Consider the following 54,412-nt stretch of genomic DNA (forward strand, 5'->3'; position numbering starts at 1 on the left):
CATCGCGCAGAACCAGCTATTAAAAGCAATAAATACTGGATTGCAAGTTTTGCAGAAATTTGGGATCAGTTTTCCCGAAAAGCTCAGTCAGTCAGATATTCAGCTTGAACTAGACACAATCATATCCCGCTTTGACAACAAACCGATCCAGGACTTGATCCAATTGCCAGAAATGGCTAAACCAGAAAAGCTAGCAGCAATGCAAATCCTCTCAAGAATAACGCTTGCTGCCCATCATGCGGCTCCTGATTTGGTGTCTCTACTTGTGTTTAAACAGGTCAACTTGTCAATCCAGTATGGCAATACGTTTGTGTCTCCCTTTGCATACGCCAACTTTGGGTTAAGTCTTTGTGGGATGGTCGGAAACATTGAGGCTGGCTATGAGTTTGGGCAGCTTGCATTAAGGCTGTTACCCCATCTGAAAATCCATTCACTTAAAGCTAGAACATTGTTCATGGTGACTAATTTCATCATCCATTGGAAAGAGCATATTAGGGAAACATCGAAGCCATTCCTGGAAGCTTATCAAAGTGGGCTGGAAAATGGAGATTTAGAGTTCGCTGCCTATTGCGCTTTCACTTACTGCCTCCAACTCTTTATCGTTGGCAAGGAACTTGTGGAGGTTGAACACGAGATGGCAACATACTGTGAAGCAATCCATCAAATTAAACAGACAACATCACTCACTTGGACTCAAATATTTCAGCAGTCTGTCTTAAATTTGATGGGATGCTCGGTCAATCCATCCCGTCTCGTTGGCGAATCCTACAACGAGGAAAATAGACTGCCACACCATGAAATAGATGCAGTCATACTCTTTCTGGTACATCTCAACAAACTTATTCTATGTTATCTCTTTTCTGAGTATGTTCAGGCATCTGAGAACGCAGCCATCGCGGAAAGTCATGTGATCCGCGTCATTGCAACACCCCTCATTCCTTTGCACTACTTCTATAGCTCTCTGGCAAGACTCGCAACATATTCCGGAAGCAGCGCTCAAGCGCAAGAGGAAATTCTCAAAAAGGTTGCTGTTAGCCAGAAGCAAATGAAGCAATGGGCAGCTTATGCGCCAATGAATTATTTACATAAATATTATTTAGTGGAAGCAGAGACTGCACGAGTTTTGGGTCAGTTACTTGAGGCAGAAGAGTTCTACGAACAAGCAATTCAAGGAGCTAGAGACAATGAGTATTTGCAAGAAGAAGCATTAGCTTATGAATTAGCTGCTAAACATTATCTGGCAAGAGGTAGAGAAAAAATCGCCCAAACTTACATGAAGGAAGCACATTACTGCTATGAGCGATGGGGAGCATCTGCGAAAGTCAAAGATTTAGAAACTCGCTATCCCCAGCTATTTCCTCAATCGTCGGGCATGGCTTACGTGCCAATCCACAAAACTTCTGGAATCACCTCTAATCACTCACCCATCGCTTTCGATTTAGCAGCAGTGATGAAAGCTTCCCTTGCGATTTCTAGTGAAATTGAATTGGATAAGTTACTCAGTTGCTTGATGAAGATATTAATCGAGAATGCTGGCGCACAAAGAGGATTTTTGATTTTGGAAAACTCAGGAGAATGGGTGATTGAAGCTTCTGGTGAACTCAATGAGGGTGAGAATGTTTATACTACACAAGTGCTGCAATCTATCCCAACTGCAAATAATCTACCTGAATCAATTATTAATTATGTTATTCATACTCATGAATGTGTCATTTTAAATGATGCTACTCGTGAAGGTAATTTTATTAATGAGCCATATATTCAACACAATCAAACTCAATCAATCTTATGTTTACCTATGCTCAATCAAGGTAAGCTAGTGGGCGTGTTGTATTTAGAAAATAAATTAGCGGCTGGGGCATTTACACCAGAGCGATTCTCCAAAGGAGACGCTACGCGATCGCAAGTCTTAAATCTGCTATCCACTCAGGCAGCCATTGCGATTAAAAATGCCAAACTCTATGCAAAGCTCCGTGCAAGCGAAAGTAAGATGGCTCAGTTTTTAGAAGCGATTCCAATAGGAATTGGAATCATGGATGGGGTAGGTCGTCCTTACTACTTCAATCAACGGGCAATTCAGCTATTGGGCAAAGGGATAGATCCTTCTGTAACAGTGGATCAGATATCAGAGGTTTATCAAATTTATTTAGCAGGAACGGATCAAAAGTATCCAACTGAGAAATTGCCAGTAATGCGGGCGTTGAGCGGTGAACATACTAGGATCGACGATTCAGAAATTCGCCGAAATAACGTAACAATTCCAGTTGAGGCATGGGGAACTCCAGTATTTGATGAGCAGGGCAACGTGGCTTATTCGATTACAGCCGTTCAAGACATCACGGAGCGCAAACAAGCAGAACATCTCTTAGCCAATTACAACCGCACTCTAGAGCAACAGGTAGCAGAACGAACTGCGGCTTTACAAAAAAGCGAAGCTGCACTGCGCGATGTCTACGACGAGCTTCGCTTACGCGAACAAGAATTACGACTAATCACCGACGCTCTACCAGTTCTTATCAGCTATGTAGATACAAATAGGCGCTATCAGTTTGTTAACCGCACTTATGAGGTTTGGTTTAACCTTAGTCGAGATGAGATTTTGGGCAAGTATGTTCATGAACTCCTGGGTGAGACGGTTTATCAACGGGTTGAGCCGTTTATCAATCAAGTGTTTGAAGGGCAAACTGTAACCCTGGAAGCAGAAATTCCCTTTTCACTGGGTAAAAGGTGCATCAGTGCTACCTTGATCCCCGATTGCGATTGCCCAAGGGGCAGTGCCAAAGGCGATCGCAATGCTCAAGTGAGAGGATTCTACAGTCTAATCACAGACATTAGCGAACAGCGAAACGCTGCGCTGCGTGAACAAAAACGCGCCGAGCAAGCCTCAATTCTGGAAGAACGCAACCGCATGGCGCGAGAAATTCACGATACCCTAGCCCAGTCCTTCACAGGCATTCTTGTTCAAGTAGGAGCTGCAACGCAAGTGCTAGCGGACGATATAGAAGCGACACAGGCACACCTGGAAATAATTGATGAACTAGCACGAACCGGACTTGCTGAGGCACGGCGATCGGTGTCAGCGCTTCGTCCTCAGCTATTGGAGGATGGGAATTTACATAGTGCCCTTCATCGCCTTGTGACTCAAATGAGAGCTGCTGCCGATACCGCTCTGATCTACGAAATCAAAGGCACAGCCTATTCTTTGCCAACCGAGGTTGAAAATCATTTATTACGAATTGGGCAGGAAGCATTAACCAATGCCATAAAATACGCTGATGCTGCCGAAATTCGTGTTGAGTTAGTATATGACAATGCCCAATGTATTCTACGCGTTAAAGACGATGGACGGGGCTTTGGGGTTGCTACGATCCCAGCTGTTGGCGGATTTGGATTGTTGGGAATGAGCGAGCGAGCAGAACATCTTGGAGCGCAACTGAGTATTCAGAGCCAACCTGGGCAAGGAACAGAAATTGTTGTCATTGTAAATCGAGAGTGAGAATATTATTAAAAATGCACTGGTTACAAGCGCAACCTATAGTAGCTCAATTTCTAATTATTCATAATTATGAGCCAATCAACGAATATTCGGGTTCTGATTGTTGACGAGCATTCCATTGTCAGGCAAGGATTGACAACTTTTAAAATTACTACGTAATCTAAAGTAAGTTAATTTTTGCAGGTCAATGCAACAAAGGTGCAGGTCGATGCAACTAATATATGATGCTGCGTTTTATTCAAGTAGGAGAGACGGCATAGCTGGGGGTAAATATATGCAGCTTCACAAAGAAATGATATGAGTAAGTTGTACTTTAGTTGAAATGTGGATTCCAACTAAAGTTGGAGTCAACCTTCCATTTTGAGATGGACTGATTTATCAATCACTCTATTGAGCAAAAGTTTCAACTTTTAGGGGACGACAAGTTAGAGTTAATTGCATATATTTAATTCAGACAAACATTGATTGCAACTTAGTTGCAATCAATGTTTGCTTTACACAAAGAAAGTAGAAAGAGGGTTGTCATGAGTTAACGTGCTAGGGACAATACCCTGCGGGAAGCCGCTCCGCGTCTACATGAATTGTCCCTACAAAGGGTTTCAGGTAATGCATATTTAATTTTCATCAGATGTCTATTACAAAACAACATCTTGGGAGTAGGACTTATGACTGCAACAAATAAACAGAATGACACTAAATCGTTCGTTTACTCAACCCGAATTGATATTCCCGTAGAAATCCGATCGCAAGTAAATACCTTACTCAATCAAAGCTTGGCAACTGCGATCGACTTGAAGACACAGATCAAATATGCTCACTGGAATGTCAAAGGTAAAGATTTTTACCAACTGCATCTACTGTTTGATGAAATTGCTTCCGAAGTTGAAGAATTTATTGATTTGATTGCCGAACGGATCGCAACATTGGGAGGAAAAGCACTGGGAACCGCCCGGATTACTGCCAAAGAATCGGAACTGCCTGAGTATCCCTTCGATGCTGTTGATGGCACAGATCATGTCATTGCACTTGGCGATCGCTTGGCAATTTACGCCAAATCCCTCCGTAAAAACATTGAAAAAACAAATAATTTGGGTGACATGGATACCAATGATCTCTTGATTGAGATTTCACGAGCGATAGACAAGCGGTTGTGGTTTTTAGAAGCCCATCTGCAAACCTCATTTCAGAACCAGGATCATTCAGACCAAACGTGAGGAGTGATTGATAAAAAATAACTTAATTTACACGCCGAAAATTATTAAATGTAGGGATTTTAATAGGTTTAGGTTTTACTACTGCCCTAGCGATCGCAAATACCACTGGATACTGGGTCGTCGTCCTGACGATCATCCCGGATTGTCCGACCTCAATCTTTGAGAAACTGGAGCAATGACAATATTACTCAGTTTTTATCCTGCAAGGAGTCCACTGCTATGAATGCAAACAACGGCATCATCAACCAGATCAGCCCGTATGCAGTGACTGAAACTATCGATCGCTTTACAGCCATCCTTCAAGCAAAAGGCATCACCGTTTTTGCCCGCATCGATCAACAGGCGGAAGCCGAAAAAGTCGGACTTAGCCTACCTCCGACGCAGTTGTTGCTGTTTGGTAGCCCGAAAGCCGGAACTCCGCTCATGGTGGCAGAACCAACGATCGCCCTGGATTTACCCCTGAAAGTACTAGCATGGGAAGCGACTGACGGCAAGGTGTGGGTAAGTTACAACGATCCCAATTACTTAAAACAGCGATTTTCTCTCTCCGATGAGTTGGTGAAGAACATCGCTATCATTGCACCTTTAATCGATCAAGCACTCCTTTAATTAACTTATTTGTTGACTCAATTTTAGATACTTGACTATTGACGCAATTTAAAGCCGGAGACACTTTAGAGTTGGTGAGTCGGGATGACAACAATATTACTGTTGCTAATATCACTCAGCTTTATACTCGTGAGCAGAACAATCCAGAGTTACTTCACCAAGCTGCTCAACTTGAAGCCTTACCCGAAAGTTGGCGCGACTACTTCCAGGAGCAAAGTCGTCGTCAGGATGTGAAATAGATGCTGTTGTTTCATGAAGCCGAAATTGGTGCAGAAAGCAATGCGACAGGCATCTTCGTTTCAGTAACCAGGCTGATAGCGTATCTGTTCATATTTGCATTCAGCAACACTGTTTAATTTGGTCAAAGTCTAAATAGCAAATTGTTAAAAAGACACCATGAAAACTCAAAATGTAACTATTTCAGCCTTGTCCGGGGGCAGTTTTAGCGCCTATCTAGCAGCACCCAATACTCAGCCTGATGCAGGCATTGTGCTGATTCAAGAAATTCTTGGGGTAAATACTAATATGCGTCAAATTGCCGATGATTATGCTAAGGCAGGCTATTTGGTGCTTGTGCCAGATTTGTATTGGCGACTTGAACCCGATGTGCAACTTGATGCTGACGATAAGGATCAGTGGGCTAAAGCCTTTGAGTTACTCCAAGCATTTGATGTAGATAGCGGCGTAGAAGACCTAAAGGCAAGTCTGTCTTTTCTGCGGCAATATCCCAGCAGCACAGGCAAGGTCGGCAGTGTAGGCTTTTGTTTGGGCGGCAAACTGGCATATTTCATGGCAACACGTACTGATGCAGATGCCAACGTTAGTTACTACGGTGTTGACATTGAAAAGAATTTAGCAGAGGCGACAAAAATTCAGAAACCGCTGATATTGCATATGGATGAAAATGACGAGTTTGTGTCATCAAGTGCTCAAGCGTCCATTCAGCAAGGACTGAAAGACAACCCCCTGGTAACAATCTATCGCTATGAAGGCGTGAGTCATGGGTTTAGTCGCGTGGGTAGTTCCGCTTATCGCAAAGAAGCCGCAGAATTAGCGCGCGATCGCACGTTGACGTTTTTGAAACAGCATTTAGGCAGTGGTGTCAAAGTCTGAAATAGGGCTACTGACCGATAATTCGCCCACCGCGATCGCAAGCTAATACAGAACTGCACTAACCCCGGATTTCTCACAAGTCAGAAAAAAACGCTTAGGTTAGCCAAATTTAAGATGGTTTAGAATTGTTGTGCAATATACATTTTGGCAGTTTTTGACCCCTATTTCTTCAGGCTTTGTGAGAAATCCGGGTGATAGCGATCGCTATTTTCCACTTACGATGATTCGGAAAATATCCTAACTTCCTAACATCTGCAAGTTATGTAAAGTAGCGTAAAGCCCTCCTTGGCGCAGCAGTTGATCATGACTCCCCTGTTCGGTTAATTCGCCACGCTTCAAAACAAAAATCCGGTCTACATTCCGAATCGTAGACAGGCGGTGAGCGATAATAATCGCGGTACGTCTGAGTAAAAGCTGGTTTAATGCCTCTTGAACTAAAGCTTCTGTGCCAACATCTAAACTAGCGGTAGCTTCATCTAGTACCAAAATTTGGGGATTACGAATGGCAGCCCGCGCAAAGGCTAAAAGTTGCTTTTGACCACTAGAAATATTTGTACCCCGTTCTCGAAGTTGAGTATCATAGCCTTGGGGTAGTTCTTTGATAAACTGGGCAATGTTGGTTTGCTCTGCTGCTTGTTGAATCTGTTCAATGGTATAGCCATCTCCTAAAGAAATGTTGCTTTTAACATCGCCAGCAAACAAAAAGCCTTCTTGGAAAATTACAGCCATGTAACGCCGTAGTTCTGCCTGTGCTACTTCCCGAATATCAACGCCATCTATGAGAATGCGTCCTTGGGTGGGTTCGTAGAGGCGGCACAAAAGACGGATGATCGAGGTTTTACCCGCACCTGTGGGGCCGACTAATGCAATTTTTTCACCAGGATGAATCGTGAAATCTAAGTCTTTAATTACGTAATCATCATTTTTGTAAGCAAACCAGACATGATCAAAGCGAATTTCTCCCAGTTCTGGCGGGGAAGTGACATCTGTGGATTCTAGATTTGCAACTATCTCGTCTATGTAGCCAAATTTAGCATCAAATATTGAGAAACCGACATTAGCCCGATCGCGGATTTCTATCGGTTCATCTAATATATTGCCTACGCGTTCAATGGCAGTAAAACCAGCTTGAATTACCGTAAATTTTTCCGCAAAAGCCCTTAAAGGGTCAAATAATCGCTGGGCATACAAGATAAATGCAGATAAATTACCGAAAGTCAAGTTTTTTCCCAACAGCAACGAACCACCCACCACCAAAACACCTGCGATCGCAATCAGTCCAATCCATTCTAAGGTTGCTGAAACAAATGAATCATAAAAGATGGTTTGATCCATTTGCTGAGTGTAGCGCTGGTTCGTGGCACGAAACAATTGGGCATTAAATTTTTCTCTACGGAACAACTGCACGATGTTAATACCAACTACATTCTCTTGTAGCTGTGAATTCAGAATCGAAAGTTCTTCCCGCCCTTTGTAATTGGCTTTGCGGTACTGTTGCTGAATGTAAACAATTACCCAGGTAATTGGGAACAACATCAATAGCAGCAAGCAAGCGAGTTGCCATTGAATCGAAAACATTAGACTCAAAATCACCAGCATCGAAAAAAAATCGGATACAATGCCAATTGCCCCAGTAGAAAAGACATCGCCTAACACTTCCACATCGCTGGTGATTCTGGTAATTAATTTACCTACGGGTGTGCGGTCAAAAAAGCTTACTGCTAGAGATGTCACATGCTGAAATAAGTCTTGGCGAATTGCTGCGGTGATTTGTTGCCCTAGCTTTTGGACTATATAACCTTGGAAAATTGTCAACATCAATTGGATTGCGATCGCAATTACCAATAATCCTTCCAGGATATTTATCCCTTGTGACAAGGGACGATTCCGGAGAAATTCGTAAGTGCTTGGTTCATTGCGAATCAGGGAGATAACTTGGCCAATCAACAACGGTTGTACCGCATTAGCTAGCGCCATCGGTACGAGTAGGCACAACGAGAGCGTTAACAGTCGTCTGTGACGGCGGGCGTAAGGCACTAAACGCAAAAACAACCGCCAGTCATTCTCAGGGCGACGCTCTTGCGTATCAGATTTTTTGAGAAATTGGTAGATGCTCATAATAAGAGCATTATATTGATCTTTGTAAAATAATACGCTTGTTTAAAGTAGCATTTGGACTGCAACTCTAATACCATGCCTGAGATAGAAACCGCAAGACTGCAACTAAGACCCTATAGTTCTCAAGACCTGGATGAACTTGGTTCCACTTTAAGCAACTCAGGAGTTATGAGCTATTCTTAATCATCCCCGTTACAAAACTTAATTACGTTAATGAGTCCGCGTTCGCGTGGTAACAGAGCCTTTTGTACTGAGTGCAGCGTCTGGTAGAGAGCGTCATTACGAATTACTCTACGAGACGCTCCGCGAACGTCACAAAGAGCGAGTCTGCGTACTCCTGCGGAGGACAAGCTACGCGCCGCGTCTGGTAGAGAGCGTCATTACAAATTATTTTAAAGCTTTTTCGATGGGAACGCCTGACATAAATTTTAATCAATATTCATCAAGTAATAATGATGAAATTAATTGTGGAATTGGGCGCTTTTAAGAAAATTTCGTAAGACACGGAATTCATTGACTTGCCCAAAAGCGCTATTTATAATTATAAGGGTTATAGTGAGGCGGTATCTCTTAACTTCCTTGGGCGATCGCGCCAAAAGCGTCATAAATAAACTAAATGTCAAAATCAGGATATTATCTTATGGAATCTTTCGGGATTTATACACTTGCAAATGATGTCGTTTATGATCAATTAGTGGCATTTTTGAATAGTATTGAGGTTAATATTAGCGCAGATATTCCTGTTTGTATTATTCCCTATGATCAGAGATTAGACTTAGTTAAAAAAGAAGTCAAGTCTAGAAAAAACGTCAGCATTTTTGAGAGTTGGGAGACAATACAGTTATGGGAAGACTTTGCTCACCAAGTTTGGGCAGTTCATCCAGGTGCTAGAACTTCCAAAATCTCACGTAATTGGTGGTCATCAGGTCACTTACAAAGAAAAATGTGTGTTTTTAACGGGCATTTTGATAGGTTTATATTTTGTGATGCTGACAGCCTTATCATGAAGCCAGTTGATGATATTTTTGAAAAATTGAACGTATACGATTTTGTATTTGATGACTGGATACACACTAAAGAACGCACAAAAGTACCATTAAATATTCCGCTTTTAGAAAAGTCTAAGATTGTTTACGAAAAAGACATCCGTCCTAGACTTCATTGCTCTGATTTTTTTGGTTCTAAATTAGGGCTATTTCCAGAAAAAGATTTAGATTTATATAAAAAATTATTAATTGAAGATAGAGAAGTTGAATGGCTAACTGCATGGTGGGATGATGCACATTTATTTAATTATTTGACATGGAAATCAAATCTTGCCTTATTTAATTTTACCCTCAGTCCTAATGGTCAAGACAGAACAGGTAACTGTGCTAACTCAGACCGTTTTGTAAATATTGATAATATCCTATACAACCAAGATGAATTAAAACCAATTCATCGCATTCATTACATGAACTATTCTTCTAGTGGTTTCGCCCATTTATGTCAAGGCGAAGATGTCAACATTTGTTACAGAGATGAGTTTTTATACTATCGTTTTCTTAAGGAACCGCAGAAAAGGCCGCAACAGCTAAAACAGCCTAGTATTGCGACCAAAAGTAATCGATTAATTCAAAAAGCAGTGAAGAAACTTCAAATAGCTCTTTCTTAAGTTTTGGACTTTGGACAAAAACTGAAGATTTCAAAAAATTCTGGTTAGTGCTAAACAAGTAATTGGGGAAGTAAAGCTAGATCGGATAGTCGCGATCGCTCATCCAGAAAACATCGCTTCAGTGCGGGTGATTCAAAAGGTAGGGATGAAGTACCAAAAAAATGCTAGCTATTACGGACATGATGTAGTATGCTTCGCTATCTCACACACAGAATGGCAGGCGGATAATTGCCTTTACCTTTTGCAATCTTAAAACTAAGTAGTCGGACATAATTATCGCACTCTATTGTATTTTTTGTTACCGTCAGCCAGATATTGCTCAACACGTTACGATCAATTAAGAAGTAATAATTTTTTACGGCATCGCCAGGAGTTTCTTAATGTTCATTGATGAATTGTCACCTCTATTCAGAGAATTTATCCAGCATCCAGTCTCATTTGTGGGTGGGTTATTCTCTGGTGTGCTTCGGCTCAATCTGGCAGACGATCCTGTTAAAGGCTGGCTAGATCAACAGATCCGCTCAAATAATTACACCAGCACCACAACAGACACACATAATGGCAAAGCCACTGGGCCTCAACAGATTTCGATTGACTAAATTTTGGGGCGATCGCAAATCCGGTTAATCATTTTGGTAAAATACCTACACTGTACCGTTTGCGGTAGGTTCCGCAGGAAAGGTCAGTGTAGGCTTACAATGATCACTTAAGGAAATATGGAATCCTTAACCTCTCGTATGCAGGGGGTACAATCGCCAATTATTCCTGTGGTTGGGGAACTGATTAAAAACTCTCCTGGAACAATCTCTTTAGGACAAGGTGTTGTTTCTTACAACCCACCACCATCAGCCAGAGAATTTTTAGCCAAATTCTTCGCGGAACCCGCTAATAACTTATACAAATCAGTTGAGGGAATTCCCCCGTTGCTGACAGCACTTGCAGAAAAATTGTCAGCCTTCAACGGCATTGAAATCAATCGGGAAAACTGCATCGTTGTGACAGCAGGGAGCAATATGGGATTTATGAATGCCATTCTGGCGATCACTAACCCAGGCGATGAAATTATTCTGAATACGCCGTACTATTTCAACCACGAAATGGCGATCGCAATGGCTGGTTGTCGTGCGGTGTTAGTGGCGACGGATGAAAATTACCAACTGCGCCCAGAAGCGATCGCTCAAGCAATTACACCCAAAACACGCGCTGTAGTCACAATTTCACCAAATAATCCGACTGGAGTTGTCTATTCAGAAGCAGCATTGCGCCAAGTAAATCAAATTTGTGGCATTCAGCGAAGCTGTGGCGAAAGCGATCGCAGCATTTACCATATCAGTGATGAAGCTTATGAATACTTTACCTATAACGGGGTAAAACACATTTCCCCTGGTGCATTTGGGAATAGTAGCGAGTACACTATTTCTCTCTTTAGCCTTTCCAAAGCATACGGTTTTGCCAGTTGGCGCATTGGTTACATGGTGATTCCCCAACACTTACTTGTCGCCGTCAAAAAAGTGCAGGATACGATTTTGATTTGTCCGCCAGTCATTTCTCAATATGCAGCTTTAGGGGCATTGCAGGCAAAAGAGGAGTATTTGAAGAGTAATATAGGAGCAATCGCTCAAGTTCGGCAAGTAGTACTCGACTCCCTTAACCGCCTACAAGGTTTATTTAGCATTACACCCGCCAATGGCGCTTTCTATTTTTTTCTCAAAGTTAATACCCAGATGGATGCTTTTGAGTTAGTTAAAAGACTAATCCAGGAACATAAAGTAGCAGTCATTCCAGGTACAACCTTTGGCATGGATGATGGATGTTACCTACGCGTTGCCTATGGTGCGCTGCAAAAAGAGATGGCAAAAGAAGGTATAGAAAGATTAGTGCAAGGTTTACAAAATATAGTTAGGAGTTAGGAGTACAGACGCGATTAATCGCGTCTGTACTTTGGAGAGACGCGATTAATCGCGTCTGTTGATATTTAATTTATCAGGGCGTTAGACTGTGGTGGCGTACCTCCTTTGCAATCCCAAATAGAAAATTCAACAGATGCCAATTATTAATAAGTTAATTGAAATTGAAACTGAGCCAAAAATTAATATTCATAATATCACACCACAAATAAAAGATTTTCTTGCTTCAACATCAATTAAAAATGGACAAGTTTTAATATTTTCTCGACACACAACAACAGCTTTAGCTATTAACGAAAATGAAGTCAGATTGTTAGAAGATATAAAAGTATTCTTGCAAAAATTAGCACCTGAATCAGGCTGTTATTTGCATAATGACTTGCATTTAAGAGATGTCCCGGAAAATGAACCGATTAATGCTCACTCTCACTTAATGGCAATGATGTTGACCACTAGTGAGATAATTCCCATTGTGGATGGGAAATTAGCTTTGGGAACTTGGCAATCTGTGTTGTTTTTTGAGTTGGATGGCCCGCGCAAAAGAACGGTATTCGTCCAAATTTCTGGCGAATAATCTAACTTAAAATCTACAATCCTCCCAGAGCAACCTAAATCTGAGATAATTATGAACACGACCAACAAGTGCATCAGTTGAATTTACCTACAGCAATTACAAACCTGAAAGAATGTTTTCAACTTTTCTTTTCCCAAACCAGGACTTTCGTTGTGTCAAAGGCAGACGCAATTAGTGATGAAAAATAACGATAACTTTCTATTACGTAATACTTGGTACTATGCTCTGCCTAGTAATCAGATCAAGCCAGGTATGATGATCAGCCGCATTTTCTTGGGAGAACCGGTGCTGTTAATTCGTGACCAGGATGGCAAAGTGTCTGCGATGACAGACATTTGTCCTCATCGTGCTGTGCCTTTGAGTTGTGGTAGATTCAATGGGCAGGAAGTGGAATGCTGTTACCACGGTTGGCGCTTTAATTCGGCTGGACGCTGCACTGCGATTCCATCTCTTGTAGAGGAACAGCAGATAGATTTGAGTCGCTTTGATGTACAGTCATACACAGTTCGGGAAGCCCAAGGGAATATTTGGATATATATGGCTGATGCCGATAACCCTCAACCTGCTTCTGAGATGGAGATTGCGGTAATTCCAGGGTTTGATGAGTGTTCACCCCAGTTTGTAGAGGTGATGAGATTTCCCTGTTTTATAGATCATGCAGTAGTAGGTCTGATGGACCCTGCCCATTCACCCTATGTTCATCAAGCTTGGTGGTGGCGAAATGAGCAACTGCACGAAGAAGTGAAGCAATTCGACGCTTCGCCCTACGGTTTCACGATGCGACGACACCGATTGCCAGCGAATGGGGGTCGATTATACTGGCTGATTGGCGGTGGTGTACCGGAAACGGAGATTTCTTTTCGTTTACCTGGAGTCAGAATAGAAGAAACCACTATTGGCAACCATCGAGTCGTTAATTTAACGGCAGTTACACCCATTTCAGACACAGAAACTGAAGTAACTTTTGCTCTTTACTGGACACTTCCTTGGGTAGGATTTTTCAAGCCACTGCTACATGTTTTGGCGCGGACTTTCATTGGTCAAGACCGGACGGTTGTGGAAAAGCAGCAGATTGGACTTAAATATGATCCTGTGCTGCGACTGATTAAGGATTCAGATATGCAAGCGCAGTGGTACTACCAGTTAAAGCGGGAATATGCTCGGTCTGTCGCCCAAGGACGAGAATTTGTGAATCCTGTCAAGGGTCAAATACTCCGTTGGCGTGCTTAATTACTTCAAAGTAAATTCTGCAAATTCTGTTTGCCCGAATAACATATTTCGGTCTACGGCTGACAAGATTTTATTATTGGCGAGTTGGCTATTTAAACAACGACCAACTAACTGCGCGACATCTGCACGATTGATGCTACCAATAATGTGCGGATCTTCAGTCAAAACGCCATTACCCGTTGCTGGTTCTGACTTTAGTCCACCTGGACGGATGATTGTATAGGTGAGTCCACTGGCAATTAAGTGTTGTTCAGCTTTGTCTTTCTCAGCTAAAACTTTTCCCAGTACCGCTAAAACTTGGGGTGACGCAGCAACAACACTATTGCCAGCACCTATGGAAGAAACAAGAATAAACTTTTGCACCCCAGCTTTAACTGCTGCATCAATCAGATTTTTATTACCAGGGTAATCCGGCCTTTCTACATCTGTTGGCAAACCGCCAATTGTGCTGATAACAGTGTGAATAGGTTCAGCTGTCAGCATTGCGCGTTCTACATCCTCAACATTCAAGGCATCTCCCAGAACTACCTCAATACCAATTCTTTCTAGTTCAGCAGCAACTGCTACTGTTCGCAGGAGTGCTTTGACCTTTAGCTGTTGCGCTCTCAGATATTGAGCAATTTCTCGACCAACACCGCGACTTGCTCCAGCCAGAAAAATATCAGATGCACTTGTCATATTGATTTTGGATTACCTAATAAGCTTAACTACTTACGCTCAAAGGATTTTATCAGAGAATTGACAGTAGTTAATAATTGCTCAAGCTCCTGGGATGCTTCTGCTTGGTTGCGATCGCACTCCCTTTAGATGATACAGCTGCTCATTCCCTAGTTTTGAGTCGAGATGGGGAAACTCTGGTGACAGGTAGCTATCGCAAAATCAAAGTTTGGCGCACATCACTTTTGACGGGGGTCAAAAGTTTAAAGGACACACAACCACTGCACACCCTGATGGGTCATTCTCACATCGTCCGTTCCTTAGCAATCAGTGCAGATGGTAAACTGCTGGTGAGTGGTAGCTGGGATCAAACGATTAAAATTTGGCAATTGGAGACTGGGGAATTACTTCATACTCTTAAAGGACATAAAGATAGAGTATATGCGATCGCTTTAAGTCCCGATGGTCAAATTATCGCTAGCGCTAGTGCTGATAAAACTATCAAATTGTGGCATCTACAAACCGGGGAGTTACTGGGTACGTTTACAGGTCATACTCATATAGTCACAGCATTAGCTTTCACAACTTCCGGTGAGATGTTGGTTAGCGGGAGTTTGGATAAGACAATTAAAATTTGGCAACGAAGTTAAAGGTTACACGGTTTAAGAGGATGTTTGAAAAGTCCTCTTGTCGGTATCAAAAGTTTTAGATCCCTCTAAAATGTATCAATCTTAAAGTGAGACGGTATTACCTTAAGAGTAGCAACTTCCGCCTTAACAGTAGCAGCTTCCGCCTTGACGTTTCCGTGTTTCGCGCAGGCTGTAACAGCTTCCGCTTTGACGTTTCCGTGTTTCGCGCAGGCTGTAGCAGCTTCCGCTTTGACGTTTCCGTGTTTCGCGCAGGCTGTAGCAGCTTCCGCCTTGACGTTTCCGTGTTTCGCGCAGGCTGTAGCAGCTTCCGCCTTGACGTTTCCGTGTTTCGCGCAGGCTGTAGCAGCTTCCGCCTTGACGTTTCCGTGTTTCGCGCAGTCTGTAGCAGCTTCCGCCTTGACGTTATCAGAAACAGACTCGTTTTACAGCATTTTCCCTTAAACAGAATACGCTTTTGAGGCAAAGCAGTGCTGTGGCTCAACAATAAATATGGTTTTAATTGACAAAAAATGTTGTATAGTACTTAAAATTTTAGTATTTTTCAGAAAAATCAATAATTTCACCTATGACAACTTCTTCAACAATTGTCCACTATAGAGTTATTAGAAACTTAGAAAACGAGTATTAATTATGGCAATACAAAAATGTTTGTAAGTTAATGATCGCACTCTCTGCAAAAATCTTTGTAACTTAGCGATCAACTAAAATCAAATTAAAGCTATTGTCGAAGCGGTAGAAAAAAGGCAGCTATGACAGTAACTACCTATAAATGGACAATTGAACGCTATCACCGAGCAATAGAAGCAGGGATTTTTGATGACCAACCCATTGAACTATTGCGCGGCGACCTTATAGTTATGCCCCCAGAAGGAGAACCCCATGCCTACTACAATACCGAAGCAGCTGATTATCTCCGCACACTGCTAGGTGAACGGGCAAAAATCCGCGACGCTAAACCCATCACTCTACCCAACAACTCAGAACCCGTCCCCGATGTTGCTATTGTCAAACCTTTAGGCGAGGTCTACTTAGAACACCACCCTTACCCTGAAGACATCTTCTGGATTATCGAAATTTCTAAGTCCACCTTGAGCAAAGACTTAGGTGATAAAAAGGACATCTATGCAGAAGCAGGCATTGCTGAATATTGGGTTGTCAATCTCAAAAATACTCAGTTGCTAGTATTTCGAGACTTAAAAGATGGGCAATACACAACTGAATTGACATTAACCACAGGTACTATTGTCCCCCTAGCCTTTGGTAATGTATCTGTCCAAGTTAATCGCCTCGTGGGTTTCGCAAAAATATAATTTATCGCACCTGTCAGAAACGAAAGATGCGAGGCGATCGCACATTCGCCCATAATTAAACCATCCCCTCTATGCTATTTACTTATGGCAATCGCCAGTCAACCCCAACTAACTTTAGACGACTTCCTCAAACTGCCAGAAACTGAACCAGCATCAGATTTTATTAACAGGGAAATCATTCAAAAACCAATGCCTCAAGGTGAACATAGCTTGCTCCAAGCTACTCTTTGCGAAACAATTAACGGTATAGCTAGAAGCAAAAAATTTGCTGTAGCTTTCCCAGAACTGCGTTGTACCTTTGGCGGCGCTTCTATCGTCCCGGATGTGTCTGTGTTTCGTTGGGATAGAATTCCTAAAACTCCATCTGGCAGAATTGCTAACCGCTTTGATATTCATCCCGACTGGGCAATTGAGATTCTTTCCCCAGACCAAAGCTTAAAAAAAGTGTTGAGTAAATTATTGCATTGTTCACGCAATGGTACTGAATTAGGCTGGTTAATTAACCCTGAAGACGAAAGTGTGCTAGGGATTTTTCCTGGACAGCGAGTGGAATTATACGAAGGTGCTGATAAATTACCCATCCTGGAGGGTATCGAGTTGGAACTGACTGTAGAACAAGTTTTTGCCTGGTTGAGTTTGACGTAAATAAAGCGTTCGCATTTCCTAGAGAAAGTTGGAAAGGATTGTATCTGTAGGTTTATTGTAGAAACTGGGCGGTACAGCGCAATAATCGTGTGTACCAGAAAAATTTGTATGCCGTACTTTTATGGAAAATCAACTAGGATTAGTTCTGAAACTGCTTTTACTCTCAGCTTTGTTATCTGTATTAATTAAGTATGCAGCGCCAAGTCTATCAATTCCGGCGACAGCAAACAACGCGCTGATTATAATATTGTTGCCGATTGTGATTATAGCGATCGCGCTACTCTGGCGATTCCAAGCACAGAAGCAAAATTAACTCAAACTATTTACGCACAACTTACTAAAATCGGCTAACCTAGCTGAATTACCAAAAAATTGCATCTTGCCAACCGTTGGGAGTCAGCCTGTGAAACTCGGTCAATGGATCGGCTTAATCGCCATCCTTCTTTCTTTATACATCCTGTGGCAAATTCGGGAAGTGCTTTTGCTGATGTTTGCCGCAGTTGTGTTAGCCACCACCTTAAACCGGCTAGCGAAACGCTTCCAACGCTTTGGGATGAAGCGTGGATTCGCCGTCATCCTGTCAGTAGCTATCTTTCTGGCAGGTATCGCGGGTTTTTTCTGGCTAATTGTGCCACCATTTGCACAGCAGTTTCAAGAACTAACCAATCAGGTTCCTAAAGGGTTTGAGCGCTTTAATGGTTGGCTTGATGCCCTGAGAACTCGTATTCCTAACCAGTTAGTTCCCTACATTCCAGATATCAATAGCCTCATCCAACAAGTACAGCCCTTCGTCAATCGGCTACTCGGAAACTCCTTCGCCTTTGTATCTGGTTCTTTGGAAGTCGTCCTGAAGATTTTGCTAGTGTTGGTTTTAACCGGAATGCTATTAGCCGACCCTGTGGCTTACCGCAAAGTATTTGTGCGGCTTTTCCCCTCATTTTATCGGCGGCGGGTAGATGGGATTCTAGATAAATGTGAAGTCTCTTTGGAAGGATGGATTACAGGCGCTTTCATTGCCATCTGTGTAGTGGGGCTGATGAGTCTGATTGGCTTATCAATTTTGCATGTCAAGGCAGCACTAGCTTTAGCGGTTTTAGCGGGATTTTTCAACTTGATTCCCAATCTTGGCCCAACGATGAGTGTCATACCAGCAATGGCGATCGCCTTCTTGGATGAACCTTGGAAAGCGATCGCTGTCTTGATTCTCTACTTTTTTATTCAACAGGCTGAAAGTAATTTCATCACGCCCGTTGTCATGGCGCGTCAAGTCTCATTGCTACCCGCTATAACCTTAATTGCCCAGCTATTTTTCGTTACTTTCTTTGGCTTCTTAGGATTATTTCTGGCGCTACCCCTGACTGTTGTCGCTAAGATTTGGTTGCAAGAAGTGTTAATTAAAGATGTCTTAGATCAATGGGGAAATAATCATCCACAAGAGACTGAGTTTGTGATAGTTTCTGAATCTCCTGAAGCAGATGATAATTGGAAAGCAGAAACTTCTGATATTAATCAGCAGCGACCGATTGATGATATCTTGCCAAAAGAAGATTAGATAACCGCCCATTCAAGTATTTCTGAATTAGAACAGCTTTACCGCCAAGCAAGAACAGCAAGATTTGATTCGAGGCTTAACAGGTTTTCATTGGTGGACTAAAATAGGTGCTTAATCGGAACTAAATCTATCGAACTCACGTTAAGCAACGTGGATTAAATAAAATGCAAAACCTCACCCTGTATCTAGCTTCCCTCTCCAATATATCGGAGAGGGATTGAGGGTGAAGTAAGCCAGGGAGATAAATTGTATCTTATTTAATTCTTATTCCTAAGCTACGACGCTAGGAGAAAAAACGAAGTCATTTGCACTCAGGCTAGTTGAGGTAATTCCTAGCAATGCAGCCAACTCTCTATTTCCAATTTTCACGATAGTATCACTACCCTGTTGCAATAGCGTTAGGTTACTAAACTGAGTGACGCCAATCCCGCCCAGCCCGATTTTATCAATCCCGATCGCAAAATCAGTAATAATGTTCTTGCTAGCTGGCAAACTGGCGTTAGCAATCCAGAATTGGTCAGCACCTGCACCACCACTCAGGCGATTACCGCCCTGTTCACTAGCAAATAGCAGATCATCACCATCGCCACCGAATAGCGAATCATTGGCATTCGAGAAGAGATTGTCATCTCCAGAACCACCGTAGAGACGGTTATTGCTACCGCCATTAGTGAGGGTATCATTGCCTGAACCACCGAATAATGATTGACGAGAACCTTCAATTACTGTGAGAGTATCATTACCTGCCGCCCCAAACAAATTATTGCTACCACTCGCTTCCACCACGGTAATAACATCATTACCATTGCCACCATCAGCAGTGGTATTTTGAGCCGGGCCGTTTTGACCAATAAATATCTGATCGTTACCGTCATTCCCGGATACTGAAGAGTCACTGCCTGCAAGCACTGTGTCATCACCGTTTCCAGCCAGGATTCTGTTACCTCTAGTAGCCTCTATAAAATCTGCTCCGTCACCAGCAGAAAAGAATTTTCCTGGCTGAAGATTCACAGTATTGCTGTTGCTAGAACCAAAACCGGTTAGGTTAATCCGAGGAACAGGATTGCGAGGATCGTAACCACTGGGGTCGATATGTAGAGAATTGGGCAAGGCATTGGCTATATTCTCCCAAGGCACTAACTTAAAGTTAGAGTTGACATTTTCGCCATCTATTGTTTTAGCAGGTTGATTGTCACCATCTTGGGTGACAAATAAACCAAATGGGAAGTTAGGCCCCAGTGGCACGTTAATTACATCTGCACCGTCTGACTCTTGTACACTGTCAATTGACCCATTGTTGCCAATAGCGAAGTTACCCACATATTCGTTGTTACCTTCACGAGTGTAGGCAACAAAGGTGCTATCACCTTGGCTGGATGCTAGCAGGTAGCCTGTGCCGTTTTTGCCGTAATAAATAGTCAATCCTTCTGCGTCATCGGTGAGGTGAGAACCACCTTCAAAACGGACGCGATCAATCAGCTTACCTGTTGTACCACCGTCCGGTTCTGCCTGGAATTTCCAGATGCCGACATCTTCTTGGGCTATGTAGAGAAAGCCGGTTTCTTGGTCAACTACCATACCCTCTGTTTGGGGAGAACGCCCTTCGGTTGTGGGTGAGGGGATGGTAAATTCCCGTACCAGTTCAGTCCCAATTTTGCCATTACCTTTGTCAACCAGTTTGAATTGAGCTATATCTCCAGTTTCTCGGCGACTGGTAAATACATAGTAATCATTGGTTACGGGGCTACGGTAGAGGGTAACTCCGTAAGAACTGCGAGTTGATGTGGAATAGGGAGGTTGAAAAGGTGATGCTTGGAAGATAGTACCAATATTGCTATCGGTGATATTTTCCAGGTATTGACCGGGGGTGATGGGGTTGGGGTTAATTTTGAAGATTGCTAGTTTATCATTGCCGCGATCGCTAGCTACGGCAATATCTATTGATTGATTGCCTAATTTAAAACCGTATTGCAGGTCAATATTGTTGTAGCGAATCCCACCAGGATTAACTGTCTGCAACAAATTACCAGACAGGTCATAAACCCGCAGTCCAGCATTTTTAACTGAGGTCAATACTAGACTATCGGCAGCATTTGTGGCATTAACATAGATAGCAGGATCATCAGCATCTGCACGTTGAGATGTGGGAAGTGCCGGATCATCAAATAAATCGGGACGGGTTTCTACTGTGGGTGCAGCAGTGGGAACCAAATCTGCACCCAAAGTCAGAATTTGGGTATATTGGGTACTACCAAAGTTGTTGTCACTCACCAGCACAATCGATTGACGACCATCTGCTAGTTTGGGGCCGAAGGTAATACCCTCAATGTTATCGACTCCAGTGGGGTGATTGGCATCAGTAGGCAGATTTAGGTCATTTAAATTCAACAGCAGACGCTTTTGAGCAGGTTTGATTGCTGCTAGTTGTTTAGCACTTAAACTGCTGAGTGAGTTTATGGTGCTAATGTCTGTTGCACCTTGTAGAGAAACTTCGTAGATTTTGATGGTGTTACCTACACCCGCAGAAAAAGAGCGTTCTAACGCTAGGAAGGTTCCCCGGTTATCGATCGCCAGTAAATCTGCCAAACCATTGTTACTTGAGCCTGTCTTAGAGTTGGGCGCTTGAGCAATCGCATCAGTAATATAGAGATATTCCTTTTCTGGCTTTCCTGTAACCAGATTGTATTGCAGAATCCGGGAACGGCTACCACTGGTGAGTGAAGCGATTAATCCATCTTGGGATAGCGCGTTTTCAGTAGCGGTGAATAGGGTTTTTTGGTCAGGTGTAATCGTGAGGCTTTCAAATGCTAAGTTATTATAAACGCCTGATGTCTGTGTATCACCGGCATCGATAACACCATTGCCGTTGGTATCCTGTACCACTGGTAAAAACTTTTTGGGGACAAGTAATGATCGCACTTCTTGCCCTGTTTTCAAGGAAAATTCTTTTATAAAGGGATTGGTAACGCGACCTGCACCCGGATTAACTTCACCCTCTGAAGAGATGAAGACAGTACCATTCTTAGTTAAAGCAATGCCTTCTGGGTCGAGGCTATTGAGTGCAAAGAAGTTACCCTTGGTATCTTTCAAGGGTGTGACATTGGTAAAAGTCACTCCCGTATCGGCAGTGAAGGTATAAAAGCGGGCAGGGGCAACTTGGGAGCGATCGTCTGAAATCGCATAGTAGCGGTTATTGGTAGCATCATATGTGACACCAGAAAGTCCACCTAATGGAGTCTGTACCCCATTCACTGTTCCCGCCGCGCCAGAGGGAATAAAGTCAGTAACGAAGGTAGTTTGTGCCTGGAATCTCACATTAGGAATAGTTTTACCTGCCTCAGCACTGTGATTTAAAGAAGCATTGAATTGGCAAAAGCGCATTGTATTAGTAGTTACCATAAGTTAGTTATGCGGTAGATTTAGAGTGGGTAAAGATCAGACGACTTAGCTGTAACTCCCATTTTTGTCGGTATCGATAATTAGTCCATAAACGATTTAGTACTGCTGAGAAACGAACAGTATCAGAAGTCTGAGGGCTATTCAAAATCGGAGGCGGGAAAAATTTGGAGTGGAAATGCCATTTTTATTGCCAGTAAAAGACCGTTAACTGCAAAGATGCGCTTTGGAATTAGAGCGTAGGCATAGCCCCCCGCATCGCTACACCAACACCTCCGGTAAACACAATATCAAATATGCCTTCTAAATCGGTGTTCTAGAGGTTGTCAGAAGACAGCTACATAACTTTTTTGTATTAGTTCTTAATTGGGCATCCTCAAACTATCCCAGCTAGATTAAGAAATAGCTACCAAAAAGGTTAAAACAACAAATGTAATTCGTAATTCCGAAAGTTAGCATAACCCAATGGTGGATACTGCACAAACATCAAATCAAGATGTTCAGCATCCGTAAATATTGCCCACCCTGCAAAAATAGCTTTATTGAGATTGGTGTAAAATCTTACTCCAATAAAAATTAGGGTAAGCTGTTTGCCCACCCTATAATTCTTCTTAATTGAGTAATGAAGTATCAATTAACGGAAGTTACCAGGATTTAGACGAGCATTGTTAGGCTGAGACTGACGATCAATTGCTACTCCACTCCGCAAATTGTTTCCAGTACCGCCATCTTTGCGATCGAGGAAAGGTTTCAGATTAATTCCATCTCTAGATGAACTAACCCGATTATTGCCACTGCCTAGAAGTGTGCGTCCTAAATTATATAATTCGTTGCCTCCACTACTGCGATCGCCATAAGTGTTAACCGCTATAGTCTGTTGTCCACTATCAGCAGTAGTCAAGTTTTGGAAAACGCTATTGCGGATAACATAAGGATCTTTCCCACGCGGTACTGTCAGCACAATTCTACAGGTTGGGTTAGCTTCAGTTGTGACGCAGACAATATTTTCGTTATTTTCAACAGCTGTCTGAAGTTCTTGTAAGCCATCTGGACGATAAAGTTCTAAACGACTGGCAATTGCTGCACAACGCCTTTGTGCGTCCCAACCACCACCCAAAGCCGCAGGCGCCGCCCAAGGAAAGAATTGTCCTGATTGACTTTGTGGCTGATACATGACAGTATACTGACCATTGTAATTCTGACAGCTAAATCGAGTTGTACCGTCAGCCGAGGTTGAAGGTGGTATGCCTGTTGATGTGTCTATTGGGACTGGTCTTGATGTACCACCTGATGGTAATGTTGGTACTACTACACCTTCGCCACTAGAATCATATTGTGCCATTGCTGCGGAATTGCTCAGACACAAAGATAAGCTAAGACCGCCCAAAGATATAAATCGTAGCAGTTGTGATGACATAAATCATCCTCCAGTAGAAATAGGTCGGGAATTGATAGTTTAAATGACGAATAATTTTGTTTTTTGATTCATCAAAAACGCTATTTTTTTCCTCTCTTGCTTTTTTCTCTTCGAGTAGCTTTTTCACCCATGCTGGAATTTTTGCATGAGGCGCCACTCCTTCATAGGCAACCCAGCAATTTTTTGCTTAAACTGAGTCACTGAAATACTTGAAAATTTTGTCTATATATGCTAAGGCAAATTATTTGGATCAATACCTTGAGATTGTAAATAGGCAATTAGCCGTTCTTTTTGTTGACGTTCCTGTTCGGCACGTTGACGTTCCTGTTCAATTTGTTCCACTGCCCAAAGTAACAAATTACCTGCCTCATCCCACCAGGGCAACCAGTAACCAGTACGGGCTTCTTTTGTTCCTTGCCAAGTTCCCAGAAATAAACCCATTGAATCAATCCAATGACGGCCATTTTCATCAGGTTGCTTTAACTCGTAGCGGCTGTTTTCGAGTTGATAAAATTCTAACAAACCGCCATTTGGGTCAAAAATCAGGTAAATTGGGACTTGAAGAATTTGCTCATAAAAAAACCATTTTCCTGGTGGATAGGTTCGCTTAAAAGAGTATTCTCCACCCTCAGTCTCAAATAGAAATTCCATCACAATTGCCGGAATATCACCCTCTAAATTGGGTGTATAGCTTTTGCGTTCTGCTAAAATCTGATTTAGCGATCGCACATAAACCCAGTCGGGTGCTTTAGCAACAAATTGTCCGTTTATCGTCGCACAAAGTCCAAAATTCGAGGCGATCAACATCTGCAGTTGGATGAAACCACTGATCTCAAGGCTTTCGCGCAAAGCACCAGCCAATAGTGGCTGACCTGTATTTTCCACTGGTTCATCCTCTAGGTGAAAATCTGCGGGCAATGCTTCCCAAGATATTACCAGTTCTGTTGAAGATTTAGCTTCACCGACTTGGGTTGCCATAAACACCCCCTTTGATTGATTTGTCTTTATTTTATAGCTAACCAAATCAATAATAATGCAACCAATCTCTGGAACAGACTCTCTGACCCCACCTTTAACATCAACTTCAAAATTACCGACCTCCCTACCGGACAACTAGCCGAAGCCCAAATCACGGCGGAAGCCACATCTGCGACTTCTCTCTGCGTTAAAAAAATAACTTTTAAAATTAAATACTTGGACAATACTAAAACAAGTTATAACTATAAAAAACAAGATAATTTTATAACTCTTGCAAGAAGAACCAATAACGCCACCAAAAGAAATAATTTTTAATCCCTCTTATACCCAGCAAAACGGAGCAGCATATTTAGGTGATAGCCTTAAACTTATTAAATTCATTAATGATAATAGTATTAATTTAATTATCACCTCACCTCCATTTGCTCTGACACGAAAAAAGAATACGGTAATGAAACTGCTGAAAAATATACTGAGTGGTTTTTACCTTTTGCCGATGAATTTAAAAGCGTACTGGCAGATAATGGCTCATTCGTACTAGATTTAGGTGGCGCTTACTGACTTGGTAATGCCGTGCGGAGTATCTAATAATACGAATAAGTTATCAAAAGTGGTCGGCTGATGAAAAGAGTGCTTTCAGTATAAATATCCTCAGGAATAAGATTTTTATACTACGGACAATGCCGTACTTTAAAGAGATCGTAAAATGTCAAATATAATATTGTGAACACGCTTTACAGAGCTACACAGTATAAATAAGAATAATAACTTAACCGAAGTAAAATTTTCCTGAATACAGGCAAGTAATGCTGTCATAGGGAAAAGCAGTGAGTAGAGGAGAGACAAAGCGATGAAGGACCCTTATCTGTTGGCAGCAGGTTTGTTAACAGGATTGGCAATACCCGCATCGGCTCTTCCACATCTGTCGATTGTCCTACCAGAAAATTCTAGATTCCTATGGAATTTAAAACAGGGTTCGCAGACAATAGTCAGTACAAAAATTATCAAGAGTGTTGATATCTCCTTCCCAGAACTCAGCGGCCAAGTATTGCAACCCCTAAAAAGTTTGCAGCCAACAGAAGGTGAGAAGAATATCAAGAGCGTTGATATCTCCTTAGCAGAACCCGGCAGTCAGGGATTACCAGCCCCAACAGAGTCACTACTCAACTCTAGCGGCCAACCACCTGGTTTCTCACTGACATCTGGCAATCAACTTTACTACCAAAGATTGGCGGCTCTGAAAACAGGTCAGATTTATACACGCGTAGATAATGATAATTTGCAATCTTTGTGGGAGTCGATTAAGAAACGTCAACTAACTTATGACGACTGGAAAAGTTTATTAGCTTTAGAAGCCAGAGCGATCGCTCAAGGTCAAGGCGCAAATCATCTAAGTATCTTAGTTGGTGATTCTTTGAGCATGTGGTTTCCTAGAGAAAAACTGCCTACTGGTCAATTGTGGCTGAATCAAGGCATATCTGGAGATACTTCCAGTGGTGTTTTAAAAAGGTTGGGCGCATTTTCGGCAACCCGGCCGAATGTGATTTACATCATGGCTGGGATTAACGATTTACGCAAAGGCGCTAGTGATGAAACAATTTTGCGTAATTATCGCCGAATTATCCACCGCTTACGGCAGACTCACCCACGCGCTCAAATCATTGTCGAATCAATTTTGCCTACTCGCCTACCAAAAGTTTCCAATAGCCGCATTCGTCACATCAACATCCAACTAACCGTGATTGCTAAACAAGAAGGCGCTAATTATCTAAATATTTATAGCTGGTTTACGGATATGGAAGGCAATTTGCGCCCAGAGTTGACTACAGATGGATTACATCTGTCTCAAGAGGGATATGATGTGTGGCGATCGGCACTACAGCAGATAGAATACAAGCTAACTCAGCGTTAGCATCTCACTTTCATAAAAAGCCTTGTGAAACCTCACCCCAACCCTCTCCTTGGTAAGGAGAGGGAGCAAGAATCTTGTTTCTCATCTGGTATATTTGCAAAACTTAATTACGAATTACGAATTATTTGAACGCCCAAGGCTTCCCGATTCAAAACCTGATTCAACTTCCCACTGCGATAACCTTCCAAATCTAAGGTTACGTAAATAAATCCCAAATCTTGAAATGCGGAAATTAATATTTGTAAATCCGTAGTTAATACAAACTCTTTAATTTGTTCTGGTGGTAATTCAATGCGTGCTGTATCCCCTTGCGATCGCACGCGCAAATTCTCCCAACCTAGTTTACGCAGATAAATTTCTCCTCTACCGACTCGCTGCAACTTAGCGACAGTAATCTCTTCACCATAAGGAAAGCGGGAACTGAGGCAAGGTTGAGCAGGTTTATCCCACCAAGGTAAACCGAGTTGTTGCGAAAGTTGGCGGACTTCTAATTTCGTGACACCGATTTCTGCTAAAGGCGATCGCGCCCCTCTTTCTTTCGCCGCCTGAATTCCTGGGCGATAATCATGCAAATCATCAGCATTCACCCCATCCACTACATAGGGATAACCCAACTCTAAAGCTAAAGGTTTGAGAGTGTCGTGCAACTCACTTTTGCAAAAATAACAGCGATTAACAGGGTTAGAGGTATAATTGGGATTTTCCATCTCGTGAGTCTGGACGATTTTATGAGGAATCCCAATAGTTGCAGCTTGAATTTTCGCGTCTTCCAACTCTTCTGGTAATAGCGAAGGAGAAACAGCCGTGACAGCCAAAGCGCGATCGCCCAACACATCAAAAGCAATTTTGGCAACCAAAGTGCTATCAACGCCCCCAGAGTAGGCAATCAACGCCTGCTCCATTTCTGTAAACAAGGCTATTAATTGCTCAAATTTTTCTGTCAACATCATTTCTCAATCCTGCCATAACCCGATAACACCCAACAATTTCTATTGTAATCATTTCCCCCTACTCCCTTGTTTTTGCCGTTATTGATGGTTTGCTGTACTTCGCCACCATGCTGGCTAAAAGTGTTGAATCAATCGGTTTAGAAATATAGTCATTTACTCCAGCTGCTAGACAAATTTCGCGATCGCCTTTCATCGCCATTGCTGTTTGGATAATTATCGGAATCTTCCCATATTGCTGATTTTGTCGCAGTTGTTGCACCAAGTTAAGACCATTTCCATCTGCCAGGTAGACATCCATTAAAATCAAGGCTGGATCTAATTGTGTTAGAGTTTGCCACATCTCAGTAGCATTCTTAACCCAAGTCACCTGATATCCCAATTCACGTAGATAGATTTGCATCAAATGAGCGTTGGGAAAGTCATTTTCTACCAGCAAAATATCTACACAGGAACTAGGGGTAAAAGCCAGACCAGATGAGGAAAATTTTGCTTTCTCTACTTCCTCATCTCCTCCCACTCCCGCATCTTGCTTAAGGGGAAGTACGAGGGTAAAACGGCAGCCGTGATCTATTTCCGATTCCACTTTCACAAAACCACCGTGAAGTTGGGCGAGTTTCCGAGTCACTGCTAAACCCAAACCAGTACCTTCAACACCAGCTATAGCCTTGGGTATTTGGAAATAGGGTTGAAACAATTGAGCTTGGTCTTCTTCGGAAATGCCAGTGCCAGTATCCCAAACTGTAAAATGCACAAATACACCTTTGGGAGCAACCTCTAAGCCAACACTTCCTTTACTGGTAAACTTTAGGGCGTTGAAGAGTAAATTCAACAACATTTGCTTGAGTCGTAAGGGATCGGCTACTAGGGTTGTAATATCAGGCTCAATTTTTAGGTACAGTTTCAAACCCTTATTAACAGCTTTCTCTCTCACCAGCATCAAAACATTCTTACACAGCAGTTCCACTTCTACTGTTTCCCAGTGTAAATCCAGCTGATTTGCTTCAATTTTAGAGAGATCCAAAATATCATTAATTAAAGCTAGTAAGTGCTTGCCGCTAGATTGAATGATATTTAAATACTCTTGCTGGCGTTCTCTACTTAGTTCGTACCCTGGCGTTAAAAGCAGGTCGCTAGACAGGATTATAGAACTAAGGGGTGTGCGAATTTCGTGACTGGTATTTGCCAGAAACTGATTTTTAAGTTGATTGGTATACTCCAATTCTTGATTAGAGCTACTTAACTGTTCATACCGTTGCTGCGAAGATAGGATGTGCCTAAGTTGTAGCAAGGCTGTCGTACACTGCTTGGCAGACCTTGCCATCAATTCTGATCTGAGTTGAGCCTGTGATTCTATCAGCGACTCCCGATCAGAGATCAGGGGCGCTGCGGCGATAATTAGCCAGCCCATGACACTCCCAGAATCATCAGCTAAGGGCCAAGCGCCCGGTGGTTGTTGATTCTCAAGGTGCTGCAAATCTTCGACTTTTATAACCTCTTGCAATGTCAACAGCAGCTTTTTTTCTGCTGTCAGCACTTTTAGAAATGAGTTTGCGGATGGAAAACGAGAAACATAGCAAATTGTGGCTACAGTTTCTTGTGGTTGAAACAGAGCGATGCCTACAGTACAATCTGTCAACGCCAGATTACTGTTGTGAACAGCACTGTTAATTTCGTTAACCACAGTTTGGAAAACTTCCGCTTGTGCGGCTTCTGCCTGTGAGACAGTGTTACAAGCAAAAAGCAGGCAATTAAGGCGACTTTGCAACTGGTTCAAGCTGCTCTCTAGCCACAGCTGTGTGCGAAGTTGCTGAATTGTTGTCAAAACTTTTGGTGTTGCATCTGTCTGTGAGTTCTGGTCTGGTAAGCTTGAATACTGTTGCATGATCAACTAGACCGGTGAACAAGTTTAGCTTCACATAAAAATCCGAATAGGATTCTATGTATATAAGCGGACAATGATTTATTTATTTATAACTCATAATTTTTATTTATAAAGCATAATTTATGTTGTTATGAACCATAACTTATGATGTCAAGTTTAGCAGCTAGACCAAAAAAATTATTGTATGAACCACTAACCTAAAATTTTTTAAAGCAACTTAAGACTTATGGATGCACAATTTGCTCAACTAATCGTTAATGGGATTGCAGTGGGGAGCATTATTGCTCTAGCCGCAGTCGGACTCACTCTTACATACGGAATTTTACGGCTATCTAACTTTGCTCATGGTGACTTTTTAACTTTAGGAGCCTATTTGACGTGGCTGATAAACTCTATTGGAGTCAATATTTGGCTGTCGATGATCCTGGCGACGGTGGGAACAGTAGCAGCAATGCTGTTATCAGAAAAGTTACTCTGGTCAAAAATGCGCTCTATCCGTGCTACTTCCACGACGCTGATTATTATTTCTATCGGACTTGCCTTATTTCTCCGCAATGGGATTATTTTTATCTGGGGTGGCAAGAACCAAAATTATAATTTACCTGTTACTCCAGCTTTAGATATTTTGGGTTTAAAGGTGCCGCAAAATCAATTATTAGTATTAGGGCTGGCAGTGCTAGCAATTTTGGCGCTGCATTACCTGCTGCAAAATACCAAAATTGGTAAGGCGATGCGAGCAGTTGCTGACGATCTGGACTTAGCCAGGATTTCCGGTATCAATGTTGACCGAGTAATTTTCTGGACTTGGCTAATTGCTGGCACTCTTACGTCATTGGGCGGCAGTATGTATGGGTTAATTACAGCTGTGCGCCCGAATATGGGATGGTTCTTAATTTTACCATTATTTGCCTCAGTAATACTTGGTGGGATTGGCAACCCTTATGGTGCGATCGCGGCAGCTTTGATTATTGGCATCGTCCAAGAAATCAGCACTCCTTGGCTGGGTTCCCAGTATAAACAAGGTGTAGCACTGTTGATCATGATTTTGGTGCTGCTCATTCGTCCCAAAGGTTTATTCAAAGGGACGATTTGAGCAGCACCACTCCACTTCTAACTATTGAATAACGTGGAAATAGTAGGCTGCAACTAGGAAGTTGATAGCCAACAAGAACAGTGCCCAGCCCGCGCGAAAGGCGTAGGGAGGTTTAGCTCCACTATCGGCAACTGGGGAATTCTTAGCTTTAGCAGTCATAATCCAATTCTCCTAATGTCAAGACTTTTTAAGAAATACCAAACTGGCGTACCAAATACTCAAATTCTTTAAGAATATTTGTGTGAACTTGGGCATTGGGCATTAGGCATGGGTTATTCCCCTTGTCTCCCTTGTCTCCCTTGTCCCCCCACTCCCTCCTCTCCAGCATGATAAGAACTGCGAACCAGAGGCCCAGAACGGACATGGTTGAATCCCATTTCCCATGCTAAGGAGCCGAGTTGCTCAAATTCCTCTGGAGTCCAATATTTTTGGACTGGCAGATGTTCTAAAGATGGGCGCATATACTGCCCGATAGTCAAGCGATCGCACTCCACAGCCCTTAGATCAGCCATTGCTTCAACGATTTCATCAAGTGTTTCTCCGTGTCCCAGCATCAAACCTGATTTGGTGGGAACCGTCGGATCAATTTCTTTGACCATCGCCAGCACCAAGAGCGAGCGATCGTACTTCGCTCCCCGGCGCACTGGCCCAGTTAACCGTTGCACTGTCTCGATATTGTGATTGAAACAAGCTGGTTTAGCTTTGACAATCATGGCTATCCGTTGGCGTTGACCTGACTCTCCAACACCAGCACCACCCCAAAAATCTGGGGTCAGCACTTCAATTTGAGTCTCTGGGTTCAACTGGCGGATAGTCGCGATCGTCTTCACAAAGTGCGCTGCACCCTGATCTGGCAAGTCATCACGGGCTACAGAAGTTAGCACTACATAACGCAATCCCAAAAGCTGTATCGCCTGTGCTACCTTTTCGGGTTCCTCTAAATCAAGAGGCATTGGTGCATGACCTTTATCTACTTGACAGAAAGCACAAGAGCGTGTGCAAGTAGGTCCCATTAATAAGAAAGTTGCAGTTTTTTGGGCGTAGCACTCTCCCCGGTTGGGACAGCGCCCTTCTTCGCAAATCGTATGAATTTGGCGCTGCTTAATAATCCGTTGTACGGTAGAGATTTCACTGGCTTTGCCAATCGGGCGACGTAACCAGCTAGGCATTGCCATAATTTCAGACTTTAGTTCGGCTTGTTGTGACGAAATCATAGACATCCAAGCAAGATACGGTTATAGAGTAGTGGTCTGTCAATAAACAAATGATAGATAAGAATAGACACAGGGAGCGGCAACGCTTTTAATCAAGTCACCATCTCCGTTATGCCCTAGTTCAAGGCTAAAGCCTTAAATATCACCATGACACAAATTGAAAAGAGCGCCAGCAAAAGTTTTGTAAAATACCTCTAGCAATGTCATTTATACCGAAATATACTATCCCCCAATTTAGAGAAATTTTGTATATAGTGGGAGAATTCTCAAGGACAATCCGCAAAGTCGCTATTTACACTTAAAGTTTCTATTAGAGAAAAGAGTCGTGGCAAGCAACAAAATTTTAGTTATCGATGACACTACAGTTGTCAGGGTAAAAGTACGAGAAATGTTGCCTCCGGGCAATTTTGAGGTACTGGAAGCAAAAGACGGTCTGGAAGGACTAAATTTCATCCTTCAGGAAAAACTCAGCCTAATTATGCTGGATTTCCTGTTGCCTAAAATGAGTGGCTGGGAGGTTTTCCAGCAAGTTCAAGCCAACCCAGAGTTAAGGAAAATTCCTTTGGTGCTGATGTCTGGTCGCAAGGAAGAAGTGACCGAGAAAATCACAGAACCATTTGAATATTTTGAATTTCTGGGCAAGCCTTTTGATCAGAAGCAACTAATTAGCGCAATTAAGTTAGCTATGACCAAGGCGAAACTGCCACGCCCAGAACTAGTTTCAGTAGGAGCAGTGGCTGCTGTCAAAAATAGCACGATTACAATCTCTGGTAGTGCAAATGCAGCGATGCCTACGGCGGCAAGCAACGCAACTCCTAGTGCTGCAAATGCGGCGATGCCTACGGCGGCAAGCAACGCAACTCCTAGTGCCGGAGGAGCCTCCAACGCCGAAATTAATGCGTTGAACGAGAAAATGGTCAAAATGCAAGCAGAAATTGATGGCTTGAAGAAACAACTAACTCAGGTTGTGACTTTTATTAAACAAAAAATTAAGTAGTATTTGTACTCATTATTATTATCGCAGCCGAAAATACCCCGTCTTTAATAACGGGTGTCCGATTAAAAGCGGGTAAAAATAATTAGTTCAAAAACACTTATGTTGACAAATCATCGTTAACATCAAAAGCCGGAAAAAATAACTAGCACACCACTGCGTAAATCCAGCTACCATCTCAATTAACCAGATAAGTTGCTCTCAGCCCCTTGTTAAAAGTAGGCAAACTTCGGCCACAGTTTACTAGCGATAATCTGCACCTCTATAATTTTTGAATTTTGAATTTCAAATTCCCCATACTTCTACGGTGAAGCAAGCTAGGCATAGCGTATTTATAAAAGAAGGGGTTGAACTCAGTTGTTAGTCTAGCAAAGCAGCCCTAGATCCACTAAACCTGCCGTTTTCCTTTGCTCTTAAGCAAAGGAAAACGGCAGGCTTTTTTGTTATTTAGTCTGCTACAAAATCTACGTCAAAACTTGATAGCTAGTCCACAAATCGAAAGCAGCAAAAGCAAATATTTATCAGAGAAATTTGGTAGCAATATCCTTAGAAACCTTATGCCCTTATACCAATAGGACTTACGCAAAATATCTCTCAAACACTGATTTCTCTGTGTCCTGTGCGTCTGGAAGACTAATAATAATACCATTTCACACAAACGCTGATACATATAGATTTCTCGTAGAGGCACAGTAATGCTCATTGGTGTCAACTTAACGTAGAAGTTAGGCAAGGCATGCTTTCGAGGTTTGACCCTCACCCCCAGCCCCTCTCCCAATTTTGGGAGAGGAGAGCAAATTCTCTAGTTCCTCGAATCCCAAGTCGGGATTCGGGGTTAGGGGATGAGGGCAAGGTGACAAACCTTTATTATTTTAGGTTGCTTTTTTAACTCTGATAGATCACATTGATCATCCCAAATAAACACCCAACTCAGCCAGTCATCTGCAATCTTCGCTCTTCAATATTGCTATATGGATAAGCAGATGCAGCTAAGAAAAAGAATTTAGACTTGCAAAAACGTTTATAAGTTGATTCCTCAGCCAGGAGATTGAAGCGAAGCACCCATTCAAGAGCATACTCTTCTAAAATATCAATATACTTATTGATCTGGGATGGAAATGGACAGTATAAATCAGGGTAAAGTAATTGCTTCACAAAAAATGTATTAGTTTAAAGTACTGATAAAGATGAATCACAGTAGAACAAAGACAATAGATCAAGAGATTTATTAAGAGTCTTTGACAAAAGTTTTTGAAAAATTCACAATAATCCCACGTTTTCTGAATTGTGTGTAAATCGTATTTACACCACTATCAGTAGTATGTAAACGTATATGAGTATTTTCAAATCTATCTAACTATTGTTCAATATTTTTTAATAAAAATAACTACCTCTGTGTCTGTTCATCATAAATGCTGTTGAGGAACTGAAAAATTTAAATTACGGTATTAACAATATTGTTCTGGTTAGCGCTACTTTTATAAAAAGACAAGGGTAATAATGACTAATTTCAGAGCGATCGCCTTCAGAAAGCGGATGTTCAACTTTAGTGAAAGTGAAGATTGGTGGTTAATTTCCATCCTGTAGCGATCGCACCCGTGGTCCCATAAAGCAATTTATTGTGAGAATGTTGCTGTTGTCAGAGTTTTTGGGAACTATAGGATTGTCAGACTAGAAAGAAAGTCAGTCAGTCTACCAATAAAATAGAGGAGACTTAACTGCGATCGCAGGGCAATAGTCAACAACTAATAAGGAGTAAAATTAATTTAAATACATGAAGTTTATTATCAAGCTTCCCATTTAAGAATCATAGCAAGTCGCGTTCATCAACATAACAGGTAAATTTATGTTCAAGGCAGTAGTCGGTCACAGTAACGATCCAGATTCTCCATCAGCAGTTGAAGAAGTTCTTCAGCAATGCGCCAGTTCTCTTGCAGGAGATATACCAAAAGCTGGGATTCTTTTTGCTGCAATTGACTTTGAACATTCTCTCATTTTGCAGCAAATTCATCAGGCTTTTCCGGGGATTCAATTGATTGGTGGAACAACAGATGGAGAAATTTCTTCAGTCTTAGAATTTCAGCAGGACTCAATCACCTTGATGTTGTTTTGCTCAGACGAAGTTGAAATTCATGCAGGAGTTGGACGCAAAGTTTCAGGTGATCCAATTACAGCAACTAAACAAGCTGTAGAGCAAGCCAAAGCAAAAAGTATCGTAACCCCAAGGCTATGCTTAACTCATCCAGAGAGTCTCACAACTAGTGGTGTGGCTATATTGAATGGTTTAAAACTAGCTCTTGGGCAAAATGTGCAGATATTCGGTGGTTTAGCAGGTGATCAGTCAAGATATCAAAATACATATCAATTTTTTCAAACAGAAGTATTAAGTGATTCTGTACCAATTCTGCTTTTTTCCGGCACAATATTGTTTTCTCACGGTGTTGCAAATGGTTGGCATCCTATCGGTCAAAGAAGCAAAGTGACTAAGGTAGATCAGAACATAGTCTATGAAATAGATGGTAAGCCAGCTTTAGATTTTTATCATCATTATCTAGCTTTGTTTTCTCCTTCAATGGAATATCCATTAGCAGTGTTTGATCAGAATGGAGAAAATTTTTATATAAGAGCACCTATTGCTTATAATCAGGAATCTGGTAGCATAACCTTTTTTGGAGATATTCCTGATCAAGCAATTATTCAAATTTCAGAAACAAGTTATGAAGATATTCTGGCAGCATCCAAAGCTTCATTCATGAATGCCTTAGATAGTTATCCAGGTAAAGAACCAAGTAGTGTTTTATTTTTTTCATGTGTAGCTCGTCGGCAAATACTTGGTACGAGAGCAAAACAAGAGTACCAGAATACGAAACTTTGTCTGACTGACTATTTACCTGCTTGTGGATTTTATTCTTATGGAGAGATTGCTCCTATAGATAGAATTAGCGAGACGCAATTCCATAATGAAACTTTTGTAACTTTAATTTTGGGAACTCGGTAAAAGCTGATGGAAATCGTGGATTATCAACAAGAAATCAAGGAACTAAAAAAAGCAAATAGAATTATCAAAAAACAATTGGAGCGCTCTGAATCAGACCGTGGTAAACTCGAAGAAACAAATAATAAAAAAGAATGCTTGCTGAGAAAAGTAATTGATGAATTAAAGGAATATCAAAACAAGTTAGAAGAAAGAAGCCTTGAATTAGAAATGATGCTTCTTAATCTTCAGATAATGCAGAATAAGATGTCTAGTTTGGGAACTCTTGTCGCAGATGTAGCTCATGAAATTAATAACCCAGTTGGGTTTATAGCAGGTAATCTGGCTCCGGCTCAAGAGTATATTGATAATTTGTTACATGTGATCGAGCTTTATCAGCAAACCTATCCTAAAGCATCTCAGAAAATTCAAGAAACAATCAAAGTGATTGATCTGGAGTATGTGCGCGAGGATCTACCTAAACTCATTTCCTCAATGAAAGAAGGCACAGATCGCATTTCTAACATCAGCAACAGCTTGCGAACTTTCTCTAGAGCAGATACAGAACAAAAAGTTCTCTTTAACCTTCATGAAGGTATTAACAACACTCTGCTCATTCTCAAGCATCGTTTGAAAGCTAATAAGATTCGTCCTGTTATTGAAGTAGTTAAAGATTACGGCAAATTTCCTCTAGTAGAATGCTTTCCAGGACAACTTAATCAGGTATTTATGAATCTATTGGCAAATGCCATTGATGCTTTAGACGAGTCTAACTCTGGACTAAGTTTTAATGAAATTAAGGCAAATCCCAATCAAATTACAATTCATACTGCCCTAATTGAAGATACAAATCACGCATTGATTCAGATTCAAGATAATGGTGTAGGAATATCGGCTGAGGTTCAGCAAAAAATGTTTGAGCATTTATTCACAACCAAACCTGTGGGAAAAGGAACAGGATTAGGATTATCAATTGCCTATCAAATAATTGTCCAAAAACATCGAGGAACCCTAAAAGTAAATTCTGTGTTAGGAGAAGGTTCTAAGTTTATAATTACCATTCCAATTTCTTGAAGTGACAAATATCAAAATTATTCAAATTAATATTATAAAAAATAAGTAAGTGGGCGTGAATAATTAAAGATTTGTAGTCAGGGCTAATTTAATTAATTTTACGGCAACGTAAGCTAGAAGAGACTTTGCCAAATTGGGGACTGTCGCAACGACAAAATTCATAATTTGTGATGACTATTACCATTCATGAGAAACAAAAGCAAGCATCAAATTCTGTGAAGAAAGAGAGTAAGCAGTTAGTTTAGAGTGATTTTGGGGAACTCTATAACTATAGTTCCAAAATTGTGTCCTCAAAATTTATGACAAATACACTTAACAACTCAGTAGCTACACTTAATCTTTCTTTAGAACGCGATATATTTTTACGTACATTAATCAGAGAATTATCTGGCACTTTGCACGATGTCGTTGGCTTAGAAGAAGCTTCTGGATTTCTTAGTGTAGTTGGTGGAACGATGGGTAAACAGCTAAACCAAGATTACAAATCTGCCCTGGAAGTCTCCAACCTTTCTCGTAAGCAGGTAGCTGATGTGTTGGTTGATTTAAAAAGACGAATCCAGGGCGATTTTTATGTAATTGAGCAGAATGATGAAAAAATTGTCCTTGGCAATCGCGTCTGCCCATTTGGCGACAAAGTACTTAATCGCCCTGCGATATGTATGATGACTTCAAACGTCTTTGGGACGATCGCAGCTAATAATCTGGGATATGCGAAAGTAGAATTACAAAAGACCATAGCACAGGGTGATCCTGGATGTAGAGTTGTTGTTTACTTAAAAATTACAGAAGAAGCAGAAGATGCAGAAGGTCGAGAATACTTTAGGGGAGTAGAATCTGTGTAAACATCTTCAATACTAAAGCAACCCCAGGATACAAACTTGAGTGCATATATGTAAAGTAGAATCAAACCCTGAAATTGGAAGCCCTATGACTCCTGAACAATTTCTTGAATTTGCCAGAGTTTTACCAGAACCTTTACTCCTGGTGAGTGGAGAGGGTCAAGTGTTGGCGACTAATAAACCAGTAGCAGATTGGTTGGGGTTACGCCGTCAGCAACTGTGGGGAAAAATGCTCTTTGAACTTGTAACTGAGTCTATCAACGATATAGTAAAGTACCTACAAGCTTGTTCAAGTAGCAGGGCAATGGTTATTGGCTCCTTGACTTTACGAAAGAATGATGGACAAATGTTAATATGTCGTAGTCAAGGAGCCGTTATTCAACCTTGGTCTCCTGAATCTTCAGCTTTAATTCTCTTACGCTTAGAAAATAGAACTTTAGCCAGCAGTAATTTCGTTGTCCTGAACCAAAAAATTGATGAATTAGCAAAAGAAGTTCAGAGACGTAAACAGGCGGAAGAAGCACTCAAGAAAGTAAATCAAGAGCTAGAAATTCGGGTTGAGCAACGTACAACGGCTTTACAAAAAACACTAAAGGAACTGCAACTTACCCAAACTCAGCTGATCCAATCTGAGAAAATGTCTAGTTTAGGTCAGATGGTGGCTGGTATTGCCCATGAAATTAATAACCCCGTGAGTTTTATTTATGGGAACCTTCACCACGCCCATCAATACACTCAGGATTTACTGAAATTGGTGCAAATTTATCAACAAGTTTATTCAAATCCTCCTTCAGAAGTCCAAAAGCAAATAGAAGAAATAGACTTAGATTTTTTGATTCAAGATATAACTAAACTCTTCCAGTCAATGGAAGTGGGAGCAGAACGCATTCAGGAAATTGTTAAATCACTACGTAACTTTTCCAGACTTGATGAAGCAGAAGTTAAGCAAGTTAATATCCATGAAGGAATTGATAGTAGTTTAATGATTTTGGAGCATCGCCTACAAGCTACGTATGAGTACCCAGAAATCACAGTCATCAAAAAATATAGTCAACTGCCGAATGTAACTTGCTACCCTGGTCAGCTCAACCAAGTGTTTATGAATATTCTTGCTAATGCGATCGATGTACTGGAGGCATCGGCACTAAATTCACAAACCACTGACAATCAAAAACTGACAAAGAATAATCCCCAAATTCAAATTAAAACTGAGATAATCGATGAAAAATGGATAGAGGTTAGTATTGCTGATAATGGTTTGGGGATAAATGAACAAGTACGTTCAAAACTATTTGATCCGTTTTTCACCACTAAGGCTGTGGGGAAAGGTGCTGGACTAGGGCTATATATAAGCTATCAGATTATAGTTGAAAAACATAACGGACAACTTAGCTGTTTTTCTGTTCCCGGAAAAGGTGCAGAATTTGTAATTAAGATACCTATTACCTCAGGTTCATAAAATTTAATTACTACTTTAGTATTTTTGCGAAAAATCAATCTTACATAATTTTTTGATCACTCTTGGCAGATTTCTCCGTTTTCGCACTATCCCTCAAGCCCAACGTGCTGTCTTCTAATCAAATCCAAAAGGTTTTTTCTTTCTTTGTATGAAATCACCCTGCTTATTCCCCCTTTTTAAGGGGGAAATAGAGCGATTATTAGCCTTGCCCTTTTTAAGGGAGGTTGGGGGGATAAAGTCTTATCCAAACCGGATTGCAAGTACGCCAACGTCTTCTGGTACTTCTGCTACACGTAGCTTGCTTCCCCGTTGGCGCAACGTAACGATCGCACTTAGCTCGAAATTACCTAGCTCTCAGCCGAGGAAAGCATATCTTCGCATATATTACCGCAAATGCGCTGATATTTTAATTTCCCCTCTGTATAAATTCCGCAAAAACACTGTTACGTTATTTGTGCTTGTGATCAAAACTTAGACCATCCAGTTTATTAGGGCGTGTTTATGATCAACCCTGTAAAGACGGTTATCCAAGTCAATCTGGAGATGGCTCTAGAAGTAGCTCCAGAATTGGAGCAAGCTCGATACACTCAACTCAGTACTTATTGTTTGGAGATTTTACGGGAGTTGGGATGTCCTGATACTGAACTCCCAGTTAACTTACAAACTCGTGATCAATAGCTAAACTTTATCACAGGCTTTACATCTTATGGTTTTGGGGAGATACAAAGTGTACAAAGAATTAATTGAAGATACATTTCATGATTCAGAAGGGACAGCAGAAACTACTTTTCCTGCCACAGATAAGGATTTGCTAATTTTAATAGAAAAGTTTTTAGGGTTTGAAATTCCCCCAAAGGTTTTTTTGCAAGCTATAGCCATTGCTGATTACGACTGTGCAGCGGCTTTTCGCTATGTTGAGAATTATTTGATTGTCCTCAAGAATAAGAAGAATCGGAAGCAGAAGAAATTACTTGTGTTAGGGTGTTCGACTAGATTTGACAATAATTGACGTGCTTCTTCACAAGTTAACTAAAAACGAATCGGATTTAGATAAGATAATTTGCACGACCAATGTAGAGACGTTGCATTAGCTTCATCTCTACATATATTTTTTCCACAGCGACAAGAAACAACAATTAGAATTTATCTAGAAGCTTAAATTCCCATCTTTATTAGATCAAGTATTTTTATGTGTGTCGTAATTCCTACAGGTATTTTAAGGTAAATAGACCACGCGGTAGGGGCACAGCATTGCTGTGCCCCTTACGACAGATGTGGTTCAAATACATGAAAACTGCTGTAATTACGAATTAGTATTACTCCTGCCAAGACAAACTTGTTCATAGCTTTTACCAGCGATATCCCAAGTAAATTCTGTTTCTACCAGTTGTCTGCCGTTGTGAGATAATTCTGAACGCAGATATGGATGATCAAATAGTTGACTAATAGCAGTGACGTATTCCGCCGGTTTATTGGCTCGTAATGCCCGTAATAGATGACTAGCACCATCTACGGATAATCCTTCTAAGCCGCGATCGCTTGCCACTAAGGGTACACCAGCGGCCATTGCCTCTAAAGTTTTATTTTTAATGCCAAACCCAGTCCGCATGGGTACAACGCAGATGGTGGCTCGATGTAAATATTCTACCATTGAAGGCACACGCCCAATCACATTAATTCCTGGTTTTTGATCAAGTGCTAAAACTTCTGGCACCGGATGAGAACCGACAATATCGAAAGTTGTATCTGGATACAATTTTTGGATTTCTGGCAAAACTTCGTTGCTGAAAAAGCAGACAGCATCAATATTTGCTAAATTATCCATCGCACCAATAAAAATTAAGCGATGTCCTCCTGGATCGGTGGTACGGTTGGGGAAAGAAACTAAATCTACGCCATTGGGAATAACTGTAATTTCACTATTGGGGTTAAACTCTTGTAGTTGAATTTTATCTTCTTCTGTTGTGGCGACAATTGCCGAAAATTTAGCACAGTAGTTTTGCTCATAACGACGCAAAAGTGGCAGATTAATTTTGTCTCGGAGTGAATTTTCCGAAATGCCCGTTGCTAGTTGGTTCCGACAGGTAGCGTAAACAGAACTATGAACATTAACTATGGTTTTTAGCTGTTTAGGATAATGCGATCGCAGATAAATTTCATTGACGCTATGTTCGCAGGTAATTACATCACATTTCCCCGCTTCCACCCAGTTATCAATCCATGTTTGCATCTCAACTGAGTAGCGGTTGAGTACGCTTGGCGGTGTTCCCTCTTGCAAAAATCTCCCAAATCGCTGTATTTTCTGGAATATTCCGGTGGTTGCAGAATCTGGCGGGCGTTCAAAAACGGCTAGATGATCTACACAATCGCGTAATCCTGCTACTTCTGCGTTTGTAACATCGCCCTCGCGTTGAGTCACCAGAGTAACAGTATGGCGTTGACTCAGGTATTTAAGTAAATTAAATGTCCTTACTTGGGTTCCCCCGCGCGTTGGGGGGTAGGGGAAAGTAGAAGACAGCATTAATATGTTCATATAAGTGATAAATCAAATGTGATATATACACCATGACCTGATTAGAGGCTGTATGTCATTAGATCCCCCTTAGCGTCCTTTAAAAAGCTATCGTGTACACACAGGTTATGGTTTCTCGAATAGTCCAAAGAAACCTCACCCTGCTTTTGCTACGCAAAACCTGTCCCTCTCCTTAGTAAGGAGAGGGATTAAAGTCAGGACTCTTTGAGGTTTTTGTTTTGGCTGTACACCGTAGCATAAAAGGGGGGAATTTCTAAAGCCCTCTTTTTAAAAGGGTTAGAGGATCTGAGTGCGTAAATTCTATGATAGAGACTACAGATCACAGCATAATCAAACCGAGTCGCACACCCACAGCAACAGCCTCGGTGCGGCTGGAGACACTCAGCTTTTGAAAAATGGATGAGAGATGAAATTTGACGGTATGCTCAGAAATATGCAAACGTTTAGCGATCGCTTTATTTCCCAACCCTGACCCCAGCATTCCTAAAACCTCTATTTCGCGTGGTGTCAAGGTTTGTACAGGATTCGTTACCACTTTTTCACGGATAGATAGTAATTCTACAGCATCCGGGTGCAGTATAACTAAACCAAATGCGATCGCCTCCACAGCCGCGAAAATTTCTGACTCTGTGCTACTACGGGGCAATATCCCCCGGATACCAGAACGTAACGCCGTCTCTAAATCAATGCTGTCGAGTTCCTCAACAATAACGATCATTGCTAATGGGTATTGTTCCTCTTGAATCAGCAGCAATTTTTCCCACACCGATTGTTGAAGATTGCTACTCAAATCTACCAGCACCACATCTGGTTGTAATTGCCCAACTTCCCTTGTCAATACATCCAAATCGGATGCACTCCCCACAACCGTCAGCCGAGGATTGGTTGTCACCACAGCTGATAACCCTGCCCGCACTACAGGGGAAGTCGCAACTACCATCACCCGGATCATCTCGCCTCCACAGCAGTTTGATCAGACTGCACGGCAATATAAATCACGAATTGCTGCCCACCGCGTAGGAGTTGTAGCGGTACAGTTCCTTTACTCTCACGCAGATATTTGCTTAAGTCATTCATGCTAGTGAATAATTGCCCCGAAACTCCAATTAAAACATCGCCGATTTGCACATCAGCAGTTTCCGCCACACTGCCAGGTAAAATTGACAACACCAATAAACCCAACCTCCGCCGATCTAAAAGTACAGGTTGCAGTGTGACTCCCAGTTGCAGACGACTATTTACTTGTAAAAAACGCTCAACTGTGCTGCTGGGAACTGCCACAGCCAAACTATTAACAATCATGGTGTTAATTCCCACGACTCGACCGAGACAGTCTGCAAGCGGTCCCCCAGAATTTCCCGGATACAGCTGCAAATCGGCCATAACTGCTTGCGGATTATTTGCATAGATAATTCCAGTTGTCACAGCACCACTCTCAGCAAACGGATTACCCACCGCTAAGACTAATTCACCCACTCGTAGCGCCTCAGAATTGCCAATGGTTGCAGCAGTTAAATTAGTGGCGACAATTTTCAGGGCGGCTAAATCCTGCTGGGGATCAAATTGTGTACGCACTGCATCAAATACCCTTCCGTCTGCCAATTCCACAGTTGCGCGGTTACTGGTTGCCACATGGGCATTAGTGATAATTAGTCCGTCAGATTGCCAAATTACACCAGAACCGACTCCCAGAGAACCGCTTTTCACTTTGACAGTGCGATCGCGTAGTTTAGCAGCTACCTCTGTCAATTCAGCAGCGATGTTAATTAATGTTGTGTTTGCCATGTTATACAATTTTTGAGCACGTCAAAGTAAAATCTTTTGGCTGACAATGTTTCAATCTCGGAGTTCCGAGTTCCAATCTCGAAGTTCCGAGTTCCAATCTCGAAGTTCCGAGTTCCAATCTCGGAGTTCCGAGTTCCAATCTCGAAGTTCCGTCTTCCAATCTCGGAGTTCCGAGTTCCAATCTCGAAGTTCCGTCTTCCAATCTCGGAGTTCCAAGCTCCAATCTCGAAGTTCCGTCTTCCAATCTCGAAGTTCCGAGTTCCAAATTACGAATTACGCATTTCCAACAAATAAATTACCCAATCTTGTGGGCATCTTGCCCGCCTTTAGCTACGGGCGGGCAAGATGCCCACCCCACAATGAAGTAATTGAATATTTTTTTATTTGGAAGTCCCTTACGAATTAAAAAGGTCTTTCGCCAAGTGCGATCGCTAACTCAACTAACACTCCACCCCGCACAAGTTGCACGTTGACAGTTTTACCAATGCGATCGCTACTATTGAGCAACGCCAACACATCACCTGTATCGCCCACAGTTACCCCATCGAACGTTACCAAAACATCGCCAAGCAGCACACCTGCATTCTCAGCTGGCCCTGAAGCCTCAACATTAACCACAATTAACCCAGTTGTAGAAGTTAAATTGAGAGCAGTTTTCAGGTTCTTTGGTAAGCGTACAGGTTGCATTCCCACACCCAAGTAGCCCTTGGAAATGCGTCCTTTTGCTACTAATTGGTCAACCACGCGATCGACTGTCGCAGTGGGAATAGTCAGAGCAATACCACGCCGCCCCGATGTATTCATACCTACCACAAAACCAGCCGCATCTACGAGCGGTCCGCCTGCAAAACCAGAGTAAAGGGTGATGTCTGGGCGAATGAATTGGTCAATATTCCCGCCACTCATACTCTGCCAAGCACCGCTAACCACGCTGACTGCACCCATCGCCGCCCTTAAGTCACCTTCGCTACCTCTTGCCAGTCCTATTACCAGATGACCGACTTTGAGCGTTTTGGCATCGCCAATTTTTGCCACAGGTATTTCTACATTTTCTAGTTTAAAAACAGCGATATCGGTGCTAGAGTCATGACCAATGAGTGTTACAGGTGCAGTGCTACCATTTGATAGAGTGATAGTGATGTCGTCATAGCGTTGGAGGGACTCGTCAGAAGTAACAATGATGCCATTACGCCAGTGAATGCCACTTAGAGAAACACGAGTACCCCCATTCACAGCAACTACAGCACTCCCAGCTTGTTCTACGGTGTCAGCTAAACTGTTGGACAAAGCCAGTAATGAAGACATAAGATTTTTGTGCAAACGTTCTTAGATATTCATATCGTGCCGTTTTATCAACACAGATGACATCGGAAGAATGGGGAGAATTCATCCTAGAAAAATGGCTAGGATTTATATAAGTTTTTGGCGTTGCTAAATCAAGATATGAATAATTTTGTGCAATACGTTTGGGTTAAGGCTTCTCATTAGCAACATCTTTATAAATCTTTTGCTTCGTTCCCATCCCGCCTGGGAATAAATTCCGAGGCTAATAGCTAAAGTCCTCTCAAGAGGACTAAACATAACATTTCAAGCGATGTAAATGGCTATCCTTGGCAAAAGGGAAAATTTCAGTCTACTTGAGTGGACTTGAGCTATTAGCCTAGAACTTCAGTTCTGGGCGGTATATTGGTTAGCACGACACTTTGACTGTTACAAAAATGTAGATAACACTGAGCGTATTGCATTCTAAGCTGGAATAGCAATCAAATGGCAGATAAACAAATGCACACCCAATCAAGAGAAATCAACCTGCTCACTCCATCTAACAAATTACCTCTATATGGCAAGAGAATTTTAGTCACAGCACCGAGACATTATGCTTATAGGTTATCTAAACAAATCATCAAACAAGGTGGTTTACCTATTCTCATGCCTACTATCGAAACCTGCTATTTATCAAACTACACTAAGTTAGATACTGCTTTGGAACGCATAGGCGAATTTGATTGGATTATCTTCACCAGTAGAAACGGCATCACTGCATTTTTTCACCGCATGAATGATTTAGATATTCCTGTATCTGTGCTAAAAAAATGTCACTTATCTGCATTGGGGAAAGATGCAGAAAGCTTATTATCTTTTAGTGGCAAAGTAGATTTAATTCCTAGAGAATCTAGCCCAGGCGGAATTGTCGCTGAATTAGCAAAACTACCAGAAATTTACCAGAAAAAAGTGCTGATACCGGCTCCAGAAGTTGTGGGTTTGCCTGAGCCTGATGTTGTACCCAATTTGATTACGGATTTGCAGAAATTAGGCATAGAAGTAACTCGCGTACCCACTTATATTACACAGGGTTTAGACAAAAATATTTACAGTATTGAATTAAACCTGATGCGTCAAGGAATAATCGATGTAATTGCCTTTAGTAGCACGGCGGAAGTAGAAAGCTTTTTGACAATGGTCAACTCGCAAAGCGATTATGAAGGTTGTATCATTGGATGTTTTGGCCCTTATACAACTGCTAATGCCCAACAGTTGGGTATGAATGTCTCCATCGTGTCTAGGGATTATAGTTCATTTCAGGGATTTGCTGAAGCGATCGCAGAATTTTTTACTCTCAGTTCTAATTCAGACTCAGCGCTTGGTGATGTAGGGTAATCAACCACATTTCACTCTAGACTAGCTGCACATAAACCCGTAGTATCGGAAATAGAGTTTATCTTAACTAGGGACTGTTACATGGCAACTTACAAGGTGACATTACGTACTCCAGATGGAGAAAAAACAATTGAAGTCCCTGATGATGAGTACATCCTAGAGATTGCTAACGAGGAATTTCATCTAGACTTGCCCTATTCCTGTAATGCTGGTTCTTGCTCTAGCTGCACCGGGAAAGTAATTTCAGGTACAGTTAACCAAGATGATCAGAATTTCTTAGACGACGATCAAATTGACGCGGGATTTGTCCTCACCTGCGTTGCCTATGCGACTTCTGACTGTGTAATCCAAACCCATCAAGAAGATGCGCTTAACGCTTAACTAATAAATGTGGATTTAATCAAGAGCAAGTTTTATCGGATGCGTTAGAACATTCGTTCTAGCGTACCTAAAATCTGAAATGGTGCGTTATCTTACGCGATAACATACTCTACAAGATTTAAAATTTTGCACTTTCCTAATAAATCTGTATAGGCTGAGTAATTCACACTAAAAAGCGCTCTCCAAAAAGGGAGCGCTTTTTATTTACAAACACTAAGAGGCTTAGATCCCCGACTTCTTGAATAAGTCTGGGATCTTTTTGTTAGTAACTCATTTAGGATTGCTATATGCGTAGCATATCTTACAAATGTTTAGTATCTTCAGACAACGAATGATCATAATTAAACCCGTTGTATTTTTTTAATTTCACAGAGATAATAAGAGATTACTAAGAACAGTACTGATCATAGATATGTCAACAAGTTGGATTTACCTTATCGCAGCAATCGTCTTTGAAGTTTCAGGTACAACTTGCATGAAGTTATCGCAAGGATTTACTAAAATAGTTCCTTCGGTATTAATATTTGTCTTCTATGGACTTTGTTTTAGTTTTTTGACCCTTGCTCTCAAGAAACTTGAAGTGAGCGTGGCTTATTCTGTCTGGGCTGGATTGGGAACTATCCTAATTGCATTTATTGGTATTATCTGGTTTCGGGAATCTGCCTCATTCATTAAACTTTTGTCGATCGCCTTAATAATCATCGGGGTAATTGGCATAAATGCAAGTCAATAATTGAAGCTCAAAATTTATTAAACCCAGCAGAACGACGATAAAGCAACCAAATAAACAACGGTGAACCCAGCAAGGCAGTGACCGAACCTACTGGTAGTTCTACTGCCCCTAATCTAGAGAGTAAATCTGCAAAAGTCAGTAACCATGCACCTGCAAGGGCGGAAAGTGGTAAAACAAAGCGATGATCTGTACCAACGATGAGGCGGACACCGTGAGGGACAACAAGACCAACAAATCCAATCAAACCACTGATGCTGACTGCACCTGCGGCTAATAGAGTGGCGACACCACCAATTAACAGACGCGATCGCACCAACGAAACCCCCAAACCCACAGCCAAATCATCTCCCAAAGCCAGCACATTTACCGATCGCGCCAGCAAGCATCCCCCGATCAATGCCACAATAATGTAGGGTCCAGCCGTAGCAATTTCTTGCCAACCCCGTCCATTGAGACTACCAACCAGCCAACTCAGCGCAATTTGAATTTGACCGTCTTCAGCTAAAAGCAGTAATGTACTTTGGATAGCACCAAATAAAGAACTCACCGCCACTCCGCCTAAAATCAACCGCTCAACAGAAATTCCCGATCCCGAACGACCGATCAAAATCACGATCGCTGAAGTCAAAATTGCCCCCATCCACGCTGCTAAAGGAATTGCGATCGGGAATATTTGCCACACGATCATCACAATCACTATTAATCCTGCACCTGCTGAAATGCCCAAAATAAATGGATCAGCAAGACTATTACGTAACATTCCTTGCAGCAGTGCCCCTGACATTCCCAAGGCTGCGCCGACAATCAGAGCAGCTATAATGCGCGGGAGACGCAAATCCCAGAGAATTGTCTGTTTAACCGGATCGCCTTGGCGGAGTATAGCTTGCCAAAATTCCGACATATTTAAGGGTACTGCTCCTTGAGAAAGCGATAGCGCTAGCGTTACCACCAGTGCTGTACTAAGGAGTAAAACAGCCCAAAATACGCGGTGTTCACTAAAAATTGTCTGAAATAGTCTAGTCAAATTCCGGTCTAGTATTTTCATTCACTATAATTCCTCCCAAACAAAGCTGCATTTAAAGAGAGCTTATCTTTAATGAGGAAGTGGTGATAATACGGTTTGGATAAAACTTGATCCCCGCCTCTCGGACTGTGGGGGAGAGGAATGGAAGCGGGATTTCTAGTATACTTTGTGACTTTCACAAATATCCTCTAACGATCGCAGTTCTGTTGACGAATTAAGAATTACTTTAATCTTCCGAATTACATCTACCGTAATGTAGATTCACTCTTCATAACTAGCCTTTACAGTAACTAGTAAGAGAACATTTAGGAGATTACTAATTCATGCCTGATGAGCATCGTTTGGAGGAGAAATTTCTATCCCAAGAAGCTGAAAAAAGAATATCCGAAAAGCTAGATGAAGTCGAACAAATAGAAATAGATGTAAAAACCGATCTATTGAAAATAGCTCAGGGACAGGCGGATGGAGTTTCAGTTACAGGCCAAGGATTAGTCATCCAAGAAGGCATTCGCGTACAGGAAATAAAACTGCAAACAGAAAGTATTGCTATCAATCCCTTCAGCGCTCTTTTTGGTCAAATAGAATTTAATCAGCCAGTAAATGCCATAGCTCGCATTATACTTACAGAAATAGATATTAACTGCGCCTTGGCATCAGATTTTGTTCGTAGCCAGATGCCAAACTTTGATTTGGATGTAGATGGCGAAATTGTGAGTTTTGAGCCGGAAGAAATTCAGGTATTTTTACCTGGTGATGGCAAAATAGAATGTCGGGGAAAGGTGCTGTTAAAAGAAATGGGAAATACTCGCCCTTTCGCTTACACTGCGCTACTTCGTCCACGTACTCATTCACAACCCGCAATGCTGGAAAGTTTTCACTGCACCGAGGGAGACGGTATTTCCATAGAATTGGTTACAGCATTAATGCAGAAAGCCAAAGAACTGATGAATATCCCATATTTTCAATGGGAAGATATAGCTTTTTCGATTAAAAATATGCAGGTAGAAATCGGTAGTTTAATACTTATGATAGAAACTCAACTGAAGCAAATACCCTCATCCTTAAGTAAACTATCTCTTTAGTAGTATTCACCCTAGTTAAAGATAATTTTTGCAACTAGGGAGTGATGTAAATTTATTAAAAGTTTTATAAGCTTTTGAAAGCTACTTAATTTAAAAATAAGAACTATGCAAGAGTATGATATTGTGCTGATCGGTGCTGGACACAATGGGCTAGTTTGTGCAGCTTATTTGCTGAAAGCTGGTTATAGCGTTCTGTTACTAGAAAAGCGTTCTGTTCCAGGTGGTGCAGCAACAACTGAAGAATGTTTACCCGAAGAAGCTCCGGGATTTAAATTTAACTTGTGTGCTATTGACCATGAATTTATTCACTTAGGGCCAGTTGTTGAAGAATTAGAACTAGAAAAATACGGCTTGCATTATCTGGAGTGCGATCCAGTTGTTTTCTGTCCTCATCCTGATGGCAAGTATTTCTTAGGACATAAGTCGGTGGAAAAGACTTGTGCAGAAATCGCCCGTTATAGTGAACGTGATGCCAAAAAATACGCGGAATTTGTAGACTTTTGGCAGAGGGCATTAGGTGCAATGATTCCAATGTTTAATGCACCGCCAAAGTCAGTTATAGACATTCTTGGTAACTACGACATCACCAAACTGAAAGATTTATTTTCGGTTATTGGTTCGCCAAACAAAACGCTGGACTTCATTCGCACTATGTTAACCAGCGCCGAGGATTTACTTAACGAATGGTTTGATGAGGAATTTTTGAAAGCCCCACTAGCCAGACTATCAGCAGAACTTGGTGCGCCACCATCACAAAAAACCCTTGCAATTGGGGCAATTATGATGGCAATGCGTCATAATCCTGGGATGGCCAGACCTCGCGGCGGAACTGGCGCACTTGTGCAAGCGTTGGTGAATTTAGTCACAAGTAAAGGTGGCGTTATTCTCACAGACCAGGATGTTGAAAAAGTTTTAATTGATGATGGGAAAGCTGTGGGTGTACGGGTTGCTGGTGGTAAAGAATATCGCGCTAAACACGGGGTTATTTCTAATATTGATGCCAAGCGGTTATTTTTGCAAATGACTGATAAAAGCGATGTTGATGGAGCTGATCCTGACTTATGGGAAAGATTAGACCGCCGCATTGTTAACAACAACGAAACCATCCTCAAGATAGATTTGGCTTTAGACGAACCCCTACGCTTTCCACACCACGAGCACAAAGATGAATATCTTGTCGGTTCTATCTTGATTGCAGATTCTGTGGCTCATGTAGAACAGGCTCATAGTAAATGTACCTTGGGAGAAATTCCTGATACTGACCCATCAATGTATTTGGTGATGCCTAGCTATTTAGACCCCACATTAGCACCCCCAGGTAAGCACACTGTATGGATTGAGTTTTTTGCCCCTTATCAAATTGCCGGCGCAGAAGGCACTGGTTTAAAAGGTACTGGTTGGACAGATGAATTAAAAAACAAAGTTGCAGATCGGGTGATTGATAAGTTTGCAGACTATGCACCGAATGTCAAGAATGCAACTATCGCCCGTCGTGTAGAAAGTCCAGCTGAACTAGGAGAAAGATTAGGTGCGTACAAAGGGAATTATTACCATGTTGACATGACCCTAGATCAGATGATATTTTTCCGTCCCTTGCCAGAAATAGCCAACTACAAAACGCCAATTGATAATCTATTTTTGACTGGTGCAGGGACTCATCCAGGTGGTTCGATTTCGGGAATGCCGGGGCGCAATTGTGCCCGCGCATTTTTGCAAGCAAAACATCCTATTAGCCAAACTTTAAAAGATGCACGCGATTCGATTAAGTCAACTGTCGAGTCAGTATTTGGGATGAGTTAAGCGTTACACAGAAAGAGTATATTATCAGCAAGGCATAGATTTAATAGACTTTTTGCAAAAGTCAATAACAGATGTATGCCTTCACGCGATATTTACCACAATTACTAGCTGAGGATGATGCTATTCACTACGCCTATACCTACTCTGGGTAGGGATTGAACGGTGCTACTAGTGTAAAAGTGGCATCGTTTAAAAACAAAGTATTAGTGCTGTACGGGTGAATATATAGCTCACCGTTTCTGTGGCGTATATAGTAACCAGAGTAACCAGGAAAATTATATGGTCTAAAAGGAACATTTGTTAAACTTGCTAAACCTGGTCTCAAACGTCTCTACAAGGGTTCTAGATAACGCATATTTAATTTGTGGAGATGTCTAGTATATATAACAATCCTATTTGATTCCCTGTCCACCGGAAGGCTCAGATCCCCGACTTCTTCAAGAAGTCGGGGATCTTTTTGTTCGTAACTCCTGCATGGATTGCTATAGCAACACAAATTATTGTTTTTTTACTGGAATAGTTTCTAAGTAATTGCTTTATGTGTATTTAATATGATAATGTAACATACACTTGATTTAAAGAAGCTTTTATGCATCGTCAAGAAAGCTCTTTCTCAAAAAATAAGTAAATTAAGGGGTTAAAACTAGTGTATTTTGATAATACTCAAAAAATGAACACCTTTTAACATCATCTGATAAATTTTGTAGGTACAGCATGGTTTTTCAGCGCTGGTTCGTTGCATCTGGCTTAATAGCTTTCTTGGCATTTGGCTGTAGTGGTGGGGAAAACTCATCGATAGCAAACACTAGACAAGTTGTGCAAGAAACTAATGTAACCCAACTTTTGATCGAAGCGAAGGCTACGCAAAAAGCAGAAGATTTCTTTCATCAAGGCAATCATTTATTAGATGGACAACGTTACGAAGATGCGATAAAAGCTTATGATCAAGCGATCGCCATCAAAGTTGAGAATCCGGAAGCTTGGATTAACCGTGGTATAGCCTTAACATCGTTGCAACGCTACAAAGACGCGATCGCATCTTACGACAAAGCGATCGCCATCCAGCCCGACAAATATGAAGCGTGGTATAATCGTGGCATCGCCTTGACATCGTTGCAACGCTACAAAGACGCGATCGCATCTTACGAGAAAGCGATCGCCATCAAACCCGACAAATATGAAGCCTTAATTAACCAAGGCATTGCTCTGACAAAGCTGCACCGCTACCAAGATGGGATCGGATCTTATAATCGAGCGATCGCTATCAAGCAAGATTTGCACCAAGTATATTACAACAAAGCTTGCTCTTATGCTTTACAAAGCAATGTCGAATTAGCAATTGAGAACCTAGACAAAGCAATCCAGCTTGTTCCTGATAAATATAAGAAATTAGCAAAAACTGACCCAGACTTTAACAAAGTGCGTAGTGACAAGCGCTTTCAGGAATTAGTGCAATAGTATTTTGTCACCACTACTCAGTGTAGAATAGAAGCTTGCTATAACAAGGATTTTTTTCTTGAGCGGTTTACAATTAGACATGAAAAAATTGTTAATCACCGGAGCAAGTGGTTTTTTAGGATGGCATCTTTGCCAGCTTGCAAAAGAAGAATGGGAAATTTATGGTACTTATTTATCCCATCCTTTAGAAATTCCTGGCATCAAAATGCTAAAAGTTAACTTAACAGATTTTCAGGAATTGCAGCGCATATTTAGCGATATAAAACCAACAGCAGTTATTCATACTGCTGCACATTCGCAACCAAATTTTTGTCAAACCCACCCCGAAGAATCGCACGCAATTAACGTTATAGCATCGTGTAATATTGCCGAACTTTGTGCGGATAATTCTATTCCTTGTGCTTTTACCTCAACCGACTTAGTTTTTGATGGCTTAAATGCCCCCTACCGAGAAACAGATGTCGTGTGTCCTGCCAATCTTTACGGTGAGCAAAAAGCGATCGCAGAAGCAGATATGCTAGAAAGGTATCCTATGACCGCAGTGTGTCGAATGCCGTTGATGTTTGGTGCAGCAACACCCACAGCAAAAAGCTTTATTCAGCCATTTATTCAAACTTTACAAGCCCAAGAAGAATTAAGTTTATTTATAGATGAATTTCGCACACCAGTAAGTGGAACAACAGCCGCCAAAGGACTTTTATTAGCATTAGAAAAAGTTAACGGTATCATTCACTTAGGTGGTAAAGAGCGGATTTCGCGTTATGATTTTGGACAGCTATTAGTGGAAGTATTTCAACTTCCCACTACCATGCTCAAATCCTGCCGACAACAAGATGTCAAAATGGCAGCACCTAGACCAGCAGATGTTTCTTTGGATAGTTCCAAAGCATTTGCATTGGGATATCAGCCTTTATCTTTACGAAAAGAATTAGAAGAGTTAGGAGTGAATAGGGGCAATTCATGAATTGCCCCTATATGTTGTAACTTTGCGTAAGTTCTATCAGGATAAACGCATCTAAATTACTCTTGACAAAAAACTTAGTTAATGTAATAAGGAAATAATCAGATTTCTCACTTGATTTATTGGAGCCAGATAGCAGTGTTTGTCGAATGTAGGCTAACTCTTGCTACTTAGAAGCTAAAAATTCTTGAACATTTAGAATCTCAATGCCCCTCCAGGGGTTTAGCACTAGCAAATCATCATCTCCGGTAACAATACACTCTACTTGACCACTGAGTGCTAATTCCAAATATTTGTTATCTTTGGGGTCTCGGCATTCATCAATCTGCTCAGTCATGTTAATAAACTGAGAGTTTTCTGTTAAATTTTCTATAAATTCTTGCCGCCTTTCTTTCGTGAGATACCTATCAAATTTGGGACGATATAAAACTTATTCTAACTCCGATAAGACAGAATTTGATAATACGATAACGCCAATATCCTGAGCTTGATCTAATGCCTGACGTGGCTTGCTTTGACTAAACAAAAATGCACTAATTAGCACATTAGTATCAAAAACGAACCGTCGATTATTTGTCATCATTCAAAATCGATTTTAAGATTTCAGGCGTTAATCCTCGCTCTTGTGCTTCAAGACTAGCTTTATCCATCGTGTTTCTCAAACGTGCAATCGACTCAAGTCTCGGAGCTGTAAATTGAGACTGCATAATTGCCGCAATCTTAAGTTGGAATTGTTCCCGTTCTTCTTCAGTGGCATTGCGGTATGCCTCTGCTACCTCAGAGGGAACTTTGATAGTAATTTCTTCTTTAGTAATCATCGCCTGTTTTCTTCAATAATTTCTCATCTTTAATCATGTTATAGCGTTTCCTAGTCTACTGAGAGACTTCAATTGTTGCTTAGAGCGATGCCCTTCTCTACGAGACGCTCCGCGAACGACAGGCTCAGGGTAAAACCTACGGCGGTAAACTACGCACTTTCCAATAACAAGATGATTTTGTGCGGTTCTGATAGATTAATTTAATACAATATACAGGACTTACGCAACTGGCACAATGCGATCGCTAACAAATAGTACTCTAGTACTA

The 54,412-nt window shown here is 41.6% G+C and carries 49 protein-coding genes and 4 pseudogenes; 33 read left to right on the forward strand and 20 right to left on the reverse strand.

Features of this window, described 5'->3' with window-relative positions; translation table 11 throughout:
• The 5 genes from HWQ38_RS26105 to HWQ38_RS26125 form a co-directional block, all read left to right on the forward strand.
• Positions 1–3,496: PAS domain-containing protein (locus tag HWQ38_RS26105; protein WP_292799379.1), on the forward strand; the 3,496-nt coding region annotated here is incomplete at its 5' end.
• Between the two features lie 665 nt (positions 3,497–4,161).
• A complete protein-coding gene (dps, locus tag HWQ38_RS26110; RefSeq protein WP_292799382.1) occupies positions 4,162–4,710 on the forward strand; it encodes a DNA starvation/stationary phase protection protein Dps in 549 nt (182 codons plus the stop codon).
• Positions 4,711–4,974: 264 nt separating this feature from the next.
• Positions 4,975–5,319, forward strand: coding sequence for a DUF302 domain-containing protein (locus HWQ38_RS26115; protein ID WP_292799385.1), 345 nt, complete (start codon positions 4,975–4,977; stop codon positions 5,317–5,319).
• Positions 5,320–5,357: 38 nt separating this feature from the next.
• Entirely contained in the window at positions 5,358–5,558 is a 201-nt protein-coding gene (locus HWQ38_RS26120) for a 3-alpha domain-containing protein (RefSeq protein WP_292799388.1), read from the forward strand.
• A 157-nt stretch (positions 5,559–5,715) separates the two neighbouring features.
• Positions 5,716–6,432, forward strand: a complete 717-nt coding sequence (locus HWQ38_RS26125; protein WP_292799391.1) for a dienelactone hydrolase family protein — start codon at positions 5,716–5,718, stop codon at positions 6,430–6,432.
• 237 nt (positions 6,433–6,669) lie between these two features.
• On the opposite strand, the gene HWQ38_RS26130 is transcribed toward HWQ38_RS26125, so the two are convergent.
• Positions 6,670–8,550 carry an ABC transporter ATP-binding protein gene (locus HWQ38_RS26130; RefSeq protein ID WP_292799394.1) on the reverse strand — a complete coding sequence of 627 codons (1,881 nt, stop codon included), beginning with the start codon at positions 8,548–8,550 and terminating at the stop codon, positions 6,670–6,672.
• Positions 8,551–8,779: 229 nt separating this feature from the next.
• Here HWQ38_RS26130 and HWQ38_RS26135 point away from each other — a divergent pair, with 229 nt between their 5' ends.
• The 6 genes from HWQ38_RS26135 to HWQ38_RS26160 all read left to right on the forward strand — a co-directional run bounded on the left by HWQ38_RS26135 (position 8,780) and on the right by HWQ38_RS26160 (position 13,915).
• Positions 8,780–9,037: a hypothetical protein gene (locus HWQ38_RS26135; protein ID WP_292799397.1), complete on the forward strand. Its 258-nt coding sequence runs from the start codon at positions 8,780–8,782 to the stop codon at positions 9,035–9,037.
• A 153-nt stretch (positions 9,038–9,190) separates the two neighbouring features.
• Positions 9,191–10,204: an Npun_R2821/Npun_R2822 family protein gene (locus HWQ38_RS26140; RefSeq protein ID WP_292799400.1), complete on the forward strand. Its 1,014-nt coding sequence runs from the start codon at positions 9,191–9,193 to the stop codon at positions 10,202–10,204.
• 380 nt (positions 10,205–10,584) lie between these two features.
• On the forward strand, positions 10,585–10,803 hold the full coding sequence (locus tag HWQ38_RS26145) for a hypothetical protein (RefSeq protein WP_292799402.1): 219 nt from the start codon (positions 10,585–10,587) through the stop codon (positions 10,801–10,803).
• A gap of 117 nt (positions 10,804–10,920) precedes the next feature.
• Positions 10,921–12,114, forward strand: a complete 1,194-nt coding sequence (locus tag HWQ38_RS26150) for a pyridoxal phosphate-dependent aminotransferase (RefSeq protein ID WP_292799405.1) — start codon at positions 10,921–10,923, stop codon at positions 12,112–12,114.
• A gap of 133 nt (positions 12,115–12,247) precedes the next feature.
• Positions 12,248–12,685, forward strand: coding sequence for a secondary thiamine-phosphate synthase enzyme YjbQ (locus tag HWQ38_RS26155; RefSeq protein WP_292799407.1), 438 nt, complete (start codon positions 12,248–12,250; stop codon positions 12,683–12,685).
• A 177-nt stretch (positions 12,686–12,862) separates the two neighbouring features.
• Positions 12,863–13,915, forward strand: coding sequence for an aromatic ring-hydroxylating dioxygenase subunit alpha (locus tag HWQ38_RS26160; protein WP_292799409.1), 1,053 nt, complete (start codon positions 12,863–12,865; stop codon positions 13,913–13,915).
• Here HWQ38_RS26160 and HWQ38_RS26165 read toward each other — a convergent pair whose 3' ends face one another.
• Positions 13,916–14,593 carry an SDR family oxidoreductase gene (locus HWQ38_RS26165; protein WP_292799412.1) on the reverse strand — a complete coding sequence of 226 codons (678 nt, stop codon included), beginning with the start codon at positions 14,591–14,593 and terminating at the stop codon, positions 13,916–13,918.
• A gap of 107 nt (positions 14,594–14,700) precedes the next feature.
• On the opposite strand from HWQ38_RS26165, the pseudogene HWQ38_RS26170 reads away from it, so the two are divergent.
• From HWQ38_RS26170 to HWQ38_RS26190, 5 genes and pseudogenes are all read left to right on the forward strand, one after another.
• Positions 14,701–15,222 (forward strand): annotated as a pseudogene (locus tag HWQ38_RS26170) (WD40 repeat domain-containing protein); the annotation flags it as partial.
• Positions 15,223–15,971: 749 nt separating this feature from the next.
• Positions 15,972–16,532 carry a Uma2 family endonuclease gene (locus HWQ38_RS26175; RefSeq protein WP_292799415.1) on the forward strand — a complete coding sequence of 187 codons (561 nt, stop codon included), beginning with the start codon at positions 15,972–15,974 and terminating at the stop codon, positions 16,530–16,532.
• 84 nt (positions 16,533–16,616) lie between these two features.
• Positions 16,617–17,177, forward strand: coding sequence for a Uma2 family endonuclease (locus HWQ38_RS26180; RefSeq protein WP_292799418.1), 561 nt, complete (start codon positions 16,617–16,619; stop codon positions 17,175–17,177).
• A 121-nt stretch (positions 17,178–17,298) separates the two neighbouring features.
• Complete coding sequence (locus tag HWQ38_RS26185; protein WP_292799421.1) at positions 17,299–17,490, forward strand: hypothetical protein; 192 nt, start codon at positions 17,299–17,301, stop codon at positions 17,488–17,490.
• A 90-nt stretch (positions 17,491–17,580) separates the two neighbouring features.
• Complete coding sequence (locus HWQ38_RS26190) at positions 17,581–18,729, forward strand: AI-2E family transporter (protein ID WP_292799512.1); 1,149 nt, start codon at positions 17,581–17,583, stop codon at positions 18,727–18,729.
• 270 nt (positions 18,730–18,999) lie between these two features.
• Here HWQ38_RS26190 and HWQ38_RS26195 read toward each other — a convergent pair whose 3' ends face one another.
• From HWQ38_RS26195 to HWQ38_RS26210, 4 genes are all read right to left on the reverse strand, one after another.
• Positions 19,000–22,044 carry a phytase gene (locus tag HWQ38_RS26195; RefSeq protein ID WP_292799515.1) on the reverse strand — a complete coding sequence of 1,015 codons (3,045 nt, stop codon included), beginning with the start codon at positions 22,042–22,044 and terminating at the stop codon, positions 19,000–19,002.
• Between the two features lie 499 nt (positions 22,045–22,543).
• Positions 22,544–22,723, reverse strand: coding sequence for a hypothetical protein (locus tag HWQ38_RS26200; protein WP_292799424.1), 180 nt, complete (start codon positions 22,721–22,723; stop codon positions 22,544–22,546).
• A 36-nt stretch (positions 22,724–22,759) separates the two neighbouring features.
• Positions 22,760–23,542 (reverse strand): COP23 domain-containing protein, encoded by a 783-nt coding sequence (locus tag HWQ38_RS26205; protein WP_292799427.1) that lies wholly within the window; start codon positions 23,540–23,542, stop codon positions 22,760–22,762.
• Positions 23,543–23,773: 231 nt separating this feature from the next.
• Positions 23,774–24,520 (reverse strand): Uma2 family endonuclease, encoded by a 747-nt coding sequence (locus HWQ38_RS26210; protein WP_292799429.1) that lies wholly within the window; start codon positions 24,518–24,520, stop codon positions 23,774–23,776.
• Between the two features lie 271 nt (positions 24,521–24,791).
• Here HWQ38_RS26210 and HWQ38_RS26215 point away from each other — a divergent pair.
• Both HWQ38_RS26215 and HWQ38_RS26220 read left to right on the forward strand, forming a co-directional pair.
• Positions 24,792–25,078 (forward strand): annotated as a pseudogene (locus HWQ38_RS26215) (DNA methyltransferase); the annotation flags it as partial.
• 292 nt (positions 25,079–25,370) lie between these two features.
• Positions 25,371–26,432 carry an SGNH/GDSL hydrolase family protein gene (locus HWQ38_RS26220; protein WP_292799432.1) on the forward strand — a complete coding sequence of 354 codons (1,062 nt, stop codon included), beginning with the start codon at positions 25,371–25,373 and terminating at the stop codon, positions 26,430–26,432.
• A gap of 107 nt (positions 26,433–26,539) precedes the next feature.
• Here the strand turns inward: HWQ38_RS26220 and larE are convergent, their stop codons facing one another.
• On the reverse strand, positions 26,540–27,382 hold the full coding sequence (gene larE, locus HWQ38_RS26225) for an ATP-dependent sacrificial sulfur transferase LarE (protein ID WP_292799435.1): 843 nt from the start codon (positions 27,380–27,382) through the stop codon (positions 26,540–26,542).
• Positions 27,383–27,440: 58 nt separating this feature from the next.
• A complete protein-coding gene (hrmK, locus tag HWQ38_RS26230; protein ID WP_292799438.1) occupies positions 27,441–29,264 on the reverse strand; it encodes a hybrid histidine kinase/response regulator HrmK in 1,824 nt (607 codons plus the stop codon).
• A gap of 226 nt (positions 29,265–29,490) precedes the next feature.
• Between hrmK and HWQ38_RS26235 the strand changes: the two genes are divergently transcribed.
• Entirely contained in the window at positions 29,491–30,357 is an 867-nt protein-coding gene (locus HWQ38_RS26235; RefSeq protein WP_292799441.1) for a branched-chain amino acid ABC transporter permease, read from the forward strand.
• A gap of 21 nt (positions 30,358–30,378) precedes the next feature.
• On the opposite strand, the gene HWQ38_RS26240 is transcribed toward HWQ38_RS26235, so the two are convergent.
• Positions 30,379–30,516, reverse strand: a complete 138-nt coding sequence (locus HWQ38_RS26240) for a photosystem I protein PsaX (protein WP_292799444.1) — start codon at positions 30,514–30,516, stop codon at positions 30,379–30,381.
• Between the two features lie 113 nt (positions 30,517–30,629).
• Positions 30,630–31,571 carry a lipoyl synthase gene (gene lipA, locus HWQ38_RS26245; protein WP_292799447.1) on the reverse strand — a complete coding sequence of 314 codons (942 nt, stop codon included), beginning with the start codon at positions 31,569–31,571 and terminating at the stop codon, positions 30,630–30,632.
• A gap of 325 nt (positions 31,572–31,896) precedes the next feature.
• On the opposite strand from lipA, the gene HWQ38_RS26250 reads away from it, so the two are divergent.
• The gene (locus HWQ38_RS26250; RefSeq protein ID WP_292799450.1) at positions 31,897–32,568 is read left to right on the forward strand and encodes a PleD family two-component system response regulator; all 672 of its coding nucleotides are present in this window, start codon (positions 31,897–31,899) and stop codon (positions 32,566–32,568) included.
• A gap of 927 nt (positions 32,569–33,495) precedes the next feature.
• On the opposite strand, the gene HWQ38_RS26255 is transcribed toward HWQ38_RS26250, so the two are convergent.
• Positions 33,496–33,720: a hypothetical protein gene (locus HWQ38_RS26255; RefSeq protein WP_292799453.1), complete on the reverse strand. Its 225-nt coding sequence runs from the start codon at positions 33,718–33,720 to the stop codon at positions 33,496–33,498.
• Between the two features lie 691 nt (positions 33,721–34,411).
• On the opposite strand from HWQ38_RS26255, the gene HWQ38_RS26260 reads away from it, so the two are divergent.
• The 6 genes and pseudogenes from HWQ38_RS26260 (at position 34,412) to HWQ38_RS26285 (ending at position 39,920) form a co-directional block, all read left to right on the forward strand.
• A complete protein-coding gene (locus HWQ38_RS26260) occupies positions 34,412–35,563 on the forward strand; it encodes an FIST N-terminal domain-containing protein (RefSeq protein ID WP_292799456.1) in 1,152 nt (383 codons plus the stop codon).
• A gap of 6 nt (positions 35,564–35,569) precedes the next feature.
• Complete coding sequence (locus HWQ38_RS26265; protein ID WP_292799459.1) at positions 35,570–36,613, forward strand: ATP-binding protein; 1,044 nt, start codon at positions 35,570–35,572, stop codon at positions 36,611–36,613.
• A gap of 299 nt (positions 36,614–36,912) precedes the next feature.
• Positions 36,913–37,455 (forward strand): methanogen output domain 1-containing protein, encoded by a 543-nt coding sequence (locus HWQ38_RS26270; RefSeq protein WP_292799461.1) that lies wholly within the window; start codon positions 36,913–36,915, stop codon positions 37,453–37,455.
• Between the two features lie 85 nt (positions 37,456–37,540).
• Entirely contained in the window at positions 37,541–38,911 is a 1,371-nt protein-coding gene (locus tag HWQ38_RS26275; RefSeq protein WP_292799464.1) for an ATP-binding protein, read from the forward strand.
• A gap of 501 nt (positions 38,912–39,412) precedes the next feature.
• Positions 39,413–39,658 (forward strand): annotated as a pseudogene (locus tag HWQ38_RS26280) (hypothetical protein).
• Positions 39,639–39,920 carry a hypothetical protein gene (locus tag HWQ38_RS26285; RefSeq protein WP_292799467.1) on the forward strand — a complete coding sequence of 94 codons (282 nt, stop codon included), beginning with the start codon at positions 39,639–39,641 and terminating at the stop codon, positions 39,918–39,920. The pseudogene HWQ38_RS26280 and the gene HWQ38_RS26285 overlap by 20 nt, the downstream one beginning before the upstream one ends.
• 294 nt (positions 39,921–40,214) lie before the next feature.
• Here the strand turns inward: HWQ38_RS26285 and HWQ38_RS26290 are convergent, their stop codons facing one another.
• From HWQ38_RS26290 to HWQ38_RS26310, 5 genes are all read right to left on the reverse strand, one after another.
• On the reverse strand, positions 40,215–41,444 hold the full coding sequence (locus HWQ38_RS26290) for a glycosyltransferase family 4 protein (protein WP_292799470.1): 1,230 nt from the start codon (positions 41,442–41,444) through the stop codon (positions 40,215–40,217).
• 319 nt (positions 41,445–41,763) lie between these two features.
• The gene (locus HWQ38_RS26295) at positions 41,764–42,396 is read right to left on the reverse strand and encodes a response regulator transcription factor (RefSeq protein WP_292799473.1); all 633 of its coding nucleotides are present in this window, start codon (positions 42,394–42,396) and stop codon (positions 41,764–41,766) included.
• Positions 42,393–43,229 carry a trypsin-like peptidase domain-containing protein gene (locus HWQ38_RS26300; protein WP_292799476.1) on the reverse strand — a complete coding sequence of 279 codons (837 nt, stop codon included), beginning with the start codon at positions 43,227–43,229 and terminating at the stop codon, positions 42,393–42,395. Before HWQ38_RS26300 ends, HWQ38_RS26295 begins: the two co-directional genes overlap by 4 nt.
• 51 nt (positions 43,230–43,280) lie before the next feature.
• Complete coding sequence (locus HWQ38_RS26305; protein WP_292799479.1) at positions 43,281–43,445, reverse strand: hypothetical protein; 165 nt, start codon at positions 43,443–43,445, stop codon at positions 43,281–43,283.
• Between the two features lie 186 nt (positions 43,446–43,631).
• A complete protein-coding gene (locus HWQ38_RS26310) occupies positions 43,632–44,534 on the reverse strand; it encodes a trypsin-like peptidase domain-containing protein (RefSeq protein WP_292799482.1) in 903 nt (300 codons plus the stop codon).
• A gap of 462 nt (positions 44,535–44,996) precedes the next feature.
• Between HWQ38_RS26310 and HWQ38_RS26315 the strand changes: the two genes are divergently transcribed.
• From HWQ38_RS26315 to HWQ38_RS26325, 3 genes are all read left to right on the forward strand, one after another.
• Positions 44,997–45,887: a uroporphyrinogen-III synthase gene (locus HWQ38_RS26315; RefSeq protein WP_292799485.1), complete on the forward strand. Its 891-nt coding sequence runs from the start codon at positions 44,997–44,999 to the stop codon at positions 45,885–45,887.
• Between the two features lie 81 nt (positions 45,888–45,968).
• Positions 45,969–46,268: a ferredoxin gene (locus HWQ38_RS26320; RefSeq protein WP_292799488.1), complete on the forward strand. Its 300-nt coding sequence runs from the start codon at positions 45,969–45,971 to the stop codon at positions 46,266–46,268.
• A gap of 412 nt (positions 46,269–46,680) precedes the next feature.
• The gene (locus tag HWQ38_RS26325; RefSeq protein WP_292799491.1) at positions 46,681–47,001 is read left to right on the forward strand and encodes a multidrug efflux SMR transporter; all 321 of its coding nucleotides are present in this window, start codon (positions 46,681–46,683) and stop codon (positions 46,999–47,001) included.
• A gap of 7 nt (positions 47,002–47,008) precedes the next feature.
• Here HWQ38_RS26325 and HWQ38_RS26330 read toward each other — a convergent pair whose 3' ends face one another.
• The gene (locus HWQ38_RS26330) at positions 47,009–48,046 is read right to left on the reverse strand and encodes an iron ABC transporter permease (RefSeq protein WP_292799494.1); all 1,038 of its coding nucleotides are present in this window, start codon (positions 48,044–48,046) and stop codon (positions 47,009–47,011) included.
• A 302-nt stretch (positions 48,047–48,348) separates the two neighbouring features.
• Between HWQ38_RS26330 and HWQ38_RS26335 the strand changes: the two genes are divergently transcribed.
• Both HWQ38_RS26335 and crtO read left to right on the forward strand, forming a co-directional pair.
• Complete coding sequence (locus HWQ38_RS26335; RefSeq protein WP_292799497.1) at positions 48,349–49,107, forward strand: DUF2993 domain-containing protein; 759 nt, start codon at positions 48,349–48,351, stop codon at positions 49,105–49,107.
• 105 nt (positions 49,108–49,212) lie between these two features.
• Positions 49,213–50,907 (forward strand): beta-carotene ketolase CrtO, encoded by a 1,695-nt coding sequence (gene crtO / locus HWQ38_RS26340; RefSeq protein WP_292799500.1) that lies wholly within the window; start codon positions 49,213–49,215, stop codon positions 50,905–50,907.
• Between the two features lie 139 nt (positions 50,908–51,046).
• Here the strand turns inward: crtO and HWQ38_RS40585 are convergent, their stop codons facing one another.
• Positions 51,047–51,232 (reverse strand): AbfB domain-containing protein, encoded by a 186-nt coding sequence (locus HWQ38_RS40585; RefSeq protein ID WP_366933346.1) that lies wholly within the window; start codon positions 51,230–51,232, stop codon positions 51,047–51,049.
• 389 nt (positions 51,233–51,621) lie between these two features.
• Between HWQ38_RS40585 and HWQ38_RS26345 the strand changes: the two genes are divergently transcribed.
• Together HWQ38_RS26345 and HWQ38_RS26350 are read left to right on the forward strand one after the other, a co-directional pair.
• Positions 51,622–52,365, forward strand: a complete 744-nt coding sequence (locus HWQ38_RS26345) for a tetratricopeptide repeat protein (RefSeq protein ID WP_292799503.1) — start codon at positions 51,622–51,624, stop codon at positions 52,363–52,365.
• A 79-nt stretch (positions 52,366–52,444) separates the two neighbouring features.
• On the forward strand, positions 52,445–53,329 hold the full coding sequence (locus HWQ38_RS26350) for an NAD(P)-dependent oxidoreductase (RefSeq protein ID WP_292799506.1): 885 nt from the start codon (positions 52,445–52,447) through the stop codon (positions 53,327–53,329).
• A 163-nt stretch (positions 53,330–53,492) separates the two neighbouring features.
• Here the strand turns inward: HWQ38_RS26350 and HWQ38_RS26355 are convergent.
• Together HWQ38_RS26355 and HWQ38_RS26360 are read right to left on the reverse strand one after the other, a co-directional pair.
• A pseudogene (locus HWQ38_RS26355) lies at positions 53,493–53,744 on the reverse strand (putative toxin-antitoxin system toxin component, PIN family); the annotation flags it as partial.
• 151 nt (positions 53,745–53,895) lie between these two features.
• Complete coding sequence (locus HWQ38_RS26360; protein ID WP_292799509.1) at positions 53,896–54,144, reverse strand: hypothetical protein; 249 nt, start codon at positions 54,142–54,144, stop codon at positions 53,896–53,898.
• Between the last annotated feature and the right edge of the window lie 268 nt (positions 54,145–54,412).

The sequence above is a fragment of the Nostoc sp. NMS7 genome, assembly GCF_017115085.1.
Classification (GTDB): Bacteria; Cyanobacteriota; Cyanobacteriia; order Cyanobacteriales; family Nostocaceae; genus Nostoc.

Coding starts and splice junctions, on each gene's coding strand:
- dps (WP_292799382.1), top strand. CDS start 4,162: ATGACTGCAACAAATAAACAGAATGACACTAAATCGTTCGTTTACTCA.
- HWQ38_RS26125 (WP_292799391.1), top strand. CDS start 5,716: ATGAAAACTCAAAATGTAACTATTTCAGCCTTGTCCGGGGGCAGTTTT.
- HWQ38_RS26130 (WP_292799394.1), bottom strand. CDS start 8,550: ATGAGCATCTACCAATTTCTCAAAAAATCTGATACGCAAGAGCGTCGC.
- HWQ38_RS26140 (WP_292799400.1), top strand. CDS start 9,191: ATGGAATCTTTCGGGATTTATACACTTGCAAATGATGTCGTTTATGAT.
- HWQ38_RS26145 (WP_292799402.1), top strand. CDS start 10,585: ATGTTCATTGATGAATTGTCACCTCTATTCAGAGAATTTATCCAGCAT.
- HWQ38_RS26150 (WP_292799405.1), top strand. CDS start 10,921: ATGGAATCCTTAACCTCTCGTATGCAGGGGGTACAATCGCCAATTATT.
- HWQ38_RS26155 (WP_292799407.1), top strand. CDS start 12,248: ATGCCAATTATTAATAAGTTAATTGAAATTGAAACTGAGCCAAAAATT.
- HWQ38_RS26160 (WP_292799409.1), top strand. CDS start 12,863: ATGAAAAATAACGATAACTTTCTATTACGTAATACTTGGTACTATGCT.
- HWQ38_RS26165 (WP_292799412.1), bottom strand. CDS start 14,593: ATGACAAGTGCATCTGATATTTTTCTGGCTGGAGCAAGTCGCGGTGTT.
- HWQ38_RS26175 (WP_292799415.1), top strand. CDS start 15,972: ATGACAGTAACTACCTATAAATGGACAATTGAACGCTATCACCGAGCA.
- HWQ38_RS26180 (WP_292799418.1), top strand. CDS start 16,617: ATGGCAATCGCCAGTCAACCCCAACTAACTTTAGACGACTTCCTCAAA.
- HWQ38_RS26185 (WP_292799421.1), top strand. CDS start 17,299: ATGGAAAATCAACTAGGATTAGTTCTGAAACTGCTTTTACTCTCAGCT.
- HWQ38_RS26205 (WP_292799427.1), bottom strand. CDS start 23,542: ATGTCATCACAACTGCTACGATTTATATCTTTGGGCGGTCTTAGCTTA.
- HWQ38_RS26210 (WP_292799429.1), bottom strand. CDS start 24,520: ATGGCAACCCAAGTCGGTGAAGCTAAATCTTCAACAGAACTGGTAATA.
- HWQ38_RS26220 (WP_292799432.1), top strand. CDS start 25,371: ATGAAGGACCCTTATCTGTTGGCAGCAGGTTTGTTAACAGGATTGGCA.
- larE (WP_292799435.1), bottom strand. CDS start 27,382: ATGATGTTGACAGAAAAATTTGAGCAATTAATAGCCTTGTTTACAGAA.
- hrmK (WP_292799438.1), bottom strand. CDS start 29,264: ATGCAACAGTATTCAAGCTTACCAGACCAGAACTCACAGACAGATGCA.
- HWQ38_RS26235 (WP_292799441.1), top strand. CDS start 29,491: ATGGATGCACAATTTGCTCAACTAATCGTTAATGGGATTGCAGTGGGG.
- HWQ38_RS26240 (WP_292799444.1), bottom strand. CDS start 30,516: ATGACTGCTAAAGCTAAGAATTCCCCAGTTGCCGATAGTGGAGCTAAA.
- lipA (WP_292799447.1), bottom strand. CDS start 31,571: ATGATTTCGTCACAACAAGCCGAACTAAAGTCTGAAATTATGGCAATG.
- HWQ38_RS26260 (WP_292799456.1), top strand. CDS start 34,412: ATGTTCAAGGCAGTAGTCGGTCACAGTAACGATCCAGATTCTCCATCA.
- HWQ38_RS26265 (WP_292799459.1), top strand. CDS start 35,570: ATGGAAATCGTGGATTATCAACAAGAAATCAAGGAACTAAAAAAAGCA.
- HWQ38_RS26270 (WP_292799461.1), top strand. CDS start 36,913: ATGACAAATACACTTAACAACTCAGTAGCTACACTTAATCTTTCTTTA.
- HWQ38_RS26275 (WP_292799464.1), top strand. CDS start 37,541: ATGACTCCTGAACAATTTCTTGAATTTGCCAGAGTTTTACCAGAACCT.
- HWQ38_RS26290 (WP_292799470.1), bottom strand. CDS start 41,444: ATGAACATATTAATGCTGTCTTCTACTTTCCCCTACCCCCCAACGCGC.
- HWQ38_RS26295 (WP_292799473.1), bottom strand. CDS start 42,396: ATGATCCGGGTGATGGTAGTTGCGACTTCCCCTGTAGTGCGGGCAGGG.
- HWQ38_RS26300 (WP_292799476.1), bottom strand. CDS start 43,229: ATGGCAAACACAACATTAATTAACATCGCTGCTGAATTGACAGAGGTA.
- HWQ38_RS26310 (WP_292799482.1), bottom strand. CDS start 44,534: ATGTCTTCATTACTGGCTTTGTCCAACAGTTTAGCTGACACCGTAGAA.
- HWQ38_RS26315 (WP_292799485.1), top strand. CDS start 44,997: ATGGCAGATAAACAAATGCACACCCAATCAAGAGAAATCAACCTGCTC.
- HWQ38_RS26320 (WP_292799488.1), top strand. CDS start 45,969: ATGGCAACTTACAAGGTGACATTACGTACTCCAGATGGAGAAAAAACA.
- HWQ38_RS26325 (WP_292799491.1), top strand. CDS start 46,681: ATGTCAACAAGTTGGATTTACCTTATCGCAGCAATCGTCTTTGAAGTT.
- HWQ38_RS26330 (WP_292799494.1), bottom strand. CDS start 48,046: ATGAAAATACTAGACCGGAATTTGACTAGACTATTTCAGACAATTTTT.
- HWQ38_RS26335 (WP_292799497.1), top strand. CDS start 48,349: ATGCCTGATGAGCATCGTTTGGAGGAGAAATTTCTATCCCAAGAAGCT.
- crtO (WP_292799500.1), top strand. CDS start 49,213: ATGCAAGAGTATGATATTGTGCTGATCGGTGCTGGACACAATGGGCTA.
- HWQ38_RS26345 (WP_292799503.1), top strand. CDS start 51,622: ATGGTTTTTCAGCGCTGGTTCGTTGCATCTGGCTTAATAGCTTTCTTG.
- HWQ38_RS26350 (WP_292799506.1), top strand. CDS start 52,445: ATGAAAAAATTGTTAATCACCGGAGCAAGTGGTTTTTTAGGATGGCAT.
- HWQ38_RS26360 (WP_292799509.1), bottom strand. CDS start 54,144: ATGATTACTAAAGAAGAAATTACTATCAAAGTTCCCTCTGAGGTAGCA.